This is a genomic window from Tsukamurella spumae, from assembly GCF_012396015.1.
Taxonomy (GTDB): domain Bacteria; phylum Actinomycetota; class Actinomycetes; order Mycobacteriales; family Mycobacteriaceae; genus Tsukamurella; species Tsukamurella spumae.
The window spans coordinates 1-57,671 of record NZ_JAAXOQ010000004.1 but is presented as its reverse complement, the minus strand read 5'-3'; the positions used below and the strand labels follow the sequence as shown (position 1 = coordinate 57,671).

48 protein-coding genes and 2 tRNA genes (1 of these 50 running past the window's edge) are annotated in these 57,671 nt (G+C 69.3%); 28 read left to right on the top strand and 22 right to left on the bottom strand.

Annotation, left to right across the window (positions count from 1 at the left end; genetic code table 11):
* Positions 1–82, bottom strand: the beginning of a protein-coding gene (locus tag HF999_RS04290) for a YqgE/AlgH family protein (protein WP_312854011.1). The gene continues 548 nt to the left of window position 1, outside the view; only the first 82 of its 630 coding nucleotides appear in the window; it begins with the start codon at positions 80–82; its stop codon lies off the left edge, out of view.
* Between the two features lie 74 nt (positions 83–156).
* Between HF999_RS04290 and HF999_RS04285 the strand changes: the two genes are divergently transcribed.
* From HF999_RS04285 to HF999_RS04275, 3 genes are read left to right on the top strand one after another with little or no spacing between them, the layout of a single operon-like run.
* Complete coding sequence (locus tag HF999_RS04285; RefSeq protein ID WP_168544676.1) at positions 157–1,497, top strand: MFS transporter; 1,341 nt, start codon at positions 157–159, stop codon at positions 1,495–1,497.
* Position 1,498: 1 nt separating this feature from the next.
* A complete protein-coding gene (locus HF999_RS04280) occupies positions 1,499–2,032 on the top strand; it encodes a hypothetical protein (protein ID WP_168544675.1) in 534 nt (177 codons plus the stop codon).
* A 42-nt stretch (positions 2,033–2,074) separates the two neighbouring features.
* Positions 2,075–2,578 (top strand): hypothetical protein, encoded by a 504-nt coding sequence (locus tag HF999_RS04275; protein ID WP_168544674.1) that lies wholly within the window; start codon positions 2,075–2,077, stop codon positions 2,576–2,578.
* On the opposite strand, the gene HF999_RS04270 is transcribed toward HF999_RS04275, so the two are convergent.
* Positions 2,575–4,035 (bottom strand): CCA tRNA nucleotidyltransferase, encoded by a 1,461-nt coding sequence (locus tag HF999_RS04270; RefSeq protein ID WP_168544673.1) that lies wholly within the window; start codon positions 4,033–4,035, stop codon positions 2,575–2,577. The genes HF999_RS04275 and HF999_RS04270 overlap by 4 nt on opposite strands.
* 74 nt (positions 4,036–4,109) lie before the next feature.
* Here HF999_RS04270 and HF999_RS04265 point away from each other — a divergent pair, with 74 nt between their 5' ends.
* The 3 genes from HF999_RS04265 to HF999_RS04255 are packed head-to-tail and all read left to right on the top strand — an operon-like array spanning position 4,110 to position 11,142.
* Complete coding sequence (locus HF999_RS04265; protein ID WP_168544672.1) at positions 4,110–5,021, top strand: NUDIX hydrolase; 912 nt, start codon at positions 4,110–4,112, stop codon at positions 5,019–5,021.
* The gene (locus HF999_RS04260) at positions 5,018–7,501 is read left to right on the top strand and encodes a glycoprotein (RefSeq protein WP_168544671.1); all 2,484 of its coding nucleotides are present in this window, start codon (positions 5,018–5,020) and stop codon (positions 7,499–7,501) included. Before HF999_RS04265 ends, HF999_RS04260 begins: the two co-directional genes overlap by 4 nt.
* On the top strand, positions 7,498–11,142 hold the full coding sequence (locus tag HF999_RS04255) for a murein biosynthesis integral membrane protein MurJ (RefSeq protein ID WP_168544670.1): 3,645 nt from the start codon (positions 7,498–7,500) through the stop codon (positions 11,140–11,142). The genes HF999_RS04260 and HF999_RS04255 overlap by 4 nt, the downstream gene beginning before the upstream one ends.
* Here HF999_RS04255 and HF999_RS04250 read toward each other — a convergent pair.
* On the bottom strand, positions 11,114–11,995 hold the full coding sequence (locus tag HF999_RS04250; RefSeq protein ID WP_168544669.1) for a hypothetical protein: 882 nt from the start codon (positions 11,993–11,995) through the stop codon (positions 11,114–11,116). The genes HF999_RS04255 and HF999_RS04250 overlap by 29 nt on opposite strands.
* A 125-nt stretch (positions 11,996–12,120) precedes the next feature.
* Between HF999_RS04250 and HF999_RS04245 the strand changes: the two genes are divergently transcribed.
* The gene (locus HF999_RS04245) at positions 12,121–12,735 is read left to right on the top strand and encodes a DNA-3-methyladenine glycosylase I (RefSeq protein ID WP_168544668.1); all 615 of its coding nucleotides are present in this window, start codon (positions 12,121–12,123) and stop codon (positions 12,733–12,735) included.
* Here HF999_RS04245 and HF999_RS04240 read toward each other — a convergent pair.
* The gene (locus tag HF999_RS04240; RefSeq protein WP_168544667.1) at positions 12,730–16,215 is read right to left on the bottom strand and encodes a proline dehydrogenase family protein; all 3,486 of its coding nucleotides are present in this window, start codon (positions 16,213–16,215) and stop codon (positions 12,730–12,732) included. The genes HF999_RS04245 and HF999_RS04240 overlap by 6 nt on opposite strands.
* Before the next feature lie 201 nt (positions 16,216–16,416).
* On the opposite strand from HF999_RS04240, the gene sigM reads away from it, so the two are divergent.
* The 5 genes from sigM to HF999_RS04215 all read left to right on the top strand — a co-directional run bounded on the left by sigM (position 16,417) and on the right by HF999_RS04215 (position 20,533).
* Complete coding sequence (gene sigM / locus HF999_RS04235; protein WP_168544666.1) at positions 16,417–17,067, top strand: RNA polymerase sigma factor SigM; 651 nt, start codon at positions 16,417–16,419, stop codon at positions 17,065–17,067.
* 117 nt (positions 17,068–17,184) lie between these two features.
* Positions 17,185–17,814 carry an RsmA family anti-sigma factor gene (locus HF999_RS04230; RefSeq protein WP_168544665.1) on the top strand — a complete coding sequence of 210 codons (630 nt, stop codon included), beginning with the start codon at positions 17,185–17,187 and terminating at the stop codon, positions 17,812–17,814.
* Between the two features lie 101 nt (positions 17,815–17,915).
* Positions 17,916–18,872 carry a thioredoxin-disulfide reductase gene (gene trxB, locus HF999_RS04225; RefSeq protein ID WP_168544664.1) on the top strand — a complete coding sequence of 319 codons (957 nt, stop codon included), beginning with the start codon at positions 17,916–17,918 and terminating at the stop codon, positions 18,870–18,872.
* 39 nt (positions 18,873–18,911) lie between these two features.
* Positions 18,912–19,235 (top strand): thioredoxin, encoded by a 324-nt coding sequence (gene trxA / locus HF999_RS04220; protein ID WP_168544663.1) that lies wholly within the window; start codon positions 18,912–18,914, stop codon positions 19,233–19,235.
* Between the two features lie 104 nt (positions 19,236–19,339).
* Entirely contained in the window at positions 19,340–20,533 is a 1,194-nt protein-coding gene (locus HF999_RS04215; protein ID WP_168544662.1) for an N-acetylmuramoyl-L-alanine amidase, read from the top strand.
* A gap of 51 nt (positions 20,534–20,584) precedes the next feature.
* Here the strand turns inward: HF999_RS04215 and HF999_RS04210 are convergent, their stop codons facing one another.
* From HF999_RS04210 to rpmH, 9 genes are all read right to left on the bottom strand, one after another.
* Positions 20,585–21,307, bottom strand: a complete 723-nt coding sequence (locus HF999_RS04210) for a GNAT family N-acetyltransferase (protein ID WP_246207206.1) — start codon at positions 21,305–21,307, stop codon at positions 20,585–20,587.
* 5 nt (positions 21,308–21,312) lie between these two features.
* A complete protein-coding gene (locus HF999_RS04205) occupies positions 21,313–22,347 on the bottom strand; it encodes a ParB/RepB/Spo0J family partition protein (protein WP_168544661.1) in 1,035 nt (344 codons plus the stop codon).
* A gap of 2 nt (positions 22,348–22,349) precedes the next feature.
* Positions 22,350–23,264: a ParA family protein gene (locus tag HF999_RS04200; RefSeq protein WP_312854010.1), complete on the bottom strand. Its 915-nt coding sequence runs from the start codon at positions 23,262–23,264 to the stop codon at positions 22,350–22,352.
* A 1,515-nt stretch (positions 23,265–24,779) separates the two neighbouring features.
* Complete coding sequence (gene rsmG, locus HF999_RS04195) at positions 24,780–25,502, bottom strand: 16S rRNA (guanine(527)-N(7))-methyltransferase RsmG (RefSeq protein ID WP_376766472.1); 723 nt, start codon at positions 25,500–25,502, stop codon at positions 24,780–24,782.
* Positions 25,503–25,630: 128 nt separating this feature from the next.
* Complete coding sequence (locus HF999_RS04190; protein WP_168544660.1) at positions 25,631–26,176, bottom strand: Jag family protein; 546 nt, start codon at positions 26,174–26,176, stop codon at positions 25,631–25,633.
* 54 nt (positions 26,177–26,230) lie between these two features.
* The gene (gene yidC / locus HF999_RS04185) at positions 26,231–27,367 is read right to left on the bottom strand and encodes a membrane protein insertase YidC (protein WP_168544776.1); all 1,137 of its coding nucleotides are present in this window, start codon (positions 27,365–27,367) and stop codon (positions 26,231–26,233) included.
* A gap of 143 nt (positions 27,368–27,510) precedes the next feature.
* The gene (gene yidD / locus HF999_RS04180) at positions 27,511–27,771 is read right to left on the bottom strand and encodes a membrane protein insertion efficiency factor YidD (RefSeq protein ID WP_168544659.1); all 261 of its coding nucleotides are present in this window, start codon (positions 27,769–27,771) and stop codon (positions 27,511–27,513) included.
* Positions 27,768–28,169 carry a ribonuclease P protein component gene (gene rnpA, locus HF999_RS04175; protein WP_168544658.1) on the bottom strand — a complete coding sequence of 134 codons (402 nt, stop codon included), beginning with the start codon at positions 28,167–28,169 and terminating at the stop codon, positions 27,768–27,770. Before rnpA ends, yidD begins: the two co-directional genes overlap by 4 nt.
* An 87-nt stretch (positions 28,170–28,256) precedes the next feature.
* Positions 28,257–28,400: a 50S ribosomal protein L34 gene (rpmH, locus tag HF999_RS04170; RefSeq protein WP_068526256.1), complete on the bottom strand. Its 144-nt coding sequence runs from the start codon at positions 28,398–28,400 to the stop codon at positions 28,257–28,259.
* Positions 28,401–29,032: 632 nt separating this feature from the next.
* Here rpmH and dnaA point away from each other — a divergent pair.
* A complete protein-coding gene (dnaA, locus tag HF999_RS04165) occupies positions 29,033–30,526 on the top strand; it encodes a chromosomal replication initiator protein DnaA (protein ID WP_168544657.1) in 1,494 nt (497 codons plus the stop codon).
* A 72-nt stretch (positions 30,527–30,598) separates the two neighbouring features.
* Here dnaA and HF999_RS04160 read toward each other — a convergent pair whose 3' ends face one another.
* Positions 30,599–31,480: a hypothetical protein gene (locus tag HF999_RS04160; protein WP_168544656.1), complete on the bottom strand. Its 882-nt coding sequence runs from the start codon at positions 31,478–31,480 to the stop codon at positions 30,599–30,601.
* A gap of 456 nt (positions 31,481–31,936) precedes the next feature.
* Here HF999_RS04160 and dnaN point away from each other — a divergent pair, with 456 nt between their 5' ends.
* The 9 genes from dnaN to HF999_RS04115 all read left to right on the top strand — a co-directional run bounded on the left by dnaN (position 31,937) and on the right by HF999_RS04115 (position 41,896).
* Positions 31,937–33,100 (top strand): DNA polymerase III subunit beta, encoded by a 1,164-nt coding sequence (gene dnaN / locus HF999_RS04155; protein WP_168544655.1) that lies wholly within the window; start codon positions 31,937–31,939, stop codon positions 33,098–33,100.
* Positions 33,101–33,137: 37 nt separating this feature from the next.
* Entirely contained in the window at positions 33,138–34,022 is an 885-nt protein-coding gene (gene gnd, locus HF999_RS04150) for a phosphogluconate dehydrogenase (NAD(+)-dependent, decarboxylating) (protein WP_168544775.1), read from the top strand.
* A 16-nt stretch (positions 34,023–34,038) separates the two neighbouring features.
* Positions 34,039–35,259 carry a DNA replication/repair protein RecF gene (gene recF / locus HF999_RS04145; protein WP_168544654.1) on the top strand — a complete coding sequence of 407 codons (1,221 nt, stop codon included), beginning with the start codon at positions 34,039–34,041 and terminating at the stop codon, positions 35,257–35,259.
* Between the two features lie 64 nt (positions 35,260–35,323).
* Positions 35,324–35,866, top strand: coding sequence for a DUF721 family protein (locus tag HF999_RS04140; protein ID WP_168544653.1), 543 nt, complete (start codon positions 35,324–35,326; stop codon positions 35,864–35,866).
* A 267-nt stretch (positions 35,867–36,133) separates the two neighbouring features.
* Positions 36,134–38,197: a DNA topoisomerase (ATP-hydrolyzing) subunit B gene (gene gyrB, locus HF999_RS04135; protein ID WP_168544652.1), complete on the top strand. Its 2,064-nt coding sequence runs from the start codon at positions 36,134–36,136 to the stop codon at positions 38,195–38,197.
* A gap of 69 nt (positions 38,198–38,266) precedes the next feature.
* Complete coding sequence (gyrA, locus tag HF999_RS04130; RefSeq protein ID WP_168544651.1) at positions 38,267–40,768, top strand: DNA gyrase subunit A; 2,502 nt, start codon at positions 38,267–38,269, stop codon at positions 40,766–40,768.
* A gap of 25 nt (positions 40,769–40,793) precedes the next feature.
* Entirely contained in the window at positions 40,794–41,498 is a 705-nt protein-coding gene (locus tag HF999_RS22945; protein ID WP_168544650.1) for a DUF3566 domain-containing protein, read from the top strand.
* A 53-nt stretch (positions 41,499–41,551) separates the two neighbouring features.
* A tRNA-Ile gene (locus tag HF999_RS04120) sits at positions 41,552–41,628 on the top strand.
* 195 nt (positions 41,629–41,823) lie between these two features.
* Positions 41,824–41,896 (top strand) — tRNA-Ala (locus HF999_RS04115).
* A 1,338-nt stretch (positions 41,897–43,234) separates the two neighbouring features.
* Here the strand turns inward: HF999_RS04115 and HF999_RS04110 are convergent.
* The 5 genes from HF999_RS04110 to HF999_RS04090 form a co-directional block, all read right to left on the bottom strand.
* Positions 43,235–44,272 (bottom strand): BtrH N-terminal domain-containing protein, encoded by a 1,038-nt coding sequence (locus HF999_RS04110; protein ID WP_074850301.1) that lies wholly within the window; start codon positions 44,270–44,272, stop codon positions 43,235–43,237.
* A 95-nt stretch (positions 44,273–44,367) separates the two neighbouring features.
* On the bottom strand, positions 44,368–45,039 hold the full coding sequence (locus tag HF999_RS04105) for a transglutaminase-like domain-containing protein (protein WP_068526269.1): 672 nt from the start codon (positions 45,037–45,039) through the stop codon (positions 44,368–44,370).
* Positions 45,036–46,235, bottom strand: a complete 1,200-nt coding sequence (locus tag HF999_RS04100) for an NAD(P)/FAD-dependent oxidoreductase (RefSeq protein WP_168544649.1) — start codon at positions 46,233–46,235, stop codon at positions 45,036–45,038. The genes HF999_RS04105 and HF999_RS04100 overlap by 4 nt, the downstream gene beginning before the upstream one ends.
* Positions 46,232–47,623, bottom strand: coding sequence for a cytochrome P450 (locus HF999_RS04095; protein ID WP_068526271.1), 1,392 nt, complete (start codon positions 47,621–47,623; stop codon positions 46,232–46,234). Before HF999_RS04095 ends, HF999_RS04100 begins: the two co-directional genes overlap by 4 nt.
* 26 nt (positions 47,624–47,649) lie before the next feature.
* Positions 47,650–47,970, bottom strand: a complete 321-nt coding sequence (locus HF999_RS04090) for a 2Fe-2S iron-sulfur cluster-binding protein (RefSeq protein WP_068526316.1) — start codon at positions 47,968–47,970, stop codon at positions 47,650–47,652.
* 99 nt (positions 47,971–48,069) lie between these two features.
* Here HF999_RS04090 and HF999_RS04085 point away from each other — a divergent pair, with 99 nt between their 5' ends.
* Positions 48,070–49,095, top strand: a complete 1,026-nt coding sequence (locus tag HF999_RS04085) for an AraC family transcriptional regulator (RefSeq protein ID WP_068526272.1) — start codon at positions 48,070–48,072, stop codon at positions 49,093–49,095.
* 5 nt (positions 49,096–49,100) lie between these two features.
* On the opposite strand, the gene HF999_RS04080 is transcribed toward HF999_RS04085, so the two are convergent.
* On the bottom strand, positions 49,101–49,577 hold the full coding sequence (locus tag HF999_RS04080) for a PaaI family thioesterase (RefSeq protein WP_068526273.1): 477 nt from the start codon (positions 49,575–49,577) through the stop codon (positions 49,101–49,103).
* A gap of 93 nt (positions 49,578–49,670) precedes the next feature.
* Here HF999_RS04080 and HF999_RS04075 point away from each other — a divergent pair, with 93 nt between their 5' ends.
* A complete protein-coding gene (locus HF999_RS04075) occupies positions 49,671–50,285 on the top strand; it encodes a TetR/AcrR family transcriptional regulator (protein ID WP_068526274.1) in 615 nt (204 codons plus the stop codon).
* Between the two features lie 111 nt (positions 50,286–50,396).
* Complete coding sequence (locus HF999_RS04070; protein ID WP_168544648.1) at positions 50,397–53,402, top strand: MMPL/RND family transporter; 3,006 nt, start codon at positions 50,397–50,399, stop codon at positions 53,400–53,402.
* A gap of 108 nt (positions 53,403–53,510) precedes the next feature.
* Here the strand turns inward: HF999_RS04070 and HF999_RS04065 are convergent, their stop codons facing one another.
* Together HF999_RS04065 and HF999_RS04060 are read right to left on the bottom strand one after the other, a co-directional pair.
* Positions 53,511–53,858 (bottom strand): hypothetical protein, encoded by a 348-nt coding sequence (locus HF999_RS04065; protein ID WP_068526275.1) that lies wholly within the window; start codon positions 53,856–53,858, stop codon positions 53,511–53,513.
* 20 nt (positions 53,859–53,878) lie between these two features.
* On the bottom strand, positions 53,879–54,979 hold the full coding sequence (locus HF999_RS04060; RefSeq protein WP_225536079.1) for an ImmA/IrrE family metallo-endopeptidase: 1,101 nt from the start codon (positions 54,977–54,979) through the stop codon (positions 53,879–53,881).
* A gap of 276 nt (positions 54,980–55,255) precedes the next feature.
* On the opposite strand from HF999_RS04060, the gene HF999_RS04055 reads away from it, so the two are divergent.
* The 3 genes from HF999_RS04055 to HF999_RS04045 all read left to right on the top strand — a co-directional run bounded on the left by HF999_RS04055 (position 55,256) and on the right by HF999_RS04045 (position 57,547).
* Entirely contained in the window at positions 55,256–55,984 is a 729-nt protein-coding gene (locus HF999_RS04055) for a hypothetical protein (protein ID WP_225536078.1), read from the top strand.
* 65 nt (positions 55,985–56,049) lie between these two features.
* Positions 56,050–57,105, top strand: coding sequence for a tyrosine-type recombinase/integrase (locus HF999_RS04050; protein WP_225536077.1), 1,056 nt, complete (start codon positions 56,050–56,052; stop codon positions 57,103–57,105).
* Positions 57,092–57,547, top strand: a complete 456-nt coding sequence (locus HF999_RS04045; protein ID WP_246207204.1) for a hypothetical protein — start codon at positions 57,092–57,094, stop codon at positions 57,545–57,547. The genes HF999_RS04050 and HF999_RS04045 overlap by 14 nt, the downstream gene beginning before the upstream one ends.
* The last annotated feature ends 124 nt before the right edge of the window (positions 57,548–57,671 follow it).

Below are 57,671 nucleotides of genomic sequence, written 5' to 3'. Positions count from 1 at the left end.
ACGACACGTCGAATCCCGCGCCCGTCGGCTCACCGGAGGACGCGTCTTCGGGTGCGGATTCATTCGAACGATCGGGACCCACACCCCCATCATGGCACGCGGACCAGCGTCGGGGTCCGCCGACGGGGAAGGCTCCACCTCGATAGGCTGTAGACCGTGACCACCAGCGGCCCGGATGCCCCAGCGGCCGCGCCGAAACCCGCGTGGCGGACCTTCCGCGACCTACCCGACCTGCTGCGACTCCTCGGAGTCCGGCTCCTCAGCCAGTACGCCGAGGGCCTGTTCCAGGCCGGGCTGGGCACGGCGATCGTCTTCAATCCGCAACGCAGCGCCTCGCCCGCCGACATCGCCGCCGGCCTCGCCGTCCTGCTGCTGCCGTACTCCGCGATCGGACCCTTCGCGGGCGCACTCCTCGATCGCTGGGACCGGCGGCGCGTGTTCATCGTCGCCAATCTGGTCCGTGCGCTTCTCATCGTCGCGTGCGCGGCCGTGCTCGCGTCCGGAGCGGGCGAGACCGCGATCTTCATCGTCGCGCTCGCCGTGGGCGGCGCCGGCCGGTTCGTCGCGTCCGGACTCTCCGCGGCCCTGCCGCACGTGGTCGACCGACCGCAGCTGGTCGCCATGAACTCCGTGACCACCACCCTGGGCGCGGGCGCCACCGCGCTCGGCGCGAGCACGGCGGTCGGGCTGCGCGCACTGTTCGGGTCCGACGACGCCGGCAGCGGCGGGGTCCTCGCCTGCGCGGCGCTGGTCGCCGTGCTCGGGGCACTCCTGTCCACCCGGTTCCCGCGCGGCGTCCTCGGGCCCGACCACGACATCCCCGCCGCCGACCGATCGCCGACCGCCCTGCGGGACGTGGCCGCGGGCCTCGCGCACGGCGCCCGTGCGGCATGGGAGGCACCGGCGGTGACGGCCGCCCTCAGCGGCATCGGCGTGCACCGCGTGGTGTTCGGTTTCAACACCCTGATGCTGCTCCTGCTGACCCGGCACCGCTTCGCCGACGGCACGCTCGGACTCGCCGGCTTCGGGTCCGTCGCGGGCGCGACCGCCGTGGGCATGTTCGTCGCGGCGGTGCTGACCCCCTTCTCGGTGGCCAGGTGCGGCCGCCGGAACACCGTCGTCGGGGCGTTGGTGACCGCGTGCCTCACCCAGCTGACCGTCCTGTCACTGAACTTCGCCGTACTGGTGCTCGCCGCCGCGGTGCTCGGGCTCGCGGGTCAGGTGATCAAGCTCTCCGGCGACGCGGCCATGCAGCTCGACGTGCCCGACGAACGCCGCGGGCAGGTCTTCGCCTTCCAGGACGCCCTCTTCAACGTGACCTTCGTGGGCGCGGTCGCGTTCGCCGCCGCCGTCGTCCCGTTCGACGGTGCCTCCCGCCCGCTCGCCGCCGCCGGTGCGGTCCTCTACGCCGTGGCCGTGGTCGCGGTGGTTCTGCTCTACCGCCGCACCGAGACCACGCCGCCGGGAACCGCGGAGGCCGCTCGCGCGTCCAATTGATATGGGGGACGTTTCCATCGAGTACTGGTTCGGCGACGGTGACGGGCACGTGACCCGCTGGACCTCGCCGGGGGTGCACGGCGCGGTGCTGCTCGATTTCGACGGAGACGGCCGCGTCGACGACGCGATGCTCGACCTCGACGGGGACGGCCGGGCCGATGTCGCCGCACTCGATCTCGACGACGACGGCGTCCGCGAGACCCGCTACCGGGACGACGGGTCCGGCACGTGGTCGCAGCCCGCTCCCGCCGAAGCACCCGCGACACCCGCGGCGGCCGCGCCGCCCTCGTCCTCGCGCGCCGGCGACACCGTCGGGCCGACGCCACGGACACCGTCGACCTGCCCGATCCCGGGCGTGGGACGCGTCGGGGAGCAGGAGGCGACTGCGCCCGTCACCCCGGTCCCCGCCGAGCCCGGGCAACCGCCGCGGCAGGCCGTGGTCGACACGGACGCCGACGGTGCGCCGGACGTCCTGCTGTTCGACACCGACGGCGACGGCACCGTCGACGGTGCGACCGATCTACGACAACAGTGATCGAGTCTTTCGTTTCCTGTGGATCGCGGATACGCTGACGCCATGCGCAATCCCCTCCGAACCGCCTCGGCGGTCACCCTTCTCGCCGCGACACTCGCCGCGGCGCCGGGCATCGCCACGGCCGCCCCCACGCCCGCACCGCAGCCGCCGAACACGGTGGTCGTCGACGTCCGGACCACCGTCTTCCTGACCTCGGACACCCCGCCGCGCACCACCGTGTACGCCGATGGGCGCATCATCACCAAGGCCGTGTCCGCGAAGGGCGGCCTCGTCGAACTGCACGGCACGCCCGCGGACGTCGCCGACCTGCGCGCGATCACCGAGAAGGTGCTCCGCAACCGTCCGAACTACGACCGCAAGGCCGTGATCTACGACGGCTGGATCGTCGCCGCCACGGTGCGCGCGTCGGACGGCACGGTGCTCAAGGCCACCGTCGACAATCCCGACTCCCGCGGCTGGACCGCCCTCGGCAAGCTCCCGAGCCAACTCGACACGCGGATCGCCGCCATCGCGGGACCGCGCACGCCGTACACCGAGCCCCGCTAGGAGCCCTGCCGCTCCGCCCACCACTTCGTCAGCTCGGCCTCGGCCTCGTCGCGGTCGAGCGGACCGCGGTCGAGGCGCAGCTCCTTGAGGAACTTCCACGCCGCACCGACCTCCGGGCCGGGCGGCAGGCCGAGCAGCTCCATGATCGCGTTGCCGTCGAGATCCGGGCGCACCCGCGCGAGGTCCTCTCGCGCGGCGAGGTCCTCGATCCGACGCTCCAGCCCGTCGTAGGTGGCCTGCAGCCGCGCGGCGCGCCGCTTGTTGCGGGTGGTGCAGTCGGCGCGGACCAACTTGTGCAGGCGGGGGAGCAGCAGGCCGGCGTCGGTGACATAGCGCCGCACGGCCGAATCCGTCCACTGCCCGTCGCCGTAGCCGTGGAACCGCAGGTGCAGGAACACCAGCTGCGCGACATCCTCGGTGACGGCCTTCGGGTAGGCCAGTGCGCGCATCCGCTTGCGCACCATCTTGGCCCCGACCACCTCGTGGTGGTGGAACGAGACGCCGCCGTTCGGCTCATGGCGGCGGGTGCCGGGCTTGCCGATGTCGTGCAGCAGCGCGGCCCAGCGCAGGATCAGGTCCGGGTCCGACTCCTCGAGATCGATCGCCTGCTGCAACACGGTCATCGAGTGCCAGAAGACGTCCTTGTGCTGGTGGTGCTCGTCGATCGCCAGCTTCATGCCGGGTATCTCGGGGATCACGCGCTGCGCGAGCCCGGTGTCCACCAGCAGCACGATGCCGTCGACGGGGTGCTCGCCCAGGATCAGCTTGTCCAGTTCGGCCCGGACCCGCTCGGCGGTGATCCGGTCGATCTCCGCCGCCATGTCGGTCATCGCCGCCTGCACCCGCGGCGCCACCGCGAAGCCCAGCTGGGACACGAACCGGGCCGCGCGGAGCATGCGCAGGGGATCGTCGGAGAAGGACTCCTCCGGCGTGGCCGGCGTGTCGATGACACCGGCGAGCAGGTCGTCCAGACCGTTCAGCGGGTCCTGGAAGTCCTCGGCGCCGCCGCGGCCGATGCGCACGGCCATCGCGTTGATCGTGAAATCGCGCCGCACCAGATCGTCGTGCAGGTTCTCGCCGAACCGGACCACGGGGTTGCGGGTGACCCGGTCGTAGGCCTCCGCGCGGTACGTGGTGATCTCGATCTGCTGGTCGTGGAAGGCGGCGCTGACGGTGCCGAACTCGATCCCGGTGTCCCACATCGCGTCGGCCCAGCCCCGCAACAGGCCCTGGACCTGCTCGGGGCGCGCGTCCGTGGTGAAGTCGAGGTCGCTGGTCAGGCGGCCCAGCAGGGCATCGCGCACCGAGCCGCCCACGAGGTGGAGCTCGTGACCCGCGTCGGCGAAGCGGGTGCCCAGGGGCACCAGCACGTCGGACAGTTCGCGCAGTGAGATGTGCGCGGCCGCCAACAGTCGAGTACGCCGCTCCGCGCGCGCCTGCTCAGGGGTCTCGGTCACGACACGCCAGTCTACTGCCGGTCGAAAACGCGACGGTGGCGTATCCGGGACCGACCGGCCAGTAGCATCGGGGGGTGACCTCCGCCGAATCCGCCGACAGCCCCGGGCGCCCCCAGCGCCAGGGCTCCGTCGGCGACTCCGCGGGCGGAGCGGCCTCCCGGCCCCGGCGCAGGCGACGCCGCGGTGGCCGTGGGCGGGGCCGGGCGCAGCTGTCGGCCGTCACCGACCAGAAGGTCGCTCCGGAGCCGGACGCGGCACCGTCGGACCCGGCACGGCCGGCCAAGCCCGCCCGCAAGCAGGGCGGACCGACGCCCACGGCGAAGCGTCCCGGGCCGGGACGGGGGCGGCCCGATCCGCGCGTCCGCACGGTCCGCGAGACCTCCGCCGGCGGCCTCGTGGTCGCGGGATTCGACGGTGACGAGGAGCTGCGGGCCGCGCTCATCGGGCGCGTGGACCGCCGCGGCCGGACCTTGTGGTCGCTGCCCAAGGGCCACATCGAGACGGGGGAGACCGCCGAGCTCACCGCGATCCGGGAGATCGCGGAGGAGACGGGACTGACCGGCTCCGTGCTCGTGCCGATCGGCAAGATCGACTACTGGTTCGCCGTCGAGGGAAGGCGCGTGCACAAGACGGTGCACCACTTCCTGCTGTCCTGGCAGAGCGGAGACCTCTCGACCGAGGACTACGAGGTCTCGGAGGTGGCATGGGTGCCCCTCACCGAGCTCGCGACCAGGCTCACCTACTCCGACGAGCGCAAGCTCGTCGCCACCGCGCGCACCGTGATCGAGGACCTGACGGCCGATCCGTCCGAGCTCGCGGCCCGCGTGGCCGCCGAGCCCCGCAGCGAACCGTCGGCCTACGAGAAAGCGGCGGCCGAGCGCAACGCGGTCCGCAACGACCCGCCGAAGCCGCGCAGACGGCGCGGCGGCCGGCGCTCGCGGGGCCGGCGCGGCGGCGGGAGCGGCGGCGGGAGCGGTCAGACGTGATCCGGTCGGCCCGCCTCCTGTGCGTGCTGACGCTCCTGGTCGCCCTGACCGGTGTACCCGCCCTCAGCGGGGCCGGTCTCCCGGACGCGCAGTTCGTGCGGATCACCGTCGACGAGGTCACCTCGCGGGTCACCGACAGCTCCCCGAACGAGGTCGTGGTGCGCGGCAGCGTGACCAACTTCGGCGACCGGGATGTCAGCGACCTCGACCTGCGGATCCAGCGCGCGCCCGCCGTGTCGACCTCGGCCCAGCTGCGCTCCGACCTGGTCGCCGACAACAACGTCTACGACACGCTGGGCCGGTTCGAACCCGTGTCGAAGGTGCTCAAACCGGGGGAGAAGACCGCCTTCAACGTGAGCATCCCGGTACGCCCCACCACCACGACCAGCGGCCCGACACTCGGCATCGACCGTCCCGGCGTGTACCCGATCCTGCTCAATCTCAACGGTAAGCCCGCGTACGGCGGAGTCGCGCGACTCGACGACTCGCGGACGCTGCTGCCCGTGTACGCCCTCCCCGACGGCGACACCCGCGCGGCCGGCACCGTCGACAAGCCCGTGACGACCTCGCCCTCGCAGGTCACGCTCCTGTGGCCGCTCGCCGACAACCCGAAGCTCGCGGGCGGCGTACCCGGCGGCGGCGACTCCGCGGTGCGCCTCGTCGACGACGACCTCGCCGGCTCCCTCGCGCCCGGCGGCCGGCTCGACGGCCTGCTCGCCGCGTTCGAGGAGGCCACCCGCGGGCCCGACCCGCGGCACACCGCACTGCGCGCCGCCGCGTGCCTCGCGATCGACCCCGACCTGCTGGTGACCGTCCAGGCCATGACCGGCGCGTACCGCGTCTCCCGCAATCCCGCGGACCCGCGCGGACCGACCACGGCCGGCACCGGCAGCGACCGGGCGAGCGCGTGGCTCGACCGGCTCAGGCGCGTCGCGGCCGATTCCTGCGTGGTGGCCCTGCCCTTCGGCCAGGTCGACCTCGAGGCGCTGGCCCGCTCCGCCGAGCCCTCGCTTCAGCGCGCGGCGCTGGACACACCCTCGGACGTCATCGATTCCATCCTCGGCGTGCAATCGGTCCGGGGCGTCGCGATCCCGACCTCCGGCCTGCTCCTGTCCGACGGTGCCCGACAGTTGCGGGCCTCGGACATCTCGGCCACGGTGCTCGCCGCGACCGCGGTGGGCGCTCCCGCCCGGAACCCGGGAACACCGTCGGGCATCGTGGCGGTGGGGCAGGGGCTCGGCGCGGCCGTCTTCGACCCGAACGTCTCGGCCGCGCTGGCGGCGATGGGCCGGCTACCCGACGGCGCCGAGCGCGGCGTCGCTCCGGGTCCGACGGGGACCGTGCCCACCGCGTCGACCTTCACCCTGGGCGAGGAGTCGGCGACGATGCGGCGGCAGGCCGCGGTGGGCGCCCTCGCGGCCGCGGCCCTGGACCCGACGCAGCGCTACGCGCCGCCGAACGGGTGGGCCGCGAACACCACCCCGGACCCGGTCGCCCGGGTCACCGGCCGGTCCGCGCTGATCATGCCGCCCCAGGTCTGGGCGGCGGGCCCCGCCGACGCCCGCGCGGTACTCGACGCCCTCTCGGCGCAGTTCGAGGCCGGCCTCGCGGGGCCGCGGACCTTCCGCGACGTGGTCGCCTCCGCGCAGTCCGCCGGACGCGACCCGGCCCGCAGCGCCGATCCGTGGCAGCTGCGGCAACCGCCCGGGACCGCCGCGTCGCGGGTCCCGGACTCGATCGTCGGCGCGGCCGCCGCCCACGTGCGCCAGGTCGACCAGCTCGGCGCGGCCCTCCTGCCGCTGCCCAAGACCCCGCTCACCCCGCTCGTCTACACCTCGCCGCTGCGGGAGGACGCCGTGCGCGCGCTCCGGTGGGCCCCGTCGCGTCCGGCGGTCGACGGTGACGCCTCGCTCCGGTTGACGGCCGCGCGCGCCTCCATGGCCGCGCAGCTGAGCTCGGTGCAGTTCGTGAGTCCCGGCGGGGCCTACACCCTGGCCTCCGACAAGTCGCCGCTGCTGATCGTCGCGCGGAACGACCTGCCGCTGCCGATCCGCACGAAGATCCACTGGTCCGCGCCCGAGGGCGTCACCATCGACGCGTCGGAGGTGCAGGAGCTGCCCGCCCGCGGGACCCGGCAGATCGAGCTGCCGACCACCGTCGACTACTCGCGCCAGATCTCCGTGCAGATGACGCTGCGCACCAGCAGCGACATGCCGCTGGGCAGCCCGATCTCCATCTCGGTGCACTCCAATGCGTACGGCAAGTCGCTGTTCTGGATCACCTGCGGCGCCGGGGTCCTGCTGGTCCTGCTGGCCGGGCGGCGGTTGTGGCGCCGGTTCCGCGGCCGTCCGGACCCCGCCGATGCGGACCGTCCCGCGGCGGACGAGCACGAGAAGCGCATCGCGAACAGCTACGCTGCTCATCGACCGACCTCGTCGAATCAGCATCCGCACGAGCATCCCGAACCGAAGGACACATGAGCCGCGCCGAGCCCCGGCACATCCCGCCGAGCAGCCAGTCCGCCACCCGCGGTGAAGGCGACGGCGGCGGTACCTCCAGTCTGCTGCGTTCCACGGGTTCGGTCGCGGTTGCGACGCTCACCTCGCGGGTCACCGGCTTCCTGCGCACGATCCTGCTCGCGGCGATCCTGGGGCCGGCGGTCGCCTCGGCGTTCAGCATCGCCAACCAGATGCCGCAGCAGGTCTCCGAGCTGGTGCTCGGCCAGGTGCTGACCGCGCTGGTGATCCCCGTTCTGGTGCGCGCGGAGATGGAGGACACGGATCGGGGCCAGGCCTTCTTCGAGCGCCTGTTCACGCTCTCGCTGACCATCCTGGGTATCGCGCTGGTCGTGTCGCTCGCGCTGTCCCCCGTGCTGGTCGGGCTCCTGGTCGGTGGGTCCAAGGTCGACGAGGGCCTCACCCAGGCCCTCGTGATCATGTTCCTGCCGCAGCTGGTGTTCTTCGGACTGTCGGCCCTGTTCACCGCGATGCTCAACACCCGGGACGAGTTCAAGCCGGGAGCCTGGGCGCCGGTGGCCTGCAACACGGTGCAGATCGCCACGCTGGTGCTCTTCTACCTGATGCCCGGCGAGCTCACGCTGAATCCGACGGCGATGGGCCAGCCGAAGCTGCTGGTGCTGGGCATCGGCAGCACCCTGGGTGTGGTGCTGCAGGCATTGATCCAGATCCCCGCGATGCGCCGGTCCGGGATCAAGCTGCGCCTGCGCTGGGGCATCGACGACCGGCTCAAGCACTTCGGGTCGATGGGCATCGCGATCGTCGCCTATGTCTTCATCTCCCTGGCCGGCTGGTACGCCGTCACGCCGATCCTTTCGCACGCCTCCGACGGCGGGCCCGCGATCTACCAGTACGCGTGGATGGTGCTGCAGCTGCCGTACGGCGTGATCGGCGTCGCCCTGCTGACCGCGGTCATGCCGCGACTGTCCCGCAACGCCGCCGAGGGCAATCGCAACGCCGTCCTCGACGACCTGTCGGTGGCCACCCGGATCACCATGGTCGCGCTGGTGCCGGTCGTGGCCTTCCTGACGGTCTTCGGCCCGTCCATCGGGCGCGCGCTGTTCAACGTCGGGCAGTTCAGCCAGGACGACGCGAACTTCCTGGGCACCGCGATCTCGTTCTCGGCGTTCGTGCTGGTCCCGTACGCGATGGTGCTCATCCACCTGCGGGTCTTCTACGCCCAGGAGCGCGCCTGGATCCCGACCGGCATCGTCGTCGTCATCGTGACCGCGCAGATCGGGCTGTCGTACCTGGTGCCGGTCCTCGTCGACGACGAGCACCGGATCGTCGAGTTCGTCGGCACCGCCCGCGGCCTGGCGTACACCGCCGGCGCCATCATGGGCTGGTACCTCCTGCGCCGGACACTGGGACCGCTGCGCCTGACGAATGTCACCCGCACGTTGATCCAGACGACCACGGTCTCCGTGCTGGTGGTCGTCACGATCTACGCGGTCATGCAACTCGGCGTGCTCAAGGCGATCGACCGGAGCGGCCCGGCGGGCGCCTTCGTGTACCTTGCAATTGCAGGCGTACTCTGCATGACGTTGATCTATGCGCTGCTCGCCCTGTGGCGGGTGCCGGACGTGCTGGCGATCCTGGCACCCCTGCGGCGCATCGCGGGCCGGTTCGTCCCGGCCCTGCGGGCCAGCGCACCGTCGGAACCGGAGCGCGAGGCCGCTCGCGCCCCCGATACCCGGGAGATGCGACTCGACGAGCTCGAGGCCTACGCGAGCCTCCGTCGCGAGGAGATCACCGCCCAGCTGCCGCGGATCGCCGACGACATCGGCCTCCCGTATGCTGGTCAAAGCCATGTTCCCCGACGCCCGCGGGCGGGCGCCGAACAACCGACCACGGGCCTCAGGTACCGCAGAAGAGGAGCATTCGCAGTGACCGAGGACGACTCCGCAGGTACTTCCGGGCACGAGGCACCGGGCACCGGTCAGATGCGGCTGCCGTCCGCGCAGCCGAGCATGCCGGCCCCGCTCGACGAGGGCGACGACGCCCCCCGCGGCCCGGAGCTCATCCCGGGCGCCGTCGTGGCGGGTGGCCGCTACCGGTTGATCGAGCACTACGGCGGCATCCGCGGCCTGCAGTTCTGGCAGGCGCGCGACATCAACCTCGACCGTGATGTGGCCCTGACCTTCGTCGACTCCGAGCAACGCGCCCCGGCGCCCGAGCGCGGCGCCCAGATCAGCCTGCGCGGCGAGGGCCCCCAGTCGATCCTCTCGCGCACGCTGCGCCTGGGTCGCGTCCACTCGAACGGCCTGGCCAGGGTGCTCGACGTGGTGCGCGGCAGCTCGGGCGGCATCGTCGTGGCCGAGTGGATTCCCAGCAGCTCGCTGGCCGACGTGGCCGGCACGCATCCGTCGGCGATCGGCGCGGCCAAGGCCGTTCGCGCGCTCGCCGGGGCCGCCGAGGGCGCGCACCGCGCCGGCGCGGCCCTGTCCATCGACCATCCCGACCGTGTACGCATCTCCCAGGACGGGCACGCCTTCCTCGCGTTCCCCGGCACGCTGGCCGATGCCTCGAAGGAGTCCGATGTCCGCGGGCTGGGCGCCGTGCTCTACGCGCTGCTGCTCGAGCGCTGGCCCCTCGACGCCGCCACCGGGCGCACGGTGACCACCGGCACCGGCACCGTCGCCGGGATCCGGCAGGCCGACGCCGACGCGAACGGCAGTCCGGTGGAGCCCCGGGACGCCAAGGGCGACATCCCGTTCGAGATCTCGGCGGTCGCCACCCGCACGCTCGAGGGCGGCCAGGGCATCCGCACCGCGGCCACCGTCCAGCAGCTCCTGGACCAGGCGTCCGTCGTGGACGTGAAGACCGACCTGCTCGCGCCGGTGCGCGAGGAGCCGCCGCGCGGGGCACCCCGTGAGGTGCCGCCGCGTGCGGTGCCCTCCCTCGCGGACCGCCCCACACCCGCCAAGCGGATCCAGTCCAAGCAGTCGCTGCTGAGCCGGATCGGCGGCGGCAAGAAGAACGTGCCGCTGCTGGTGATCGCCGCGTGCGTGGTCGTGCTTCTCGTCATCATCGGCCTGACGCTGCTGATCAGCAACCTGACCGGTGGCAAGGACACGCAGTCGAGCGTCGGCTCGCTCTACCCGTCCACCACCGCCTCGTCCGCCGCGGCAGCGCCCGCGCCGGCACCCGGGGTCGGTGCCCCGGTCAAGGGCACCGGTGTCTCGCTGGTCGATTTCGCCTCCTCCAAGGACTCCGCGGCGAACCTGAGCAACGTGCTCACGGGCAAGACCCCGGCGTGGAAGACCGACACCTACAAGGTCGGCCCCGCGTTCGGGAACCTCAAGAAGGGCGTCGGCTTCATCGTCACGCTCGACAAGGCGGTCTCGCTCACCCGCGGCACGATCACCTCGCCCAGTCAGGGCAGCACCATCGAGGTGCGCACCGCCACCAAGGACTCCGTGAAGACCCTGGACGAGACCTCCGTGGTCTGGTCCGGCACCATCCGCAAGGGCGCGAACGACTTCCACGTCAGTACCGTCGCTCCGCGCACGCGCTACGTCCTGGTGTGGATCACCGGCCTCACCAAGGAGTCCGGCAACGAGTGGTACACCACGATCAATCAGGTCGAGTTCCAGGGCTCCTGAGCCCGGCGGAGGTCGCGTCCTCGATCCACGCCGAACCCTGGTCCGGCACCGAGATCACCAGCGGCCGTGACCTATCGGCGTCGCGATAGTCCAGCAAGCGCACCTGCCAGCCGTCCCGCGTCCGCATGGCCGCCGCCACCCGCACCTCGTCGGGGATCTGCAGGCCGCGCTCACGGGCGTGTTCCGCCGCAGCATGTTCCGCCTCCGACGGTGTCCGTCCGGGCACCCCGTCGAACACCGGACCCCCGCCCGTCCACTGGGTCAGTCCGAGGTCGATGAGCTGCGTCCAGGACTCGTCGATGACGCGCTCGGGCGCCAGGCTGCGGAAGATCGTCCACCACGCCGCGGCATCGAGCCACTCGTACTCGCACATCCGGACGAGGTGGAACAGCGAGTCGGTCTGCTCGAGGCGCGCGCCCAGGGCGAGCGCCGTCGCCGCCGTGCCCTGAACGGGCGGCAGCGGCGCACCCGGCTCGGGGGCCGCATCCGCCGCCCAGGCCCCGTCGTCCCAGACGCCCAGCCAGCCGTAGTGCTGAGCGGCCACCCGGTGGTCCAGCGCGCTCACGTGCTCCATCCACGACGGTGCGCCGGCCACCCGGTCCTCCGGCCCCTGCGCACCGGGGACGCGCCACCCGAGATCCCCGCACGAGAGCACCGCCCGATCGGGGCCGAACCAGGTGAGGGTCGCTCCGGCGGTCGACGACGCGTCGTAGCGGGCGACGCCGCGATCGCCGGCGCTCACCGTCACTCGGAAGGGCAGGGGGGCACCCGCGGCGGCGAGGACGGGCTCCGCCGCGGCGAGCAGGCACCACCGCGCGCGCAGGACGCGGAGCGGATCGACGGAATCGGACATGACCGCATCCTCGTCCACGCCGCTGAACGAAGCCTTGGCCGGCGCTTGGCGGGAACTCGTCAGGGGTGTGCTCTACGTTCGACGGTGACGGCGCCCGCCGGGCGCACTCGATCGGGGGGAACGAGATGACGGAATCGACGGACGGCGTTGTGATCGGCGACGACGGATTGGCGCGCCCGGCCTGGGCGGCCGACGGTCTGCTGCGGGAGTACTACGACACGGAATGGGGCATGCCCGTCCGGGACGAGCGCGGACTGTTCGAGCGCATCGCGCTCGAGGGCTTCCAGGCGGGCCTGTCCTGGGCGACGGTGCTGCGCAAGCGCCCGGCGTTCCGGGCCGGCTTCGCGGACTTCGACCCGGACGCGGTGGCGGCGTTCGACGAGACGGACGTCGAGCGGTTGATGGCCGATGCGGGGATCATCCGGAATCGGCAGAAGATCGAGGCCACCATCGGCAACGCGCGGGCCACCGTCGCGCTGCGCGAGGACGGCGGCCTGGTCCCGCTGGTGTGGTCGTTCCGGCCGGAGCGCACACCGGCGCCGCGCACGATAGCCGAGGTCGCCGCCACCTCACCGGAGTCGGTGGCGCTGTCGAAGGAGCTGCGCCGCCGGGGTTTCCGGTTCGTGGGTCCCACCACGATGTACGCCCTGATGCAGGCGGTGGGCATCGTCGACGATCATCTGGTGGGCAGCCACCGGCGCGGCAGCTCCGGCGTCTGGGACGCCGGGCCCGGCCTATAGGCCGGCCGGGCCGCCTGCGATGTGGCCGTAGCGGTGCCTGGTGGTGCTCACCGCCTGCTCGCGGAGCACGCAGAGCATCTCCCGTCGGCCGGAGAGCAGGACCGGCCCGCGCAGCACGCTGTGACCGTGCCGGGCGGCCGCGGCCGCCACCTCGGGCTCGGCCTCGCCGAGCAGTCGGATCCGCACGGGTTCGGCGCGCCCCGCCAGGCCGTCGGCGTAGTCCTGCGCGGTGTGCTCGGGCGCCGCGAAGGGCATGGCGGGCGCGTCGGGGCTGACGGTCACGTCCAGCCTGGTACCGGTGCGGGCGGCGGCCAGCTGGAGCCGCACCAGGTCCCGCGGGCGAGCACCGACCCCCACCCGCACCTCCAGGTGGGGGAGCGGGCGGTAGCGGAACACGTTCGCCTCACTGGTCAGCCCGGTGGGATCGTGCTCCACCCCGAACTCGGCGTCCCAGGCCCGTTCGTCGGACGCGGCGGCGGCGTGCAGCCACTGCTCGTCCGCGGTGGACAGGTCCCCGGCCGCGGTGATCATCCGCTCGCTGAACACGGTGGGCGCCACCTCGGGAAGTCCCGGCGACCCGTCGGGACCCGTCGCCGGCGCGGCGTCGGCCCACCGTCCGAACTGCGCCACGTAGTTGGGGCCACCCGCCTTGGCACCGGGGCCGATGGACGAGCGCTTCCAGCCGCCGAAGGACTGCCGCTGCACGATGGCGCCGGTCATGTGGCGGTTGATGTAGAGGTTCCCGGCCTCCACCTTCTCGCGCCAGTGGTCGATCTCGTCGGGGTCCAGGCTGTGCAGGCCCGCGGTGAGCCCGTAGCCGGTGGAGTTCTGCAACCGCAGGGCATCGTCGAGGGTCGCGGCCCGCATGATGCCCAGGACCGGCCCGAACAGCTCGGTGGTGTGGAACCAGCTGCCCTCGACCACACCGTCGAGCACGCCGGGCGAGTAGAAGCGCCCCGCGTCGTCGAGCCTGCGCGGCTCGACGAGCCAGCTCTCGCCGGGCCCCGGCCGCGTGAGCCCGCGCAGGAGCTTGCCGGTGGCGGGCTCGATCAGCGGGCCGACGGTGGTGCCCAGGTCGTACCCCTCGCCCACCACCAGGGTGCGGACGGCGTCCCGCAACTGTCCCAGCACGCGCTGCGAGCGGCCGGCGCTGCCCACCAGGATGGCCAGCGACGCGGCGGAACACTTCTGGCCCGCGTGCCCGAAGGCGCTGCGCACCAGGTCGTTCACCGCGAGATCGGGGTCGGCCGCGGGGGTGATGATCATGGCGTTCTTGCCGGAGGTCTCGGCGAGCAGGTCCAGGTCCGGTCGCCAGCCACGGAACAGCGCCGCCGTCTCGCTGGCGCCCGTCAGCACCACCGCATCCGCGTCGGGGTGGGTCACCAGGCGGCGTCCGGCGTCCGCCTCGTCGGCGTTCACCAGTTGCACCAGGTCCTCGGGAACGCCGGCGGCGTGGAGCGCGGCGATCGCCGCGGTCGCGCACCCCAGCACCTGCGGGGCCGGTTTGAGGATCACCGCGGCGCCCGCCGCGAGCGCGGCCAGCACGCCGCCCAGGGGGATCGCGACGGGGAAGTTCCACGGCGGTGTCACCACGACGAGACGGTGCGGCGTGAAAACGGCTTCGCCGGCCGTGACGGCATCGAGGTCCAGCGCGCTCTGCGCGTAGTACCGCGCGAAGTCGATCGCCTCGGACAGTTCAGGATCGGCCTCGGAGACGGTTTTGCCCGCCTCGTAGGACATCACGCCCAGCAGATCGCCGCGCCGCCGCGCCAGCTCCTCGGCCACCCGGTGCAGAAGCGCGGCTCGCTCGGCGGCGGGCGAGCGGGACCACCGCCGCTGCGCGGCCAGCGCCCGCTCCACCGCACCGTCGACGTCCGCGGGATCCGTCACCGGCGCGGGCGTTTCGACGCTGACCGGACTCGCGAGGGCCGCGCGGGCCCATGCCCGGTTCCCCGGTGTCGACGGGTCGGTGTCCGGCTCGCCGACGAAGGCGCCGTCGCGGCGCTCCACCGCGTCGTTCCCGCGGTCCTGCACCCGGTTCGGCCCGTTCCGCACCGCATCGCGCCGCGCGACGGCCGCCCGGAAGCGCCGCTCCTCCAGGTCGATCGCGCCGGCGTCGGGGCTGAACATGGAGTACAGGAAGTTGTCGCTGGAGGAGTTCTCCTCGAGGCGGCGCACGAGGTAGGACACGGCGACGTCGAAGTCACCGGAGTGCACCACGGGCGTGTACAGGATGAGTGAGCCCACGTCGGCGCGCACGGCGGCCGCCTCCATCGGCGCCATTCCCTGCAGCATCTCGATGTCCAACTGGCGCTGCACATCCCGTGCAGCGGCGAGTTCCACCGCGTAGGCCACGGAGAACAGGTTCTGCGAGGCGACGCCGATCCGGATCGCGTCGGCGTTCTCGGGACGCAGCGCCGTATCGACCATCCGGAGGTAGTTGGCGTCCACGTCGGCCTTGTCGCCGTAGGTCGCGAGCGGCCAGTCGTGGAGCTCCGCGTCGACGCGCTCCATCGCGAGGTTGGCGCCCTTGACCAGCCGGACCTTGATCGGCGCGCCGCCCATGGCGACGCGGCGGCGGGCGAAGTCGGTGAGCCGCGCGAGGGCGGCCGGGGCATCGGGAAGATAGGCCTGCAGCACGATTCCCGCGGTGAGCGAAAGGAACTCGGGCTCGCCGAGGAGCGCGGTGAACACCTCGAGTGTCAGGTCCAGGTCCTTGTACTCCTCCATGTCCAGGTTCACGAACTTCCCACCGTCGCGGGCGGTGCGGTAGAGCGGCCGCAGCCGCTCGACGATCCGCTCGCGGTTGCCCTCGAGGTCCCATGGGACGAGCTGGGCCACCACGGAGGAGACCTTGATCGAGACGTAGTCGACCGACGGGTCGGCGAGCAGCTCGTGGGTGCGCGAGAGCCGGTCGTCGGCCTCGCCCTGGCCGAGGACCGCCTCGCCGAGCAGGTTCAGGTTGAGCCTGACCCCCACCTCGCGGGCCCGGCGCAGGCGACGCTGCAGCCTCTCGCCGTCGGCGTCGAACACCAAGTGCCCCACCAGCTGACGCAGCCGCAGCCGCGCAACAGGCATCGCGACCGACGGCGCGATCCCGGCGGCGATGGTGCCCACCCGGAGCATCGCCGCGTCGAGCGGGCTCATGAACGTCGACCCGGGGGCGCCGCCGCCGGCGGGGGAGACGAGTCGGCGCAGCGCCTTCGCCGCGACCCGGTCGTCCTCCGGGCGCGCGACCCGGTCGACGAAGCCCATCGTGAACTCGACGCCGCTCGGATCATGCAGCAGCGCAGCGAGGCTCGCGGTCGCGGCCGCCTCGCGCCGGCCCACCTCCGCGGGGCGTTCGCCGCGGCTCGCGCGCAGCCAGCGCTGTGCACGGGCGACGGTGGCGTCGACGAGGTGATCCGGAGCAGCCGCGGAAGGGGTGTCGTGGACGGGCGTGGACGCGTCGTCGGACGGAAAACGGGACGGTTCGACCATGAGAGGCCTCCTGATAGCTCGCGCGTGAATGGAGAATCCACAGCGACGGGTGCGCCACCTGGCCTACCGACGACTCTAACGCCGCTCACGTCGAATCGCCGAACACATGTGAAATCCCGAATCTCGATAGCCGCTCGGTGTCGATAATTGAATAGCAGAGAAATGTCTCGGATCGGTCTCGGCACGCCCTAACATCCCTGCATGACCGAGCGGGGGAACACCATCTCGCGGTCGTCCGGGTCGGGGGGCCCGGCGACCGACGGCACCGGCGCGGAGCCGCACCCATCCACTGCCGCACCGTCATCCACGCACGTGGACGCCCCGGACGACGTGTCGGACGAGCGACTGCTGCGCGCCGCCTCGCGCGGCGATCACGAGGCCTTCGCTCGGCTGTTCCGGCGCCACCGCCAACAACTCATGGCCACGGCCCTGCGCACCATCCGGGACCACGCCGACGCCGAGGACTGCCTGCAGGACGCGATGCTCCGCGCGTATCAGCTGTCCCCGGGCTTCCGCGGCGACTGCCGGGTCGCCAGTTGGCTGCACCGCATCGTCATCAACGCGTGCCTGGACCGAGCGCGCCGCAACCAGGTCCGGACGACCCTGCCCATGCCCGACGATCCGAGCGGCCTCGCCTCGGACGAGGGCCGCACCGCCGCGGATCTCGAGCGAAGACTCTCCGTGGACACCGCGCTGCGCATGCTGCCGGACGACCAGCGCGCGGCGGTGATCGCCGTGGACATGCACGGGCTCTCCGTCTCCCAGGCGGCGGAGCTGCTGGGCGTCGCTCCCGGTACCGTCAAGAGCCGCCGTGCGCGCGCCCGGGCCCGGCTCGAGCGCCTCCTGCGTTGACCTGCTGAGCCCCGCGCCGGGCCGGAGGCCTCTCGCACCGGCACCGCACAATCCGTACTGAGATCGGTGGGAACCGATCGGCACGCTGGTGCGTCCAATTGATGAGAGGAGGTTACGATGGGGCACGCAGCATCGCGGGCGCACCGCGGCCAGGACGACGAGGGCGAGAAGGCCCCGCGGCTCAGCCGTGCCCAGGAGGCGCGGGTGGACGCGGCGCTCGCCGAGTACAGCGATCGGACCTTCGCACAGTGGGTGGGCCCGGACGGCCCGGCGGACGTCTCACCTCTGGCCGTGCATCGGATCGAGGCCGCGCTGCGCGCGGCCCCGGCCCCCACGCTGCCCCGTCGGCGCCTGCGGTACGGCCTCGCCGCGACTGCCGCGGCGGTGGGTGTGCTGGCCGGCGCCGTCGCCCTGAGCACGGTGGAAGAACCGAGCACGATGCCGGAGCCCGCGGTGCTCCTCGCCGCGGCATCGCCGGGGGGAGACAGGGGGCCCTTCGCCGACGGTGCCGCCCTCGCCCGGTGCCTCGACGCCGCAGCGGTCGCGCCGGGCGGACGCACGCTCCTCGGCGCCGGGAGGATGGATCTGCGCGGCGAGCCCGCCACCGTCCTACTGCTCCCGGGCGGCCGCCTCGGTGACCTGCGCGTCCTGGCGGTCACACCGTCGTGCGCACAGGGCGACGCATCGGCCGTCCTGGTGAACCGCGTGCTGCCCGCCGGCACGGCCGGGCGGACGGGTACGCCGTAACCTGGGGGACGGCGGTGCGGGAACATCTCCGGGCCCGGCGCCGTTGGCAACAGATGTCGGCTCGGGTGATCCGGGCGCTTTCTTCGAGGTTGGGTAGGTAGATGACTGCAGCAGGCACCGATATCGCGGACGTGATCATCATCGGATCGGGTCCGGCCGGATACACGGCAGGCGTCTACGCCGGTCGCGCCGAGCTGAACACCATCCTGTTCGAGGGCACCAATTTCGGCGGCGCCCTGATGACCACCACCGAGGTGGAGAACTACCCCGGCTTCCAGAACGGCATCATGGGCCCCGCGCTCATGGACGAGATGCGCGAGCAGGCCATCCGGTTCGGCGCGGACCTGCGCATGGAGGACGTGGAGTCCGCTCAGCTCGACGGCGAGATCAAGGAGGTCGTCACCTCCGAGGGCACCTACCGCGCCCGCTCCGTGATCCTGGCGATGGGTGCCGCGGCACGCTACCTCGGCATCCCCGGCGAGGAGACCCTGCTGGGCCGCGGCGTCAGCGCCTGCGCCACGTGCGACGGCTTCTTCTTCCGCGAGCAGGACATCGCCGTGGTCGGCGGCGGCGACTCGGCGATGGAGGAGGCCATCTTCCTCACCAAGTTCGCCAAGTCGGTCACGCTGATCCACCGCAGCGAGAGCTTCCGCGCGTCGAAGATCATGCTCGACCGGGCCAAGGCCAACGAGAAGATCCGCTTCCTGACCGACACCAAAGTCAACGCGGTGCAGGGCGAGAAGTCGGTCGAGTCGCTGCTCGTCGAGAACACCGTGACCGGCGCGGTCGCCACGCTCGAGGTCACCGGCCTGTTCGTGGCCATCGGTCACGATCCGCGGTCCGAGCTGGTGGCGGGCCAGGTCACCGTCGACGACGAGGGTTACGTGCAGGTCGAGGGCCGCAGCACGGCCACCGGCGTGCCCGGCGTGTTCGCGGCCGGCGATCTGGTCGACCACACCTACCGCCAGGCCATCACGGCGGCCGGCAGCGGCTGTTCCGCGGCGATCGACGCCGAGCGCTGGCTCGCCCACCACCGCGAAGCCGCGGTCGCGCAGTAGTCACCGACCCACACCCCACCCCTTCCTCCAGGAGAAACCATGGCCGAGATCGTCACCGTCACCGACGACACCTTCCAGCAGCAGGTGCTCGACTCCGACAAGCCCGTCCTCGTCGACTTCTGGGCCACCTGGTGCGGGCCGTGCCGGGTCGTCGCACCGGTGCTGGAGCAGCTCGCCGCGGAGCACGGCGACAAGGTCACCTTCGCCAAGATCGACGTCGACCAGAACCCGGGCGCACCGCGCGACTACCAGGTGCTGAGCATCCCCACGTTGCTCCTGTTCCAGAACGGTGAGCCCACCGGCAAGCTGGTCGGCGCCAAGAGCAAGTCGGCGATCCTCAAGGAGCTCGACGGGCTGGTGTGACGCGCCGCCGTCCGGTTGGGTGGACGGGCGTCGAGGCCGTATCGTGTACTCGATTTCCCGCCCTGTTGGCCACCCGCCCGCAGGAAGCTACCGAAGGGTCCTCCATGCCACGCATCAGCCTCGGTGATCACGGTGGTGCCGTGGCCGAGATCCGCGGCATCCTCGCCGATCAGGGTTTCCTGCGGAATCACGTGGCACCCACCGAGCTCGTGGTCGGCGGGTGGACGGTGCCCGAGGCCGTCTTCGACCGCCGGCTGGACCGCGCCACGCGGGCCTTCCAGCAGCAGCGCGGCCTCCTGGTCGACGGTGTCGTCGGCCCCGCCACCTACCGCGCGCTGCGCGAGTCCACCTATCGGCTCGGCGCCCGCACGCTGAGCTACATCGCGTCCGCGCCGCCGTCGGGCGACGATGTCGCGGCCCTGCAGGCCCGACTGCAGAACCTGGGCTTCTACGCGGGCATGATCGACGGCCTGTTCGGTCCCCAGACCCATCTGGGCCTGTCGGCGTACCAGCGCGAGTTCGGCCTGGTCTCCGACGGCATCTGCGGGCCGGCCACGCTGCGCTCGCTGACCTTCCTCGGCTCCCGGGTGACGGGCGGTTCGCCGCACGCCATCAAGGAGGAGGAGCACGTGCGCAGCTCCGGGCCCCGCCTGTCGGGCAAGCGGATCGTCATCGATCCGGGCCTGGGCGGGCCGGACCGCGGCCTCGCGGTGATCGGCCCCGACGGGCGTCCGGTGACCGAGGAGGAGATGCTCTGGGATCTCGCCTCCCGGTTGGAGGGCCGCATGGCCGCCGCCGGCATGGAGACCTACCTGTCGCGGCCGCGCGGCATGGACGCCGACGACAGCACCCGTGCTTACACGGCCAACACCTTCGACGCCGACATGATGATCGCGCTGCGTACGGCGCACTACCGCAACGACCGTGCGCACGGCGTGGCGTCGTTCCACTTCGGCAACACGCACGGCGCGAGCTCGAACATCGGCCGCAACCTGGCGGGATTCATCCAGCGCGAGATCGTCGCCCGTACCCCGCTCAGCGACTGCCACTACCACGGTCGCACCTGGGACATCGTCCGCCTGACCAGGATGCCCACGGTCCAGATCGACATCGGCTACACCACCAACGCGGGCGACGCGGCGGTCCTCGCCTCCCCGCAGATGCGCGACACCATCGCCGAGGCGATCCTGGTCGCGGTGAAGCGCCTGTACCTGCTGGGGGAGAACGACCGGCCGACCGGCACCTACACCTTCGCGGAGCTGCTCGAGCTCGAGGAGAGCGCCGAGCACCGGGCCTGACGGTCCGGCCCGCGATACCGCGGATACGGGGCTGAAGCGGCCCGTACGGGACTACGGAGCTTCCGACCTCCCCACGGGTGCCGCGGTCTCCCCGGTGCCCTCCAGCGCGGTCCTGAGCGCCGCCTCGGCGGCACCGGCGGCCAGCAGCTGCTCCAGGGCGTGCTCGACGCCCGCCTTCCACCCCAGACCCTCGGAGAGCTCCAGCCGCAACCGCGGGAAGCGGTGGTGCGGCGCGACCGTCTCGAAGCCCATGCCCTCGAGGAAGTCGGCGTCGCTCAGCGGCACCTGCTTGCACCCGCACGGTCCGCAATCAAGTTGTGCCACAACATCTTCGGTGCGCATGCCAACCGGGGTCAGCAGCGCGAAGGCCTCCACGGCGCGTACGCCGCGCCGCACCAGGTCGGTGCAGACGGCCGTGACCAGCTCCTCCTGGACCCGGACCTCGACGCCGGGCTCCGCGCCCACCCAGGTGAGCAGGACGGCGTCGGGGCTCACGGGCGCGGTGGGGAAGTGGGACGCGCGGGGCACACTGCTGGGCGGCGCGTAGAAGGCCACGCCCACCACCCGCGTGGAGCCGTCCACGGCGTGGTCGATCGCGACCTGCCCGCACGAGCCCCACTCGAGCATGAGCATCGACAGCCACGCCTCCTTGTCGAACTCGGTGTCCGTGAGAGTCGCACTGTCGGGCGCGACCTCCCAGTAGACGCACCGTCGGACGTGGCGCGGCAGGTCGTCGAATCCGCCCAGGGTCAGCGGCACGATCGTCAGGGCCATGGCGGCTACCCCTGGGCGAGCAGGGCGACGATGCGCTCGAGGTCGTCGGCGGAGCCCACCTCGACCACGATCTTGCCCTTGCGCTTGCCCATCGAGACGGTGACTTTGGTGTCGAGGCGGTCGGCGATCCGGTCGGCCAGGTCCCGCAGTCCGGTATCCACCGGCTGCCGCCGCTGCGGGGCGGCGGCGACGGTGCCGTCCCCACGGTTCGCCAGCGTCACGGCCTCCTCCGTCGCGCGTACCGACATTCCCTCGGCGACGATCCGGGCGGCCAGGACCTCCTGCGCCTCGGATCCGGCGTCCAGGGACAGCAGCGCCCGCGCGTGCCCCGCGGACAACACGCCCGCCGCGACCCGGCGCTGTACCGCGACGGGCAGCCGCAGGAGCCGGATGGTGTTGGTCACGACCGGTCGCGAGCGCCCCAGGCGGGAGGCGAGTTCGTCGTGGGTGACGCCGAACTCCTCGAGCAGCTGTGCGTACGCCGCGGCCTCTTCGAGGGGGTTCAGCTGAACGCGGTGAATATTCTCCAGGAGGGCGTCGCGGAGCATGTCCCCGTCGGCCGTCTCGCGGACGATCGCCGGGATCGCGGTGAGGCCGGCCTCCTGGCTCGCTCGCCAGCGCCGCTCGCCCATGACGAGCTCGTAGCGGATGTCGCCGCGCGGCGTGGGCAGTGGGCGCACCACGATCGGCTGCATGAGCCCGAACTCGCGGATCGAGTGGACGAGCTCGGCGAGGGCCTCCTCGTCGAAGACGGACCGCGGCTGCTGCGGGTTCGGCTGGATCGAGGTGGGCGCCAGCTCCCGGTAGACCGCGCCCGCCTCCGCGAGGTCCGACGGTGCCGGCTCCGCCGCGGTCCGAGGCGCGCTCTCGCGGGCCGAGCCGCGCGGCCGCTCCGCCGGCGTCTTCGCCGACGGGGCGACGGGCCGGCCCCCGATGATGACGTCCGCCGCGGCGTTGCCGAGGCGTGGACCCTCGTCGGGCCCCGTGGGGATGAGCGCGGCGAGCCCGCGGCCGAGACCGCCCTTCTTCTGGCCGGCCACGATCACACCACCTGCTCGGCGCCGCGGAAGGCGAGCTCGCGGCCGGCGTCGAGGTAGCTCATCGCGCCCCGCGAACCCGGGTCGTAGTCGAGCACCGTCGTTCCGAAGCCCGGCGCCTCGGAGACCTTGACGCTGCGCGGGATCATCGCGCCCAGGACGCGGTCGCCGAAGTGGTTGCGCACCTCCGCCGCGACCTGGTCCGCGAGCTTGGTCCGGGCGTCGTACATCGTGAGGAGCACCGTGGACACGTGGAGGTCCGGGTTGAGGTGCGCCTGCACCAGCTCGATGTTGCGCAGCAGCTGCCCGACCCCCTCGAGCGCGTAGTACTCGCACTGGATCGGGATGAGCACCTCGCGGCCCGCGACGAGCGCGTTGACCGTGAGCAGTCCCAGCGACGGCGGGCAGTCGATGAAGATGTAGTCGATGTCGGCGGCGGCCGGACTGTTGAGCGCGTTCTTGAGCCGCGTCTCGCGGGCGACCATGCTGACGAGTTCAATCTCCGCGCCGGCGAGGTCGATCGTCGCGGGCACGCAGAACAGGTTGGGGGAGTGCGGGCTCTGCGCCATCGCCTCCTCCAGCGTGGTCTCTCCGAGGAGGAGCTCGTACGTCGACGGGACCCCCGACCGGTGGTCGACGCCGAGTGCCGTACTCGCGTTCCCCTGCGGGTCGAGGTCGACGACGAGCACCTTGAGGCCCTGGAGCGCGAGTGCCGCCGCGAGGTTCACCGCGGTCGTCGTCTTGCCGACGCCGCCCTTCTGGTTGGCGATCGTCAGGACGCGTCGTGCGCGGGGCTTGGGCAACGTGCCCGCGGCCCCCGGCGTCAGGACCTGACTGGCGCGCTGCGCGGCGGCGGCGATGGGGGTGTCGTCTTCAGTGGTTCCACGTGAAACGTTGAAGCCGGATTCGTGATCAGTCACGTACTCTCCTCAGCTGTTGCCCCCATCCTAGTTTCTCCCTCCGACGGCGTCAGCCGGGCGTCCGACTCCTTCCCGCAATCTGCCGCCGCAGCGCCCGTGCGCCACCGGTGGACGCGCATGCGCCGGAGTCCCGAAGCCCGACGGTTCCCCCTCGCCTCAGAGCGCCCCCGCCGTCCGGACGCGCCGCCCGTCCGGACGCGCCGCAGGCGGTGCGACGGTGCGCTCTCCCTCCCTCCGGCTCGCTCCGCGGATCCTGCGCCGCGCCGCCGTGCCCGGCGGGTGCGCCCAGCGCGCGGTACGTCCGGCCCCGTCGAACCGCTGTCGCCGGGCCCAACGCCGTCTGCCCGGGCCACGGAGCGAACGCATCGCGCCGGTCAACAGTTCTCCACCGGGTCGCGCGTTGCGGCGGCTGCCGTCGGGCCGGCGCGTCGTCGACAGCTGAGCCAGCACGGCCACTATTCGCGCACGGGAAACAGGTTCGATCCAACGCCTCGGGCGTGGATGCGATCGAGCACCGCGCGATGTTTCCCGTGAAACAACACAGCCGTGGCACACGGACCCCGTCGGGTCATACCACGGCTAGCGGCGCCCTCGTCGACGACGGACGTTACCGCCGTCGTCGATGCGCCTTGCCGGGTCAGGTCCGAACCCCAGATGCTGGCGTCCGACCACCCCAGACCGATCCGCGGTCGTCGCAGCATCGCAGCACTCCCCACTCCGGCCGATTCGCTCGCTGCGCCCGGCGCGGCTCCGGACACGTCGCGCTGAGTCCTACCGCGCGTCGGGCCCGGCACGCACGCCACAGGACCGTGCCTTCGCGAGCGCAGGACGACAAGATCCTCCTCCGAGGCCCCGCATCCGCGCGACGCGCGGAGCTGTAGGCCGGTCCGCCGGTACCGCAGCTCCGACGGATCAGCATCGACTGCTGCTATCCGCCCGACCGCCTGCCTCCCCGAAAGCGATGCCGCCATCGTCTCTCGTCTCACGTACATGCCGTCCCGGTGCCCCGCGTGAGTTTCACGTGAAACCTGACCCGGCGCCTCTGCCCTGCGGACGCAACGGGACGCCGTCCGGATCACCTTCGGGCGCGGGCGCCCGCCGAACGGTCGTCGCGCCCAGTCCGAGGCCCGCGAACGGCAGACCCTGGCGCAGCGCGCACTCGACACCGCGACGCGCTCCGCTCGTGCATCGGTCGATAGGTCGGCGACCGACGGCGGGCCCGTCGCCGCGCACCGACGGCCACTCGTCCCGGGCGCCAGCCGTTCCATCGCCCCCGCCGACCCGGCGCGACGACATCCCTCCCCGCCCTGGGCGCGGTCCTCGGAGTCACGGTCGGCACGCCGATCCGATCCGATTCGGGCCTCGCAATCGAGCCCAAACTAGTACGTACGTACCTGATCTTCGGTCCGAAGAAGCCTCGGGCTGACCGTCGGTGCAACCGAACCGTCACGTGTCGAAACATCCCGTGGGTAGTCGGCTACCAGGATTCCGGGTCGGAAATGCCCGAATTACGGTCTACCGTCGCGAGCGGCCGGCCTTCTTCGACGCGGGCGCACGACGAACGGCGCGCACCACCGTCGTCGCGGGGTCGACGATCCCGACGCCGCACAGGACGACCTCGGGATCGCGGAGACCCGCTTTGTGGAGGATCGCGCCGTGCTCCTGGATCTCCTCCGCGGCGCGCGAGCCCTTGAGGGCGAGCAGCCGACCGCCGTCCCGGAGCAGGGGAGCGGACCACGGTGCCAACTTGGGGAACCCCGACACCGCGCGGGAGGTGACGGCATCGGCACCGCCGACCGCCTCGATCACTGAACGCTCCTCGGCCCGCCCGCGCACCACCCGGACATTGGGGAGCCGCGGACCGCAGAACTCCTCGAGGAAGACTGCGCGACGAAGCAGCGGCTCGACGAGGACCACCTCGACATCCGGGCGCGCGATCGCGACCGGCACGCCGGGCAGGCCGGCGCCGCTCCCGATGTCCACGAGAGTCTCGCCCGACTCGATCAGCTCGCCGAGCACGGCACAGTTCAACACGTGCCGCTCCCAGAGCCGAGGCACCTCGCGGGGACCGATCAGGCCGCGCACCACCCCGTCCGTCGCGAGCACGCGCGCGTACTCCTCCGCGAGCGCGAGCCGCTCGCCGAACACCTGACCCGCGATCGGGGGAGTCGGGGGCAATGTCTCCGGGGTCGTGTCACCGTCGACGGAACTCTCCGTCACCTCGTCGCGCCGTTCCACGTGAAACCACTCCTGTCACACACCACTCGTCGGGGCACCGCGGGTGTCACCGCCCGGACCGGCCTCGCTGAAACGACGATGGGCCCCAAGCGCACGGCCCGGGACCCATCGTTCACCTATCTCGCAGTCTATGCGGTGGGGAGCACCACGACGCGGCGGTTGGGCTCCGCGCCCTCGCTCTCGGACCGCACACCGTCGACCTTGGCGACGGCGTCGTGAACGATCTTGCGCTCGAACGGCGTCATCGGCTTCAGCGACTCCTTCTCGCCCGACTCGACGACGCGCTGCGCGATCTCGGCGCCGAGGCTCGAGAGGCGGGTCCGGCGACCGGCGCGCCAGCCGGCCACGTCGAGCATGAGGCGGCTGCGGTCGCCGGTGGACTGCTGCACGGCGAGGCGCGTCAGCTCCTGCAGCGCGTCCAGCACCTCTCCGCGCTGGCCGACGAGCTTCGCCAGATCCTCGCCGCCGTCGATCGCGACGATCGCCCGGCCGCCCTCGACGTCCAGATCGATGTCGCCGTCGAAATCAAGGATGTCGAGCAGGGACTCGAGGTAGTCGGCGGCGATCTCGCCCTCCTCGACCAGATCGTCGTCCTCCTCCGCAGCAGCGCTCTCGGCGGCAGCCGGGGCGGTGTCGGTGGTCTGCTCCTCCTCGACGGTCACGTCGTCAGCCATGGGGTACTCCTTGGGAATCATTCAATAGGGGGTTTCGGGGCACGGACGGCGCCGTCAGCGCTTGCGCTTCTTGCGATTGTTCGTGCGCTGCTGCTGGTTGCGCTGCTGCTGCCGCGCGTTCGCGGAAGGGTGCTGGGCCTTGGGCTTCGCGCCCGCTGCGGGCTTCGCTCCGGGGGCCGGGGTCGACGGTGCCGCGCTCTCGTCCGCATCGTCGTCGGCGACCTCGGCATCCGTGGCGTCGGCGTCGGTGGACTTGGTGAGGGCGACGGCGCCGCGCTTGGGCTTCGCGCCCGGTTTCGGGGCGTTCTCGGCGCGCTTCTCCTGGGCCAGACGCTTCTTCTCCTCGTCCTCCTTATCGAGGCGGCCGAACACGATGTGCTGCTGGAAGTAGGTCCAGATGTTCTGGGTGACCCAGTACATGAGGATCGCGACGGGCAGGAAGAAGCCACCGACGAGCACGCCCAGCGGGAAGATCCACAGCATGAGACGGTTCATGATGGCCGTCTGCGGGTTCTCCAGGGACGCGACGGGCTGCCGCGAGATCGAGGCACGCGCGTTGAAGTGCGTGGCCAGCGCGGCGACGATCATGAGCGGCAGCGCGAAGGCCAGGATGTTCCACTTGGTGAAACCGAAGTCCATGCCCTCGTGGTACGGCACGGGCGGGTTGAGGAACGCCACCCACTCCTTCGGGTTCTGCTGCACGTAGGACGACAGCGGCACACCGAACAGGCGAGCGTCGAGGAAGCTCGAGACGTCGTGCGCGGAGAAGAAGTAGTTGGCCGTGTTCCGCGTCTCCTCGGCCGTCATCTTCGGGCCGCTGAGGAAGGACGTGGGGCTTCCGCCCTCGTGCATCCGGTTGAACGAGCGGAGGACGTGGAACAGGCCGATGAACACCGGCACCTGGAGCAGCGCGGGCAGGCAGCCGAGGAGCGGGTTGAAGCCGTGCTCCTTCTGCAGCTTCTGCATCTCCAGGGCCAGCTTCTGCCGGTCCTTGCCGTACTTCTTCCGCAGGGCCTGCATCTGCGGTTGGAACTCCTGCATCTGCCTGGTCGTCTTGATCTGCCGGACGAAGGGCTTGTACAGGATCGCGCGCAGCGTGAGCACGAGGAAGACCACCGACAGGGCCCACGTGATACCGCTGTCCGGGCCGAGACCGGGCACGAAGGAGAACACCTTGTGCCAGACCCACATGATCCCCGAAACCGGGTAGTACACGTAGTCCAGCGAGACTGGATTGAAAGCCACGGTTCTCTGACTCCTAGCTGTTCTTTGCGGAAGAGGTTCTCGGGCGCGGTGATCCGCGCGGACGGCGCCGGGCGCCTGCGGGGGAGCGGCTACTCCGGGACGGGGTCCCAACCGCCGCGGTGCCACGGCCCGCACTTGAGCAGCCGAATGGTACTGAGGTACAGGCCCTTCACAGCGCCGTGCGCCGAAAGCGCCTCCACCGCATACTCGCTGCAGGTGGGAACGAACCGACAGGTCGGGGGGCGGACGGGGGAGATCCAGGTCCGGTACAGCTGAACCAGAGAGATCAGGGCTCGACGGGGCGCAGTGCGCAGCCGGGTGCCGACGGGGGTCGAGTCTGCGCCGCTCACAACGCACCCAGCTTCGTCAGGCCCGACCGCAGTTGCGCCGCCAGCTCATTGGCGTCGTCATCCACCGACGCGCGCAGCGCCCGGACCACCACCAGGGCACCGTCGTCCAAGTCGGCGGTGACGGAAGCCGCAGCGGCGCGCAGCTTCCGGGCCACCGCATGCCTGGTCACCGAGTCACCCACGGCCTTCGACACGACCAACCCCACCCGCGGGGCCGGCACCACGAGGTCGTCTGCGAGCACGACGATGCCCGGCCCCCCCTCGGAAGCGGGGACCGGGCTCCGGTTCGTCGTATTCGCCACGTGCACCACGATCGATCGGCGACCGGCACGCCTGCCACCCTTGACCGCCGCGGCGAAATCGCGCGACGAGCTCATCCGATGGCGGGCTGGTAACACGTGTCGGTCTGCCTTCTCTTCTCACCTCTGCACGAACGCCACCGCACCCGGTGACCCGGACGCGGTGGCGCTACGCGAAAGTCGAAATCAGGCCGTCAGCTTCGCGCGGCCCTTGGTCCGACGCGCAGAGACGATGGCGCGCCCGGCACGGGTACGCATACGAAGACGGAAGCCGTGCACCCGCGCGCGGCGACGGTTGTTCGGCTGGAACGTCCGCTTGCCCTTGGCCACGGTGACACTCCTTGCATAAGTAGACGGCGCTCGTGCGCCGTCTGTGGTGGACGGAAACTCTTCGGCGGCACATGAAGCTCGACCTGAGGTCGAACCCGACCGACGGATCGGTTGTGCGCACAGACCGGTCAAGCCTACTTATCCCCACTGACAAGGTCAAACCGGACCGCCTTCACGGCAGTGACGCAGCTCACACCCCATCCGACCCGACACGCCGAAAGGCCCCGACATCCCACATCGTGCTGCGGGAATGTGCTCGGTGTTGAGGACTGCGCTCCACTCTGTTAACTTTGCCGAATGCGATTGCTGAGCACGGCCACGGCACCCCGTGGCGTCCGAGCACGGCAGCGTCGGGCCGACGGGTACCGGGCGTGTAGTGGCCTCGGGGCTGCGCCCTAGCCCGTCCGTACCGACCGTTGAATCTGCAGTCTGCGGTATCTCTCCACGGCCGATGTAGGCGGCTGGCAACGCCTGTATTCACAGTTGTCCACACCTGTGGATGAACCTGTGGAGTACAGTCTCTGGCGCAGGTCGACTGGGGGTTCCGATATGCACAGCTCGATATTGGACGTGACGAGAACGCCGGTCGGAAGCCGGAAGACGAAAGCTTTCGAACCGGTGCGGAGGACCAGATGACCGTTGATCCGCTGATCGAGACGTGGACCGCCGTGGTCGACGAGCTCTGCGGAGACAACACCGATCGCACCCTGACGAAGCAGGAGAAGGCCTGGCTCAAGCTCGTCCAGCCGCTGACTCTGACCGAGGGTTTCGCGCTCGTCGCGGTGCCCTCACAGCTCATGAAGGACGCGATCGACCGCAGCCTGCGCGAGCCCCTCGTCGCTGCGCTCACCACGAGGCTCGGACAGGACGTCGAGCTCGGCGTACGCATCTCTCCCGACGCCACACCACCGGTCGTCGCGCCCGCCGTGGCCGAACCCACGGAGCCACCGTCGGGGCCGAGTACCGCGGATCTGGCCGTACCGGTGACGGGGATCTCCTCCGGCATGCCCGGCGCACCGTCGCCGTCCGTCCAGCTGCCACCGCCCATGACGGGACCGTCCTCGAGCGGCAACGGAGCCGAGCCGTCGGGCTCGTCGGGCTCGAGCCTCAACCAGAAGTACACCTTCGAGACCTTCGTGATCGGGGCGTCGAACCGGTTCGCCCACGCCGCGGCCTTCGCCGTCGCGGAGGCGCCGGCCCGCGCCTACAACCCGCTCTTCATCTGGGGCGAATCCGGCCTCGGTAAGACTCACCTGCTGCACGCCGCCGGCCACTACGCGCGACGGCTGTTCCCCGGAATGCGCGTGAAGTACGTCTCCACCGAGGAGTTCACGAACGACTTCATCAACTCGCTCAAGGACGATCGCCAGGTCCAGTTCAAGCAGCGCTACCGCGACGTGGACATCCTGCTCGTGGACGACATCCAGTTCCTCGAAGGGAAGCTGGGTATCCAGGAGGAGTTCTTCCACACCTTCAACACCCTGCACAACGCGAACAAGCAGATCGTGATCTCCTCCGACCGGCCGCCGAAACAGCTGGCGACACTGGAGGATCGGCTGCGGACGCGGTTCGAGTGGGGCTTGATCACCGATGTCCAGCCGCCGGAGCTCGAGATCCGTATGGCGATCCTGCTCAAGAAGGCGCAGATGGAACGGATCCATGTGCCGCCGGATGTGTTGGAGCTCATCGCCACTCGCATCGACCGCAACATCCGCGAGCTCGAGGGTGCGCTGATCCGCGTGACGGCCTTCGCCTCGCTCACACAGACCGATGTGACCTACGAGCTGGCCGAGATGGTCCTGCGCGATCTGGTGCCGGACACCACGACGCTCGAGATCTCCTCCAGCACCATTCTTTCGGTGGTCGCGGAGTACTTCGAGATCTCCGTCGCGGATCTCAAGGGCACCGAGCGGGCCCGAGCCGTGACGCACGCGCGCCAGATCGCGATGTACCTGTGCCGCGAGCTGACGGAACTGTCGCTGCCGAAGATCGGGCAGATCTTCGACCGCGATCACACGACCGTGATGTACGCCGAGCGCAAGATCCGCAAGGAGATGCCCGAGCGTCGCCGCGTGTACGACCAGGTGCAGGAGCTCACCACCCGCATCAAGCGGCGCAGCCAGTAGCGTTGCCGCACAGCCCCGCCCGGGCGCGGGAGGCGCACCCCCTGCGCCCGGGCGGGTTCCGGCGCGGAGCTCCTACGAGCCGGTCGCGGTGCAGATGAGCGGACCCGACGAGGCCTTCTCCTCCGCCACCACCGCACCGTCGCGGGTGATCTTGCAGGCCATGTCGGGCTTCGGGCTGAACACCGTCACCGTCACCAGGAAGCTGTCGGCCGTGAACGACTTCGTCCACGGGAGCGTCTGCGAGCCCAGGGTGTTCGTGTCCGGGATACCGACGGCGATCACCTGCGCGGAGCCGCTCCCCGTGACCTCGACGACCCACTTCTTCGCGTTGGCGCCGGTGGTCGAGCCCCCGTAGATCGGCGGGATCGAGATGCCCGACGGCAGGCCCGTCGGCAGTGCGATCCCGCTGCGCGTCGTCGTGGGTGCGGTCGTGGTCTGCGTCGTGACGGCCGACGATGTCGGGGTGCTCTTGGTGCCGCCCGTCGCGACGACCACGACGATCACCGCGAGGATCAGGACCAGGACCACCGCCGCCACGGCGATCCACAGCAGCTTCTTGTTGCCGCCCCCGGAGCCGTCGCCGCCGCCCGAACCCCCACCGGGGCCGCCGGGGCCCGTGGGAGGACCCGTCGGGGGAACGCCGCCCCCGTACTGCGCTCCGGGGCCGCCGGGCGCGTAGCCCACCTGATAGCCACCGTCGTAGGCCTGCGTCGGCGGGTCCTGCTGCGCCCCGTAGCCGGCGCCGTAGCCGGGGCCCTGCGGCACCCCGGGCCCGGGTCCGGGGTCTCCCGCGGGACGTTGCGGCAGCGGCGGCGGACCCTGTGGTTCGCCGGTGCCGTCTACTCCGTACTCGCCCCGCTCGTACTCGCGGGTCGGGCGGGGCTCCGCGGGCGTCGCGGGGTAGTTCTGGTCGCCGGGGTGCTGTCCCGGGTGCTGTGGATCCGGATATCCCATGGTCACACCGTACGCGCACGGTGCCGTCGGCCCGGCTGAGAGTTACCGATGAGTACTTCCCACAACCTGTGGATGAATCGGCGAAATCCCAGGAGTGACCTGGGGAGAGTTCATCCACAGGTTTCCACAGGGAGGCTCCGTCAACAATCACACGGATGTAGTTCCACAATCCCTGCGGCGCGTCGTCAACACCCCGACACGCACGGAGAACTGCGCCGACCCGGAGTTTCCACATCCTCCACAGGGCCTATGACGATGACATATTTCTTCTCTAGATACTTCTTTTGAAAAGAGGCTGTGTGAACGTCTCGTGCGCTTCACGCGCTCGGACGTGTGGTTCGGGCCGGCGGACACCTGAACGCCACCGGATCAAGCGCGCTCCTATAGCATCGAAGACCTCACGGTCGTGCCCGCCACGCCGTACCCGAACGCCCCCCACCGAAAGGCCCCGTCGGCATGAAGTTTCGCGTCCCGCACGAGGAGTTCGCCGAATCCGTCGCGTGGGTGGCGCGTAGCCTGCCCTCGCGCCCTCCGGTGCCGGTGCTCGGCGGCGTGCTGCTCACCGCCGGCGACGACGGTCTGACGGTCTCGGGATTCGACTACGAGGTCTCGGCGCAGGTTCGCGTCGCCGCCGAGGTCGCCGACGAGGGACAAGCCCTCGTCTCCGGCCGCCTCCTCGCGGACATCACCAAGGCCCTGCCGAACAAGCCCGTTGACGTCCAGCTCGACACCACCCGCGTCGCGATCACCTGCGGCAGCGCGAAGTTCTCGCTGCCCACGATGCCCGTCGAGGACTACCCGCAGCTGCCGGAGCTGCCGCAGCAGACCGGCGCCATCGAGCGGGGCACCTTCGCCGAGGCCATCGCGCAGGTCGCGATCGCCGCCGGCAAGGACGACACGCTGCCGATGCTCACCGGCATCCGCGTGGAGATCGAGGGCGAGAAGGTGGTCCTCGCCGCGACCGACCGTTTCCGCCTCGCCGTGCGCGAGTTCGATTGGCAGCCGGCCTCCGGCGATGTGAAGGCCGCGGTCCTGGTCCCCGCGAAGACCCTCTCGGAGGCCGCCAAGACCTTCGCCGTCGATCCCGAGGTCGGGATCGCCCTGGGCGCGGGCTCGGCCGTGGGCGCCGATGGCCTGCTGGGCGTGGTCGGCGCGGACCGTCGGACCACCACCCGCCTGCTGGATGCGGACTTCCCGAAGTTCCGGCAGCTGCTGCCGGCCTCGCACACCGCGCTCGCGACGATGGAGATCGCCCCGCTCCTCGAGGCGATCAAGCGCGTCGCCCTGGTCGCGGACCGCGGCGCACAGGTCCGGATGGAGTTCGCCGACGGTTCGTTGCGCCTCTCCGCCGGCGGCGATGACGCCGGCCGCGCCGAGGAGGAGCTGCCCGCCGATTTCCAGGGCGAGGCCCTGACGATCGCGTTCAACCCGGGCTACCTGCAGGACGGCCTGGCGGCGATCCACACCGAATCGGTGACCTTCGGCTTCACCACCCCCAGTCGCCCTGCGGTGCTGCGGCCCGCGGTGGACAATGGCTACGAGCCGGACGACTCGGGCGCCTTCCCGGCGCCGCAGAGCGCGTACACGTACCTGCTGATGCCGGTACGCCTGCCCGGCTGAGTCGTATCGTCCGTCAGCGAGGAGAGGTCCTGTGAGCATGCAGTTGGGTCTGATCGGTCTGGGCAGGATGGGCGCGAACATGCGCCAGCGGATCCGCAACGCCGGCCACGAGGTCGTCGGGTACGACCCGCGACCGGAGGTCACCGACGTGCCCTCGCTCGAGGCCCTCGCCGGGGCGCTCACCGCGCCCCGCACCGTGTGGGTCATGGTCCCGGCCGGCGAGCCGACGCGCGAGACGGTGCGCAAGCTCGCCGACATCCTCGATCCCGGTGACGTGGTCATCGACGGCGGTAACTCGCGGTACACGGACGATCAGGTCAACGCCGAGCTGCTCGCGACCAAGGGGATCGGCTACCTCGACTGCGGCGTGTCCGGCGGCGTGTGGGGCCTGGAGAACGGGTACGGCCTGATGGTCGGCGGCTCGGACGCCGACGTCGAGCGCGCCATGCCGATCTTCGACGCGCTGCGGCCCGAGGGCGTGCGCGAGGACGGCTTCGCGCACAGCGGCCCCGTCGGCGCCGGGCACTACGCCAAGATGATCCACAACGGCATCGAGTACGGCCTGATGCAGGCCTACGGCGAGGGCTACGACCTGCTCCAGGCGGAGCCGCTCATCGAGAACGTGGCCGGCACGCTGCGCGCCTGGAGCAAGGGCACCGTCGTGCGGTCCTGGCTGCTGGACCTGCTGGTGAAGGCGCTCGAGGAGGATCCCGGCCTGAACGAGATCACGGGCTACACCGAGGATTCCGGCGAGGGACGGTGGACCGTCGAGGAGGCCATCCGCCATTCGGTGCCGGCGCCGGTGATCGCTGCCGCGCTGTTCGCCCGGTTCCAGTCCCGAGAGGACGATTCGGACACGATGAAGGCGGTCTCCGCGCTCCGCAACCAGTTCGGCGGACACGCCGTGCGCCGCGCGGACTAGCGGGGCCGATCGCTCGTTGTACGTCCGCCGGCTCGCTCTGCACGACTTCCGGTCCTGGGACGACGTCTCCGTCGACCTGGAACCGGGCGTCAGCGTGTTCGTCGGCCGCAACGGATTCGGCAAGACCAACCTCGTCGAGGCGCTGAACTACCTCGCGACGCTCGGCTCGCATCGCGTCGCCACCGACCAGCCCCTCATCCGGGTAGGGGCGGAGGGCGCGTCCGTATCGGCGACGGTGCACAACGCGGGCCGGGAGCTCACGGCGGAGATCGACATCGTGGCCGGCCGGGCGAACAAGGCGCGCATCAACACCGCGCCGTGCCGCCGCCCACGCGACCTCCTGGGCATCCTGCAGTCGGTGCTGTTCGCACCCGAGGATCTGGCCCTCGTGCGCGGCGAGCCGGGCGGCCGGCGCCGGTTCCTCGACGACCTCGCGATCCTGCGAACTCCCCGGATCGCAGCGGAGAAGGCCGACTACGAACGGGTTCTCAAGCAGCGCAACGCCCTGCTGAAGACCGCCTACGCCGCCGCCCGGCGCGGGGGAGCGGAGGCGGAGTCCATGCTCTCCACGCTCGATGTCTGGGACGCGCAGCTCGCGCGGTTCGGCGCGGAGGTCCTGGCCGCACGGCTCGAGGTGGTGGCCTCTCTGGCGCCGCACCTCACCGTCGCGTACGCGTCCCTCGCGCCGCACTCCCGCGCCGCGACGCTCGGGTACGCGAGCTCGCTGTTCGAGGAGTTCGACGGTGACCCCGCCTCCGCGTCCGTCGCCGAGCTCGAGCAGGCGATGTTGGACGGCCTCGCCGCTGCGCGCCAGCGGGAGATCGACCGAGGCGTGTGCCTGGTCGGCCCGCACCGGGACGACCTCGACCTTCGGCTGGGGAACGAGCCGGCGAAGGGATTCGCCTCGCACGGCGAATCCTGGTCGTACGCACTGGCTCTGCGCCTGGCCTCCCTGGAACTGTTGCGCGCCGGGGGCAACGAGCCGGTGCTGTTGCTCGACGATGTCTTCGCCGAGCTCGACGCCAAACGCCGGACCGCGCTCGCCGCGGTGGCCGCGGACACCGAGCAGGTGATCGTCACCGCAGCCGTCCCGGAGGACCTGCCCGCGGAGCTACGGGCCCGCACCTTCGAGGTATCGGTCGAGGGGCCGGCGGACGCCCGCGTCTCCCGCCTGGAGGGGGCCGCCGCCCCGGCCGCGTCATCCGATCGGACGATGGAGGACGACGGTCCGCTCTAAGCACGAATCCGTCAGTGGTGGCGAGTAGCCTGAGGGCACGAGTTCGCGAGCGCGGGGAGGTGGCATGGCCGGGTCGAACGGTGACGCGGAGCTGCACGGTTCCGACATCGCGCGGCGTGCGCTGGAGGAGGCGCGCGCAGCCGCGAAGGCGGCCGGCAAGTCCGTCGGCCAGGGCCGCTCCGAGCCGATGACCGGTGGGGTGCGCCGGCTGCGTCGGGGCTCCAAGCGGTGGAGTGGGCCGTCGCCGGACAACCGTGACCCGCAGGCCTTCGGCGCCCTGATCGGGGGCATCGCCAAGGCACGCGGTTGGGACAAGAAGGTCAGTGAGGGAACGGTTCTCGGCTGCTGGGACACGGTGGTGGGGGCCGACGTGGCCGCACACGCACAGCCCGTGAACCTCCGGGACAAGGTGCTCTACGTCCGGGCGGAGTCCACCGCATGGGCCACGCAGCTGCGGCTCATGCAGTCCCAGCTGCTGGCCAAGATCAACGCCGCCGTCGGGCAGGGCGTTGTGACCTCTCTGAACATCACGGGCCCCAGCGCGCCGAGCTGGCGCAAGGGTCCGCTGCACGTTCCCGGGCGCGGTCCACGCGACACGTACGGGTAGGCGGGCGGTTGCGGGTTCGCGGCCCAGCGTGGCCGTGAACGCATCCGATTGCGATCCGGGGTGATCGCGCCGAAACGAGGTCGGATTCGTCTGGGAGGCGATTAGGGCGCGCCACGCGCGTTCATCGTCGTGAAGAGGAGTAGACTGGAAGGGCAAGAGCGCCCCGTCTCCTCGGGGTCGCTGTCCGATCACCATCGCGGTGCCCGCGGCTGAGGAAGTTCACGGCCGTTCGCCCCGGTGGTTCCGACGAAGGAGCGCCAACACATCGTGGCGGCTGACAACAACGCTGGGAAGCCCGCGGGCTCGTACGGCGCAGATTCCATCAAGCAGCTCGAGGGTCTCGAGGCGGTGCGCAAGCGCCCCGGCATGTACATCGGAACCACGGGGCCCCGCGGCTTGCACCACATGATCTGGGAGGTCGTCGACAACTCGGTCGACGAGGCGATGGCGGGTCACGCGACGCGGGTCGACGTCAAGCTGCGCGCCGACGGCGGCGTCGAGGTCATCGACGACGGCCGCGGTATCCCCGTCGCGATGCACGCCAAGGGCATGCCGACGGTGCAGCTGGTGCTCACCTCGCTGCACGCCGGCGGCAAGTTCGACTCCGACGCGTACGCCGTCTCGGGTGGTCTGCACGGCGTCGGCATCTCGGTGGTCAACGCGCTCTCGAGTCGCGTCGAGGTCGAGATCGATGTGGACGGCTACCACTGGCAGAACAACTTCCACTGGGACGAGAAGAAGCGCGATTCGGTCGCCGAGGAGCTGATCAAGGGCGAGCCCACCACCCGCACCGGTACCACCGTGCGCTTCTGGGCCGACCCGAAGGTGTTCACCGAGACCACCCACTACGACTTCGAGACGGTCTCGCGCCGCCTGCAGGAGATGGCCTTCCTGAACAAGGGCCTGACCATCACGCTCACCGACGAGCGTCCGGTCGCCGTCGAGGTCCTCGACGAGGACACCACCGAGGCCGCCCCGTCCGCGCACGAGGACGATGTCGCCGCCGCGCTGGCCGAGGTCGCACCGAAGAAGCGCGAGCGCATCTTCCACTACCCCGACGGCCTGGTCGACTACGTCAAGCACATCAACGCGCGCACGTCGAAGTCGCCGATCCACGGCTCGATCATCTCCTTCGAGGGCAAGGAGAAGGGCCACGAGATCGAGATCGCGATGCAGTGGAACTCCGGCTACTCGGAGTCGGTGCACACCTTCGCCAACACCATCAACACGCATGAGGGCGGCACCCACGAGGAGGGCTTCCGGACGGCGCTGACCGGTGTCGTCAAGGCCTACGCCAAGGACAAGAAGCTGGTCAAGGAGAAGGACGGCGAGCTCTCGGGCGACGACATCCGCGAGGGCCTCGCCGCGGTCATCTCCGTGAAGGTGGCCGAGCCGCAGTTCGAGGGCCAGACCAAGACCAAGCTCGGCAACTCCGAGGTCAAGGGCTTCGTGCAGAAGGTGTGCCGCGAGCAGCTGCAGTTCTGGTTCGACTCGAACCCGGCCGATGCGAAGACCATCGTGCAGAAGGCCGCCGCCTCCGCACAGGCCCGCCTCGCGGCCCGCAAGGCGCGAGAGCTGGTGCGCCGCAAGAGCGCCACCGATATCGGCGGCCTCCCCGGCAAGCTCGCCGACTGCCGCAGCAACGACCCCGACAAGTGCGAGGTCTACATCGTGGAGGGCGATTCCGCCGGCGGCTCCGCCAAGAGCGGCCGCGACTCGATGTACCAGGCGATCCTGCCGATCCGCGGCAAGATCATCAACGTCGAGAAGGCCCGGATCGACAAGGTGCTCAAGAACACCGAGGTCCAGTCGATCATCACGGCGTTCGGCACCGGAATCCACGACGAGTTCGACATCGCCAAACTGCGGTACAAGAAGATCGTGCTCATGGCAGACGCCGACGTGGACGGCCAGCACATCTCCACGCTGCTGCTGACCCTGCTGTTCCGCTTCATGCGCCCGCTCGTCGAGCACGGCCACGTCTACCTGGCGCAGCCGCCGCTGTACAAGCTCAAGTGGCAGAAGGGCGCCGACGCCGAGTTCGCCTACAGCGACAACGAGCGCGACGTGCTGCTCGCCGACGGGCTCCAGAACGGCAAGAAGATCAACAAGGACGACGGCATCCAGCGCTACAAGGGCCTCGGCGAGATGAACGCCAAGGAGCTGTGGGAGACCACGATGGATCCGACGGTGCGCGTGCTCAAGCAGGTCACGCTCGACGATGCCGCCGCCGCCGACGAGCTGTTCTCGATCCTCATGGGCGAGGACGTTGTGGCCCGCCGCTCGTTCATCGCGCGCAACGCCAAGGATGTGCGGTTCCTCGACGTGTAGCCGACGGTGCGCCGGGCTGGTACCGGCGCACCGCGCACCGTCGAACCGCTTGAAGCTGAAGGACTTGAGATGACTGACACCACCCCGCCCACCGAGACCGGCGGGCACGACCGGATCGAACCGGTCGACATCCAGCAGGAGATGCAGCGCAGCTACATCGACTACGCCATGAGCGTGATCGTGGGCCGTGCGCTGCCCGAGGTGCGCGACGGCATGAAGCCCGTGCAGCGGCGAATCCTCTACGCGTCCTACGACGCCGGCTACCGCCCGGACCGCGGCTACGTGAAGTCGGCCAAGCCGGTCGCCGAGACCATGGGCAACTACCACCCGCACGGTGACAGCGCGATCTACGACGCCCTCGTGCGCCTCGCGCAGCCCTGGTCGCTGCGCTACCCGCTCATCGACGGGCAGGGAAACTTCGGCTCGCCGGGCAACGACCCCGCCGCCGCCATGCGCTACACCGAGGCGCGGCTGACGCCGCTCGCGATGGAGATGCTGCGCGACATCGACGAGGAGACCGTCGATTTCACGCCCAACTACGACGGCAAGACGCAGGAGCCCACCGTGCTCCCCGCGCGCGTGCCCAGCCTGCTGATGAACGGCGCGGGCGGTATCGCCGTGGGCATGGCGACCAACATCCCGCCGCACAACCTGCGCGAGCTCGCCGACGCCATCTTCTGGTGCCTGGACAACTTCGAGGCGGACTCCGAGGCCACGCTCGAGGCGTGCATGGAGCGCATCAAGGGCCCGGACTTCCCCACCTACGGCCTCATCGTCGGCGGTCAGGGCATCAAGGACGCATACTCCACGGGTCGCGGCTCCATCCGCATGCGCGGCGTGGTCTCCGTGGAGGAGGATTCCAAGGGCGCAACGGAACTCGTCATCACCGAGCTGCCCTACCAGGTGAACCCCGACAACCTGGTGCTGTCGATCGCCGAGCAGGTGCGCGACGGCAAGATCGCCGGGATCAGCAAGATCGAGGACCAGTCCTCCGATCGTGTGGGTATGCGGATCGTGGTGCGGCTCAAGCGCGATGCCGTCGCCAAGGTGGTGCTCAACAACCTCTACAAGCACAGCCAGCTGCAGACCAGCTTCGGTGCGAACATGCTGTCCATCGTCGACGGGGTTCCGCGCACCCTGCGCCTGGACCAGATGATCCGCTACTACGTGACGCACCAGTTGGACGTCATCGTGCGGCGCACCCGGTTCCGGCTGCGCAAGGCGGAGGAGCGGGCCCACATCCTGCGCGGCCTGGTCAAGGCGCTCGACGCGCTCGACGAGGTCATCGCCCTCATCCGGCGGTCCGAGACCACCGAGATCGCGCGCGCCGGCCTGATCCAGCTCCTCGACGTCGACGAGCTGCAGGCCAACGCCATCCTCGACATGCAGCTGCGCCGCCTCGCGGCCCTCGAGCGGCAGAAGATCATCGACCAGTTGGCCGAGATCGAGCTCGAGATCGCGGACCTCAAGGACATCCTCGACAAGCCGGAGCGGCAGCGCGCCATCGTCCGGGACGAGCTGGCCGAGATCGTCGAGAAGTTCGGCGACGACCGCCGCACCAAGATCATCGCGGCCGACGGCGATGTCACCGACGAGGACCTCATCGCCCGCGAGGACGTGGTCGTCACCATCACGGAGACCGGCTACGCCAAGCGCACGAAGACCGATCTCTACCGCAGTCAGAAGCGCGGCGGCAAGGGCGTCAAGGGCGCCGACCTCAAGCAGGACGACATCGTGGCGCACTTCTTCGTGTGCTCGACCCACGACTGGATCCTGTTCTTCACCACCAAGGGGCGGGTGTACCGGGCCAAGGCCTACGAGCTGCCCGAGGCCAGCCGCACCGCGCGCGGCCAGCACGTTGCGAACCTGCTGGCCTTCCAGCCGGAGGAGCGCATCGCCCAGGTCATCCAGATCAAGGCCTACGACGACGCGCCCTACCTGATCCTGGCCACCAAGAACGGTCTCGTGAAGAAGTCCAAGCTCGAGGACTTCGACTCGAACCGCAGCGGCGGCATCGTCGCGATCAACCTGCGTGATGAGGACGAGCTCGTCGGCGCCGTCCTGGCATCGGCCGACGAGGACCTGCTCCTGGTGAGCAAGAACGCGCAGTCCATCCGGTTCCACGCCACGGACGAGGCGCTGCGGCCCATGGGCCGCGCGACCTCCGGTGTGCAGGGGATGCGCTTCAACGGCGACGATCAGTTGCTGGCCCTCAACGTCGTCGAGGAGGACACGTACCTTCTGGTAGCGACCTCGGGCGGTTACGCCAAGCGCACTGCGATGGACGACTACCCTGTCCAGGGGCGTGGCGGCAAGGGTGTCCTGACGATCCAGTTCGACCCGAAGCGCGGCGACCTGGTGGGTGCGCTCATCGTCGATGACGAGACCGAGCTGTACGCCATCACGACGGGCGGTGGCGTGATCCGCACCGCGGCGCGCCAGGTCCGGAAGGCGGGACGTCAGACGAAGGGTGTCCGGCTGATGAATCTGGCCGAAGGCACTAGTCTTTTGGCCATCGCCCGCAATGCCGACGAGAGCGACGAGCCCGAGCAGGCGGACGGCGACGCGTAGTCGCCGCGACTTCGAAGGAGCGCATGTGAGTACCCCTGGAACCGGTCCCGGCGGCCGATCGCCGGAGACCGGGCCGGAGGCGGGTCGCCAGCCCGTCCGGATCCCGCGACGCGACACCGATGTCGGGCGGGTCATCGACGCACCCACCGAGGGTGTCGAGCGTGATGAGCTGCCCAAGGATCTGCCGGATCTCGACAAGATCCACCAGGTCGCTCCCACGGCGCCCCTGGTGAAGGCCGCCCCGGCGGACACCGCACCCGACGCCGCATCGGACGCTCCCGCCACTCCGGCGGCGGAGGCGGCACCGTCGAACCTGCACACCGTGGGCGGCGCGCCGGCCCGGGCCGCGGGTGTGAAGACGCAGGCCGCCAGCGGACCCGTGCGGGCCGGGATGCAGCTGCGCAGCATCGACCCGTGGACCACCTTCAAGGTCACCGGCGTGATCTCGGTGGTGATGTTCTTCGTGTGGATGATCGCGGTCGGCGCGCTGTACATCGTGCTCAGCGGTATGGGCGTGTGGAGCAAGATCAACGACAGCTTCCAGACGCTGACCAACGAGCAGGCCGGCGCGAGCCTCCTGACCGCCGGCGATGTGTTCACCTACGCGGGCCTCGTCGGGCTCGCGAACGTGGTCCTGCTGACCGCGCTCGCCACCGTGGGCGCGTTCATCTACAACCTCTGCGCCGACCTCGTGGGCGGCATCGAGGTGACTCTCGCAGATAGGGATTGACCAGCGGTTTTGTAGAACCCGAGGTGCGCTGGTAATGTTTCACCTCGGTTCACGGGCCTATAGCTCAGGCGGTTAGAGCGCTTCGCTGATAACGAAGAGGTCGGAGGTTCAAGTCCTCCTAGGCCCACCACACCCCGTCCCGGGGCCTTAGCTCAGTTGGTAGAGCGCCGCCTTTGCAAGGCGGATGTCAGGAGTTCGTCGGTTATCTCCAGCTGACAGGCTTGGTAAGGGGTTGACCAGCAGGGATGCTGTGGTGGACATGTCCGTCACGAGGTCGTAGTTTGGCGGTGGGACGGTGCCCAGCAGCGGGTGCACAACCACACACGGGGGCTTAGCTCAGTTGGTAGAGCATCGCCTTTGCAAGGCGAGGGTCAGGGGTTCGAATCCCCTAGCCTCCACAGATATGATGAGTTTCTGACTGCTGTCAGCTAGGAGCCCCCCCCGGATCGCCGGCCCCGGGGGTTCTGAGCGTTGGGAGGTCCAGCAGATGACGAAATGCTTGACTGGCCATGAGGCTGGTCCGGCGAGTCCGTGATGGTGGCGGGTGCGCGGGGTGACTATTGTGGCGTCATGGCTCCGACGCAGCGTACGTATCGATGTGTGGAGGCCGACGTTCGCCGACGAAGCCGACGTGAGGCGTTCCTGGACGCCGCGCTCTGTGTCTTCACCGCGTTTTGTCGACGGTGCTCCGCGAACACCTCCAAGTCCTCCCCGCCGCTTCACAGGCCCTGATCTGCCAGAGCGCATAAAACCTAGTCAGAGCACTCGATATCGCACCGCTACTCAGTGGAGGAATCAGCCTCAAAACCGATCCTCCCATGCGCGCCATCCACGACGATGCCCGTGATACTCAGACGGCGAACACCGCCTCTACCGATCCCCTCGCAGCCGAGACCACCACAACCAAGTTAGGGCGCCCTCGGGCCTGACTGTGTCGGATCGGTGACAATCGACAACGCCTTGCGGTGCCGGTGAACCACATACGACACCGACCACCGCGACGTCAGATCCTCGAGCTGCTGCTCCTCAAGCAACTTCACCCGCACCCACAGATGACTGCTAAGCCCCGGTATCCCGAGCGATCACATGCTCGGCATACGCGCACACCGAAGCCCGATCCCACCCTGACGGGACAACGACCGTCCGCCGAGAAGGCATCTGCAGATCATCCTCCCCATCCACATCCACGAACCTACGACCAAACGCGGCCACCCGCCTACAGTCGGGGCCAAATCACACCGCCCTGGTTGGAGCCAGACCAACTTGACATAGCCACCCGCTGGCGGGGTGTACTGCTGCGAGCGAGCAGTGATTCGAGATCTCCCGGTGTCCCGATCCACCCCGGGGACCACAACCGTTGCGCTGACCCGCAACGGTTGCTTGATCCAGTCGGGGGGAGCGCTCACCGGGCCGGTAAGAGCGCGAGGACAGGCGCTTGGCAACCACGCCCCTCGAGGCCGTGTTCGAGCATCACCTGGCCATCGGCCTCGTCGGCCGCGGTCCACGATGGGGGACTTGTACGACCGGATCCGCCAGTCGTCCGTCGCATCGCCCCGACGCACCGTCTATGGCGTCGACGGCGATGGCTCGCAGCGTGTCGACAGATCGCCACGACGGATCAGGACCCAGGTGAGCGGGAACCGGCGTCCTGCTCACGGTGGTGCTCCTGCGTGCGTTGTGTGAACGCGGCGGCCCTGCTTAGCGCCCTACTCGCGGACTTCCCGCGACTGGCCCGGTTAGCCTGACAAGGATGCTGCGGCCTTTCGCAGTGACGCCTCCAGAGTCGCTTCCGCCTCGGGTAGAGCTGCCGCGAGGGTTGTGACGGATCGGAGCCGCTCGGATGAGGCGTGATCCTTCTGTACTGCTGCGCGTGCGACTGCAGTCCAGGATGTCGCCGCATGGTGGGCGTTGGCTGCAAGGATGGCGGTTGCGTGATCGCCGGTGAGGCGTGCGATTTCATCGCAGCCCTGTGCCAGCAGTCGGCGGAAGAGGCCACCGCCGGTCCCCGCTTTCTCGATGAAGGCGCCGAGGCTGAATAAGTGCATCTCGAGGTCGTCGGTGGACAGGGCTCCCCAGCTGCAGACGTCGGATGCGAGAGCGCTGGCCGCGTCGAGGCCGTGTGACCCATGTTCTGCGGGCCCGGCGATCGTCGATGCGCCTGGGGTGCTCAGGCTCGCTGCGGATTGCGCGAATGCCTGTGCGGCCACCTCGATAATTGAAGGCGGCGTCTGTGGCCAATTGATACGAAACTGCGTGTGTCGGGTTGGCTCCGGGAAGGAGGTCGAGCGGCGCGCGCGTGCGAGTGCGTCCAGTGGGACGCGTTGAAGATCTTCGCGATCGTTGTCGGCGATGTACGCGATGCCTTGCGTCTCGTCGTAGCCGACTACCACGATGTCGTGGCGGCTCATGCGCAACTGGACCCGCAGATAGGGGAGTTCTGCGATCTCCGCCCAGACCAGTGCAGGGCGGCCCTGATCGATCTCGCCACGAAGGTTCTCCCAACCCTCGGCCGGGTCGTCGGTGGCAAGCACCTCGACGGTGCCGCCCAGACGGCGGGGGAGGTCCACCTCAAAATCAGGTCCTCGTCCGACCAAGTACACGGGTGGCATCAGCGCGCTTGATCGAATGTAGGTGAGGGAGAGGGCTCCGCCGAGGGCAAAGACGAGGCCCTCATCGGGTGGGCCGTCGAAACCGAGCCCGGTCCACTCCATGAGGTCTCGCATCGCACCGGACCCACAGTGGCCGCCCATTCGGTGCGGGTAGGGGTCGATCATCGAGGGGCCGGACACTGACACGAGTCTCCTGTGTTGAGGCGGTGCGGATCTTGTTCGTAGAGTCGATTGCCGGCCGACGACTGAGGCAGGTCGGGTTAGGCGTGGAATGCATCTAGTGGCGTCGCACGCTGCGTGAATATCAGAGGGCCATAGGCCTGTTTGAGAGCCGCCAGGATGTTGTCGAGAGGCAGGTCGTTGTACGTACCTCTTTCGCGGACGTACTCCATGTGTGTTGAGCCGTCCGCGGAGTGAGCGTGGAGCAACGCGTCGCTGTCGCCGGTGAAGTCGATCGGGGCAACTCCGAACCGTGCGCACAGTTCCGAGTTGAACGCGGGTGTTGCCTTGAGCCACCGTCCGTCGATGTAGACGTGGCTGTACCCGTGATAGACGAAGACGTCGGTTCCCATCAGCTCACGTAGGGTGCCCGTTTGGAGGTGGTTACGGACGTCGGCGAAGCCGAACCGCGCTGGGATCCCGGCGGCGCGAAATGCGGCGGTGAGCACGACGGCCTTGGGGACGCAGTATCCACGTCCGGATTCGATTACGTGGCTGGCCCGGTAATGCTCTGGGTCGTTGGAGACGGTGTACGGGTCGTAGCGGATGGCGTCGCGTACCGCGGTGAACAGGCGGCGAGCTTTGTCTTTGTCGGTGGTCGCGTTGCCGACGGCTTCGCGTGTGAAGGTCGCGACGGTGGCGTGCTCGATGTCGAGGAAGCGTGAACCCGTCAGCGCCGCCGGGCTGACCGCGTTTGTCGGTGATGTGGTCATGGGGTCGCTCCGATCAATGCGGACCTGACGATCGGCGCTCGTTGTGCAATGGCGCGCTTGGCGTTCACGAAGTCAGCGGGTCTGTTGACGCAGTCAGCTGCAATCAGTTCTCCGGCGGAGAAATAGTAGCAGGTGAAGTCGCGGCCATGGGCGGGGTCGCCGCTGACCAGCACCTCGTCGTATCCGGTGTTGAGCCCGGCGATCTGGAGTTTGAGGTCGTATTGGTCGGACCAGAACCACGGCAGTGCGGCACGACCGGTTGTGTTGTCGCAGATTGTGGCCGCCGCGATTTTGGCGTGCTCGGTTGTTGCGGACACGCACTCGAGACGAACACGTCTCCCGTACCGCTCGATTCGGTGGTTGGCGCAGTCGCCGGCTGCGACGATGTCAGGATCGCTGCTACGAGCGCGGTCGTCGACGAGGATGCCGTTTTCGACGTCGATGCCCGCAGCTGCTGCGAGCTCCGTGTTCGGAATGACGCCGACGCCGACGATGACCAGGTCAGCGGCCAGCGTTTCTCCACCGGCGAGGACAACGCTGGCGACTCGTTTGTCGCCGCGGAACCCCTCGACGATTGCGTCGATCCGTACGTCGACACCCTTCTCGCGGTGAATTCGATCGAAGAATTCCGACACGACGGGCGCCGTGACACGTTCGAGTACGCGTCCTGCCGCCTCCAGGACGGTCACTTCGACACCCAGGGTTCGAAGCGAGGCCGCTGTCTCCAGGCCGATGTACCCGCCGCCGACAATGACGACCCGCGAACCCGGGACCGCGGCGGCGCGGATGGCCTCGACGTCGGTGGCGGTGCGCAGATAGTGCACGCCCGGCAGATCGGCCCCAGGGACGGGCAGTGCGCGAGCTCGAGCGCCGGTGCACAGGGCCAACTTCGAGTAGGACACCGCGTCGTTGTTGCCGAGAGTGACGGTTCGTTCGGCACGGTCGATCGAGGTTACGGTTCCGTCGACGAGCTGGATCCGTTGCTTGTCGTAGAACTGGCGGCTTCGGATCGCGACATCGTCGAGATGGCAATCGCCGGCCAGGTATGCCTTGGACAGCGGCGGCCGCTGATACGGCAGGCGGCCCTCGTCGCCGATCAGCAGGATGTCTCCAGCCCACTTCTCCTTGCGCAAATTGGCCGCCAGCTGTGCGCCGGCGTGGCTTGCGCCGACGATCACGACCCGATCAGTGCTCACGTCTCCTGCTTGGGAGTCAGACGGACCATCATCTTGCTGATCCCACGAACGAAGTTGGACTGCACGTACTCCGGATCACCGACCACCGCGATGTCGTCGAAGCGCTCGAGGAGTTCTTCCCAGAGAATGCGCAACTGCAATTCGGCCAGGCGGTTTCCCATGCAACGGTGCACGCCGAAACCGAACGCGATGTGGTTGCGAGCGTTGGACCGATCGATGATGAGCTCGTCCGGGCGGTCGAACACTCGCTCGTCGCGGTTGCCGGAGGCGTACCACATGACGACTTTGTCGCCTTTGCGGATGAACTGACCGTTGAGCATCACGTCCTTCTTGGCGACCCGGCGCATGTACGCCAGGGGGGTTTGCCACCGGATGATCTCCGACACCGCGTTGGGGATCAGGTCCGGATTGGCTTTGAGTTTCTCGAACTGGTCGGGATACTCGTTGAGAGCCAGCACTCCGCCGCTCATCGAGTTGCGGGTGGTGTCGTTGCCGCCGACGATCAGCAGCACGAGGTTCCCGAGGAACTCCATGGGGCTGTCGTCGAGAAGGTCTTTGGTGTCCTCGTTGCTCTGCAGCATGGTGATGAGGTCGAAACCAGGCTCCTCGCCTGCCGCGGTCCGCGCGGCCTTGTCTCGCCATAGCGCACTCAAGCCCTGTGCCATCGCGACCATCTCGCGGAAAACTTTGTCGTTGTCTGATGGTCCGCCGTTGGCCTGCTCCATCGACGTGGCCAGATCCGACCACTGGACGAGTTTGTGGCGCTGCTCGTAGGGGTAGTCGAGCAATGTCGCGAGCATCCGCGCGGTCAGTTCGACCGACACGGTCTGGACCCAGTCGAACGGTTCGTCGAGCGGTAGCTCGTCGAGGACTTCCCGGACGCGCGACCGGATGAGGCCCTCCATCTCGCGCAGGTTCTTCGGTGCGACGACTCCCTGGACGGCGGCGCGCTGCTTGTCGTGCCGCGGCGGGTCCATGGCGATGAACATCGCGATGTCCATGAAGCGGGGCGGCCGACCGATGATGATGAACGGTTCGGCGGAGAACGCGTCGTGGTTCTTGTCGACAGCGATGATGTCGGCATGTCGAGTGACCGACCAGAACGGCCCGAAGGGACTGCGGGGCTGGAAGTGAACGGGCGCCTCATTGCGCACACGCTCGAAGTAGGACCGCCACCTGCCCTGTCGGTAGAGGAATGGGTTGCTCAGATCGATGTCGGTGAGTTCGACTTCCTCGACAGGCGGGATGGGGGTCTCGGTGAAGATCTTTTTGCCGTCGGTTCGGGTGACGATCCGGCGGGCCTTGTCATAGACGTGGGCGCCACGGATTTGTAGATCGATCGGGATCATGGACTGCGCTTTGTCGGCGAGGGCAGTTGAGATGCTCATAGATGTTGCTCTTTCGCTTTAGACGTTCACAACTGGAACTCGGGAAGGCGAACGGTCAGACCGTCCCACTCGTTGTTGGCGGTCATCTGGCAGGCCAGTCGCGAGTTGGCCTCACGTTCGGGGTGCATACTCAACATGCCTTCTTCGACGTCTGTGCTGTGTCCGACGGTGTCGATCCACGCGCTGTCGACGACGACGTGGCACGTTCCGCATGCCGCCTCACCGCCACAGTCGCCATCGATCCCCGGTATCGCCTCGTCGACTGCAATCTGCATCAGTGACCTGCCGGGCGTCACCGGCGCGGGGTAGTCCTCGCCGTCGTGGGTCACGTAAGTGATCGTGGCCATGGCCACCTCCTTGTTCGTGGGTCGTAGAGGTGAGTGTGCACGCGGCAGATGTGCTTGATCCAGGCTCGGACGTCGCGATGTCTTGTTAAATTGGCTCATGTGAGCCTTGTCGAGTTGGGGATACCGCCGCTAGCGTTCGCGCAGCTCCTCGACAGCGGTGCCCTGGGCGCGGCGGAGACGCGAGCGTTCGGACGCATCATGGCCCGCGAGGGCGTCGATCTCGCGGTCGTCATTGCGCGACAGGGCCAAGTGCCTGTCCGGTGGTTTCACGAGGTGTATCCGGCGATGGACGCCCAGCAGGGATTCCGGTTGGGCGTGGCGTTCGCCGAGCACGCCCAGCTGACCTCTTTCGGCCCCCTCAGTTTGCCGCTGGTCAGTGCGGGTTCCGTCCTCGAAGTTGTTCAACTGCTTCGGTTCTTGCCCCTGATATCGACCGCGCTGAGCACCGAGTTCCAGCACGGAGACTCTGGACTGACGATCGCTCTGGCCGGGCGCACAGATAGCCCCGGCACCGATTGTCTCGCCGTCACCTACGGTGGTCTGGCTGTCCTGCGGTTGGTGGACATGCTCGCCGGTGCCGTCCCCTCCGTGGAGCTTCATCTGACATGCCAGGCGCCGGCAGACCTGATCGTCGTGGGTGAGATCGGCCATCGGATCCTTTTCGACGCGCGCGCGGCGTTCGTGCATATACCGGCTGCCGTGCTCTACGACGTGTGCCGCTTCTCCGACCCCGTGGCCTACCGGATCGGTATCGCCGAGCTTCGACGCGTCTACGAACAGCGCAGGCCCAATTCCTACACGCAGCTGGTCCGCGCACAGTTCGATGCTGACCCTGCGCGCGCTGACGGCGCTCGTATCGCGGCGGAGCTGGCGACATCGGTGAGCACACTCAAGCGACGCCTGCACGCCGAGGGCACCACCCTGCGTCGCCTGCGGCAGCAGTTCGCCCAAGAACGAGCCACCGCGCGACTGCTGGATCCCGGCATCAGTGTCGGCGAGATAGCCGCAGAACTGGGGTACTCCGAGGTCGCCAGTTTCTCCCATGCATTTACACGGTGGGTCGGGTGCTCCCCGACTCAGTTCCGCCGCGCACCGTCGAATCAGCGGGCAGCGCCGGGCATCTGAGCAGGTCAGTCCGCGCGGAGGAAATTGACGAAAAAGCTGTCTACCGTGGAGGTGTCGGCGTAGCGCGCGAAGTGCGTGAGATCGACTTTCACGAACTCGCTAGTGGCGGAAAAGTAGGTCTCGCCCTCCACGGTCCCGCTCGCCCCGATGTGCAGGGTGTGATCGGCGTCCTCGTCGATCCACGCCGTGAGGCGTACTGGTACGTGGAGGGGTACCGGTCGGCGGTACTTGACCGTCAACGTGCGCGTGACGGCCGGGGTGCCGGCGATCCACAGCGTAAATCCCATGATGTCGTCGCACGCGGCCGAGATGGCCCCTCCATGCGCCAGACCTGGTCCACCGGAATGCTTTTCGGTGAAGGAGTGATCTGCAAAGACTCGGTCCTCGTCGCGGTAGACCTCGAGCTGCAGGCCGCTGGCATTTTCCGGCCCGCAGCCCATGCACGATGGGGAGTGCGCGGGCAGTCTGCTGGGTGCTGACATCACAGTCCTCGAATCGATGCTCGTGCCGGTAGCGGACCGCTACTGACGGTATCGTTGGCAGGATGCCACATACGTGGACCAACAGCGAGAAGAATGCGGGTAGCGGTGAGCATCGATGGCCTCGACGACGTCGATCCGCGGCGGGTTCGTTCCAGGAACCGTCTACTCGACGCCACGGCGGTGTTGCTGCGCAGAGGGGGAGTGGAGGCTGTCACCGTCGAGGCGGTCACCAGCTTGTCCAGGGTTGCCCGCACAACCCTCTACCGGCACTTTGGCAGTACCACCGACCTGGTCGCCGCTGCCTTCGAGCGTTTGCTGCCCCAGGCCGATCGCCACGAACTCTCGGGGTCGGTGCGCGAGGACTTGATCCGGTTGATGGATCGTCAGGCGGACGTCATCGAACAGGCGCCGCTGCAGGTCACCACGGTCGCGTGGTTGGCGATGGTGCCCGAACGGGCCGGCGAGCAGAGCAACGCCCTGGCCCCACTGCGTGCGCGGGTGGTCGATCACTACCGCGAACCGTTCGACCGATTGCTCACCAGTGCCAGTGCCGTCGACGAGCTCGACGATTTCGACCTGACCCTGGCCATCACCCAGCTCGTCGGACCGCTGATCTTCGCCAAAATCACCGGCATCCGGGCCGTCGACGCCGATGACCGCCGCCGCATCGTCGACGACTTCCTGACGGCGCATCGCCGCATGCCCTGACCGCTCGCACGGTCCACGCCGAGTCCGAAGACGAGCGACCGCGCCACCGCTTTTCGCTACATCATGTAGCGTACCGATCCAGGTAGTTCCGTTTCGGCAGGAGTGGTGTTGATGGTGGTGCACCGGCGATCGGCTGGCGCGCGGTCAGAACGCGCGGAATACAGCGCCACGCTTGCGCGGGTGGCTCGGTACGCGCTAGCGCACAAGGTTGTCGTCGTCGGCGCGTGGCTCGCGGTGGGTGTGGTGCTGGCGCTGGCGTTCCCGCAGCTCGAGACAGTCGTGCGCCAACAATCGGTCGATCCGATCCCTGCGGGAGTGCCGTCATTTCAGGCTTTCGACCGGATGGGTACGGCGTTCGGGGAGAAAGGCGCCAAGACAACGGTTTTCATCGCCATGGAGAACCGTGGCGGCCTCACCCCGACGGTGCGCGTACGCTACGACGAGCTTGTTCAGAAACTTCGTGGCGCCACCGCCGATGTCGCTTCCGTCCGTGACCTGGTGGGGGATCCGACGACGGCGTCGCAGGCGGTGAGCCGCGACGGGACGGCCTGGTACCTGCCGGTGGGGCTGACCGGAACGCTGGGCGGCCCCGCCGCGACTCGCGCCTTGGATTCCGTGCGCGACCTCGCCTATCATTCGTTCTCCGGCACCGGTACAACCGTACACGTCACCGGGCCCACCGCCACCTTCAGCGATCAGATCGTCACGGCCGAAAAGGACCTTGTGGTGATCACCATGGCCACGGTTCTGCTGATCGCGTTCATCCTGCTGGTGGTCTACCGGTCGCTGTTCACCGCGCTCGTACCCCTGCTGGTGATCGGGATCAGCCTCGGGGTGGGTCGCGGTGTGGTGTCAGCGTTGGGCGAGTTCGGAATGCCCGTTTCACAGTTCACCGTCGCGTTCATGACGGTGATCCTGCTCGGTGCCGGCGTCGACTACACGGTCTTCTTCATCAGCCGCTACCACGAGCGATTACGGTCGGGCGCCGAGCACGCACCTGCGCTCATCGACGCCACCGCTACGATCGGGCGCGTCATCCTCGCCTCCGCCGCAACCGTCGCCCTGGCGTTCCTGGCGATGGTGTTCGGAAAACTGAGCGTCTTCTCCACTCTCGGGCCGGCATGTGCGATCGCGATCATCATCGGGTTCCTCGCCACGGTCACCCTGCTACCGCCGGTCCTGCACGCCGCCTCCCACCTCGGGTGGGGTGCACCCCGCGCGGACCTGACGCGGCGCTACTGGAACCGCATCGCGGTACTCGTCGTACGGCGCCCCGCCTCGCTACTGGCTATGACACTCGTCGCTCTGCTCGCCCTCGGCGCAGTGGCGTTGGGCATCACCATCACCTACGACGACCGCAGCGGACAACCCGCCACCACTGACAGTAACGAGGGTTACGCACTGCTCGACCGGCACTTCCCGACCAACACTACCGTCCCGGAATTCCTCGTGATCCAATCCCCGAACGACATGCGTACCGCGAAAGGGCTGGCTGACCTCGACGACCTGGCATCACGCGTCGCGCAAGTCCCGGGAGTGACCCGGGTTGTCGGCGTGACCCGACCCACCGGCAGCCGCCTCGAACAAGCCCAGCTGTCGTGGCAGAACGGACAGATCGGTGACCGACTCGCCGCGGCAGTCAGTGACGGCCGATCACGCACTGGCGACCTGTTCCAACTTCGAGATGGCGCCGACCAACTCGCGACCGGCCTTGCCACGCTCGACAGCCAGATCCGCGCCAACCTGACACCGCTGTTGCGAATTCTCGACCAGGCCACGACCGCGGGACAACAGATCCAGCAATACCGACCACTGCTCGGTCAACTCCGCACAACCGCACCCGCACTCGACCAACTCATTGGGCAGGCACCGCAATTGGCCACCGCGGCAAGGCAGGCATCCGACGCCTTGAGTCTCGTGACCGCCGTGCGGCCCTTGCTCGACAACGCTCCCTGGTGCGCCCCGATCCCTCAGTGCGCCGCCGTCCAACAGCAACTCCGGACCCTGGGCACACTGCGGGATTCCAACTTCCTCCTCCAAATCGGCGCTCTCTCCGGGCAACTGGGCAACCTCGGCACACCCATCACCACCATCACCGCGCAACTCACCGCCGCAGTGGACACATTGGACACAACGCTGGGTGCTGTCACCGCGCGCGACCTCCCCGCACAACTCGCCCAGCTTCAGAACGGGGTGAGTCAACTCGCTGCTGGCTCCCGCGCGATTGCCGGGGGAGTCGCCGCACTCGTCGACAGCAACCTGCAACAGTTCGCCGGGATGGCCACCCTTGCCGCGCAACTACAGACCACCGCCCGCGAAACCCGCGGCTCGGACGCCGCCACGGGTTTCTACCTACCGCCTGACGCGTTCGTCAACCAAAAGTTTTCCGACGTTGCTGCACAATTCGTCTCTCCAGACGGGCGGACAGTGCGCTATGCCATCCAAACCGACGCCGATCCCTACAGCAGCCAGGCGATTGAACTCACCAACGCCATCACCACCGCAGCCCAGACAGCGAGACCCAACACCGCCCTGCAGAACGCATCGGTGTCGCTAGCGGGATTCCCCGCCATCAACGCCGACCTGCAACGCCTGCTCAGCCACGATTTCCGGCTACTCGCCCTGGCCACCCTCATCATCGTCGGCATCATCCTGATCGCACTACTCCGAGCGCTCATTGCACCGCTTTACCTGCTGGGAACCGTTATCCTGAACTACGCTGCAGCCCTCGGCGTGGGGGTGGTGATCTTCCAATGCATCCTTCGCACCGAGATTGCCTGGCCTGTACCGCTTCTCGCGTTCATCGTGCTCGTCGCCGTCGGCGCCGACTACAACATGCTGTTGATCTCCAGGCTGCGTGAGGAATCCCACCGCAGCATTCGCATCGGAGTCCTACGAACCGTCACCAACACCGGCTCCGTCATCACCTCCGCCGGCCTCATCTTCGCGGCAAGCATGTTCGGACTGATGGTCGGCTCGATCGCCATCATGACCCAGGTCGGCCTCATCATCGGTGTCGGACTACTCCTCGACACCTTCGTCGTCCGAACGATCGTCGTACCCGCAATCGCCACCCTGGCCGGACCAGCGAGCTGGTGGCCAGGCAAACACGGGTGACCCGAATCCACTGCGCCCGCATGACGACGAAACATAACGGTCGGCACGCGGCCCGTCGGCCCCACACCCAGCTCGCTATCTGATAACGCACACCGTAAGATCGACAGATTAAATAACTGGATGACGGTCGCAGGACTTGGTCGTAAGACCGCGGGCGTGTGCTTCGCGCCAGGCGGCGGCGAGGTTGTCGGCGCGGCTGTGCCAGGTCATCTCGCCGAGGTACTCGGCGTGCTTCCTCGTCGCATCGGTCCACCGCAGCTCCGCGTACAGGCGCCGGTACTGGCACCGGAGGACCACCCGCCCCAGCGCGTTCGGTGCGGTGCGGATGGCACGGTTGTGGCGGCCGCCTGCGGCGTCGTCCTGCTCTTTGGCCTGCACTGCCTTGTTCGACCCGTGCGGGACGCGCCAGTGGTGGTCTTTGACCGCGTCCTTGCTGTTCCAGCCCCACCGTGACATCCCTGGCGTCCCCCGCGCTGTTAGACGACGGTCAGGTGACGGCTGCCGGCGGTGGCACCCTCGGGTGCGCCGAACAGGCTGGTGCGGTTCTCGGCGGTGAGCAGTGTCAGGGCGTCGAGCTCGGTGGTGCTGTATCCGTCGGTGGCGAGCTGGGCGAGAACATCGCGGGCGAGCTCGGGTGTCTCGGTCGGGACACCGGGCCGGGTGCCGTACATCCGGCCGGTTTCGTTGAGTAGTCGGAACATCGCCCGGTACTGCCGGTCGGAGAGCACGCCGCGCTCGCGTGCTCGGACAACGAGCGAGGACTCGCTCACGCCCCAGTCCAGGCGCAGCTCGTCGAGCTCGTGCACGGTCCGGGTCGAGACCCGGTCCAGCGCCGGGCCGATGTCGTCGACCGGGGCGAGGAACTCGGCGGCGAAGACATTTGCCCGTCGCTCGGTTTCGGTGGGGCTGACCAGGGTCATCGCATCCATCACCAGGTGCCCGAGTTCGTGCGCGAGGGTCATGCGCATCCGGTCCGGCGGTAGTGCGGCGTTGACGTACACCAGGTGCGGGTGATGCGCGGTGGCGCGTAGGGTGACCGCGTCGATCTCGCGGTCGTGGAAGTCCTCGACGACGACGAAGACCCCGGCCGCTTCCAGCAGTTCGGTCATCGACCGGATGGGGCCGGCGATGCGCCAGAGCCGGCGCAGGACTTGCGCGACCGTGATTTCGCCGAGATCGGCGGCGTAGTCCCCGGGGTCGAGATCGGGCAGCGCCAGTTCCGGATCGAGATCGGTGTGGGCGACGACCCGGCCTAGCCGCATCGCGACCAGGTTGGCGCGCGCCCAGACGCGGTCACGTTTCCACTCCGCTGTGGTGGCGTTGGCGCGGAAGTGCGTGCCCTGCGCAGGTGAGCGCTCGAACGCGACGCACAGCGCCTCGACCGGGCATTGCAACGCCCGGGCGTAATCGTCGAGCGCCTTACCTGCCAGCGGCAGAGCGCCAGCCTCGACCCGGGTGACGTGCGATCCGGAGATCCCGGCCTCCTCAGCGAGCCGCTTCTTCGACCAGCCGTGCGCCAGTCGTGTCAGCGCAACCATCACCGGGTTCGCCTCGGCCTGCGAGAAGAGTGCCGTCACCCAGATCGCCTCCATATCCTCGATCGATCCCTGCGTTCCACGCTATCGCGGTAACAGCCGAAATCTGCGCAGAAACACCGTGTGAACTGCGACTTTCTGCCCGACGCGGTTATCTCCATCCGAAACGCAAGTGACTGATGTGACGTCCGTCTCGCTCGCGAGAGCGAGGCGAGACGGTTTGGCCAATTCTGCAGGTCACGGCGTGTTGTCTTGCTGAGAACTGTACCACGTTAGGCAAGATTCCATGCAAGTAATTACATCGATGGGAGACAGATCGTGACGGCACTCATGGACGACGACATCAACCCGCTCGACGCGGGAGCGGTTTCTCGGAAGGAGGCGCAGCGGATCCTGCGCCCGGTGACGATCGGCGTCGGCGCGCTGCTGCTGGCCGCGGTCGATCACTGGAACACGCTGACCGCGGGGCAGCCGGCGCACTTGCGGACGGTGCTGCAGCCGCTGCTGCGGGGTAGTCACGTTGCGGCGTTTGTCTCCGCCGGCACCAACGTGTGGCTGAGCACCCAGGGGATGCACCCGCCCGGGCACCTGGTCAAGCGGCCGTATCAGTGGTCCGAGGTGAGTAGTCACGGCCGTACTTACCTGGCGATCCATCACAAGGAGATGGAGGGCACCAACACTCGGCGCAAGGCCTTCATCAAGCAGGACTCGCAGACTCTGCAGCTGGTGGGCGATCCCACGCACTGCGAGCTGACCTGGGACTACGACGCGGCGACCGATTCGCACGTGCGGCGGATCTGGGTCAGCGCCCCCGGGGTGCAGTGGGAACGGTTCGAGATCCCGATGGACCAGGTGCAGCAGAGGTACGCCGCGTGGCGCAAGCGGGACGTGCGCTGGCTGCCCGGGCGGCTGCCCGCTGCGTCGATCGCCGACGCCGCGATCGCCGATGACGTGGTCATCGATGTGCGTGACGAACAGCAGCGTCGGCGCACTGACATCACGACCCGCCGGCCGCGCCGCGCCGACGGCCTCGAGGACCAGCGATGAGGGCCGCCCCGGTCACGGTCCACGGGGTCCGGTCGTGGACCGTCGTCGACCAACAGGGTTTGCCGGTGCTCGAGATCGAGCAGTTCCTGCATTGGCAGCGGGCGATCGGACGTTCTCAGAACACCGTCCGCTCGTACGCGCGGCACCTGAGTCAGTTCTATCGTTGGCTGGCTGCGCGGGGAATCGTTTGGGATGAGCTGGATTTCCGGCAGCTTTGTGACTTCGTCGCCGTTCTCACCGCTGGACTGCCGCCGCTGCCGTCGCGGTGCGGGGGCCGTGCACCCGGCACGGTGAAAGCGGTCAGCGCCGCGGTGCGGGAGTTTTACGAGTTCCACCGCGTCGAGGGCCGGGGACCGCAGGATCTGGTACTGACCCGCAACCCGTCGAAGCTGCCGCGGCGCGCGCACAGCTTCCTTGCGCACCTCGAACACCGCCGTCCGCGCGAAGTCTCCCGCCTGGCCCGGCCCGACCGGCAGTCGGCAGAGACCGTGCAGGTCATCGACTTCGAGACCGACTTCGCCAAGCTGCTCGCCGCGGCGTCGACCACCCGTGACCGACTGCTGCTGTCGGCGCAGTACGACCTGGGCCTGCGGGTAGGCCAAGCGCTCGGCCTGCGCCACGGCGACTTGAACCCGATGCGCAGGCAGGTGATGATCCGCCGGCGTGACGACAACGCCAACGGGGCGCTATCAAAGCAGAAGACCCAATTCATCGTCGAGGCTCCGCGGCGGTTCTTCGACCTGTATGCCGCGTACCTGCTCGGTGAGATCGCCCACGTCGACAGCGATTACGTGTTCGTCAACCTCTCACGCCCACCCGTCGGTGGTCCGATGACCTACTCCAACGCCTACCAGCTCATCGAACGGATCGGCGCCGCCGCCGGGATCGACGACCTCAACCCGCACATGCTCCGCCACACCCACGCCACCGCCCTGGCCAAAGCCGGATGGACCGCGGCCGAGATCGCTGCCCGCCTCGGCCAATCCCATTCGGCCAGCGCCGACGTCTACATTCACCTCGCCAGCGACGACCTCGCCGAAAAGCTCCGCACCACCGAGCATCTGGTCTGGCGAGAACCGCAGCAGTACCGACTGAAGGGAGACGGCGATGGCGCGCGGTAACGGCGAGCGCGCCCGGTCCGGGCCCCGCGGCGTCCCCGCTCTGCAGGTGCCGGACGGGCCTTGGTGCGCATCGACGTGGCCGGTCGTCGACATCGCCGGCGACCGCCGCCGCGCCGCCACCGACCCGTGCGCCGTCTCCGACTGCGACGGCGAGCGGTACTGGCTCGGCGGCCCCGGTGGACGCGCAGCCGCCACCTCGGGGCTGTGCTATGCCCACTACTTCCAGTGGTTCCGCGCTGGACAGCCCGCCGACTTTGACGCCTGGGCCACCACCAGCGCTCTGCCCGTCGGCGTGCCCCGTGGACGGCCCGCCACCACGCAGGTCGTCGACTTCCGCCGCATCCCAGCGGCGGCCGCCGACGAAGTCCGGTTCGTCGCCGCAACCAAGATCGGCCGCGGCGACTGGACCCCCAACGCCGGCCTGCGCCGCGCCCTGATCTGAACCACCCCGGGTTTCCCGGAGGATCTCTCAGTTGGCTACCTGGACCAGCTGGTCAGGCAGGGTAGGCACCGTTTCGGTGGCCTGGTGTCGATCGTAGTAGATCCGCTCGGCGTGCACCGGGCTC

Excerpts from the sequence above, each read along its gene's own strand:
- HF999_RS04280 (WP_168544675.1), top strand. The coding sequence starts at position 1,499 with ATGGGGGACGTTTCCATCGAGTACTGGTTCGGCGACGGTGACGGGCAC.
- HF999_RS04275 (WP_168544674.1), top strand. The coding sequence starts at position 2,075 with ATGCGCAATCCCCTCCGAACCGCCTCGGCGGTCACCCTTCTCGCCGCG.
- HF999_RS04255 (WP_168544670.1), top strand. The coding sequence starts at position 7,498 with ATGAGCCGCGCCGAGCCCCGGCACATCCCGCCGAGCAGCCAGTCCGCC.
- HF999_RS04250 (WP_168544669.1), bottom strand. The coding sequence starts at position 11,995 with ATGTCCGATTCCGTCGATCCGCTCCGCGTCCTGCGCGCGCGGTGGTGC.
- HF999_RS04245 (WP_168544668.1), top strand. The coding sequence starts at position 12,121 with ATGACGGAATCGACGGACGGCGTTGTGATCGGCGACGACGGATTGGCG.
- HF999_RS04240 (WP_168544667.1), bottom strand. The coding sequence starts at position 16,215 with ATGGTCGAACCGTCCCGTTTTCCGTCCGACGACGCGTCCACGCCCGTC.
- sigM (WP_168544666.1), top strand. The coding sequence starts at position 16,417 with ATGACCGAGCGGGGGAACACCATCTCGCGGTCGTCCGGGTCGGGGGGC.
- HF999_RS04230 (WP_168544665.1), top strand. The coding sequence starts at position 17,185 with ATGGGGCACGCAGCATCGCGGGCGCACCGCGGCCAGGACGACGAGGGC.
- trxB (WP_168544664.1), top strand. The coding sequence starts at position 17,916 with ATGACTGCAGCAGGCACCGATATCGCGGACGTGATCATCATCGGATCG.
- trxA (WP_168544663.1), top strand. The coding sequence starts at position 18,912 with ATGGCCGAGATCGTCACCGTCACCGACGACACCTTCCAGCAGCAGGTG.
- HF999_RS04215 (WP_168544662.1), top strand. The coding sequence starts at position 19,340 with ATGCCACGCATCAGCCTCGGTGATCACGGTGGTGCCGTGGCCGAGATC.
- HF999_RS04210 (WP_246207206.1), bottom strand. The coding sequence starts at position 21,307 with ATGGCCCTGACGATCGTGCCGCTGACCCTGGGCGGATTCGACGACCTG.
- HF999_RS04190 (WP_168544660.1), bottom strand. The coding sequence starts at position 26,176 with ATGGCTGACGACGTGACCGTCGAGGAGGAGCAGACCACCGACACCGCC.
- yidC (WP_168544776.1), bottom strand. The coding sequence starts at position 27,367 with ATGTGGGTCTGGCACAAGGTGTTCTCCTTCGTGCCCGGTCTCGGCCCG.
- dnaA (WP_168544657.1), top strand. The coding sequence starts at position 29,033 with ATGACCGTTGATCCGCTGATCGAGACGTGGACCGCCGTGGTCGACGAG.
- HF999_RS04160 (WP_168544656.1), bottom strand. The coding sequence starts at position 31,480 with ATGGGATATCCGGATCCACAGCACCCGGGACAGCACCCCGGCGACCAG.
- dnaN (WP_168544655.1), top strand. The coding sequence starts at position 31,937 with ATGAAGTTTCGCGTCCCGCACGAGGAGTTCGCCGAATCCGTCGCGTGG.
- gnd (WP_168544775.1), top strand. The coding sequence starts at position 33,138 with ATGCAGTTGGGTCTGATCGGTCTGGGCAGGATGGGCGCGAACATGCGC.
- HF999_RS04140 (WP_168544653.1), top strand. The coding sequence starts at position 35,324 with ATGGCCGGGTCGAACGGTGACGCGGAGCTGCACGGTTCCGACATCGCG.
- gyrA (WP_168544651.1), top strand. The coding sequence starts at position 38,267 with ATGACTGACACCACCCCGCCCACCGAGACCGGCGGGCACGACCGGATC.
- HF999_RS04110 (WP_074850301.1), bottom strand. The coding sequence starts at position 44,272 with ATGATCGACCCCTACCCGCACCGAATGGGCGGCCACTGTGGGTCCGGT.
- HF999_RS04105 (WP_068526269.1), bottom strand. The coding sequence starts at position 45,039 with ATGACCACATCACCGACAAACGCGGTCAGCCCGGCGGCGCTGACGGGT.
- HF999_RS04095 (WP_068526271.1), bottom strand. The coding sequence starts at position 47,623 with ATGAGCATCTCAACTGCCCTCGCCGACAAAGCGCAGTCCATGATCCCG.
- HF999_RS04090 (WP_068526316.1), bottom strand. The coding sequence starts at position 47,970 with ATGGCCACGATCACTTACGTGACCCACGACGGCGAGGACTACCCCGCG.
- HF999_RS04080 (WP_068526273.1), bottom strand. The coding sequence starts at position 49,577 with ATGTCAGCACCCAGCAGACTGCCCGCGCACTCCCCATCGTGCATGGGC.
- HF999_RS04075 (WP_068526274.1), top strand. The coding sequence starts at position 49,671 with ATGCGGGTAGCGGTGAGCATCGATGGCCTCGACGACGTCGATCCGCGG.
- HF999_RS04070 (WP_168544648.1), top strand. The coding sequence starts at position 50,397 with ATGGTGGTGCACCGGCGATCGGCTGGCGCGCGGTCAGAACGCGCGGAA.
- HF999_RS04065 (WP_068526275.1), bottom strand. The coding sequence starts at position 53,858 with ATGTCACGGTGGGGCTGGAACAGCAAGGACGCGGTCAAAGACCACCAC.
- HF999_RS04045 (WP_246207204.1), top strand. The coding sequence starts at position 57,092 with ATGGCGCGCGGTAACGGCGAGCGCGCCCGGTCCGGGCCCCGCGGCGTC.